General features: G+C 71.5%; 43 protein-coding genes, 2 rRNA genes and 1 pseudogene. 35 read left to right on the top strand and 11 right to left on the bottom strand.

Features of this window, described 5'->3' with window-relative positions; genetic code table 11:
- The 4 genes and pseudogenes from ACWCRD_RS24935 to ACWCRD_RS24920 all read left to right on the top strand — a co-directional run.
- Positions 1–90 (top strand): 23S ribosomal RNA (locus ACWCRD_RS24935); the annotation flags it as partial.
- Positions 91–194: 104 nt separating this feature from the next.
- A 5S ribosomal RNA gene (gene rrf, locus ACWCRD_RS24930) occupies positions 195–311 on the top strand.
- Positions 312–374: 63 nt separating this feature from the next.
- Positions 375–1,526, top strand: a pseudogene (locus ACWCRD_RS24925) (hypothetical protein); the annotation flags it as partial.
- A 21-nt stretch (positions 1,527–1,547) separates the two neighbouring features.
- Positions 1,548–2,306: a hypothetical protein gene (locus ACWCRD_RS24920; protein ID WP_450967987.1), complete on the top strand. Its 759-nt coding sequence runs from the start codon at positions 1,548–1,550 to the stop codon at positions 2,304–2,306.
- Between the two features lie 63 nt (positions 2,307–2,369).
- Here ACWCRD_RS24920 and ACWCRD_RS24915 read toward each other — a convergent pair whose 3' ends face one another.
- Positions 2,370–3,662 carry a DUF1015 domain-containing protein gene (locus ACWCRD_RS24915; protein ID WP_450967974.1) on the bottom strand — a complete coding sequence of 431 codons (1,293 nt, stop codon included), beginning with the start codon at positions 3,660–3,662 and terminating at the stop codon, positions 2,370–2,372.
- A gap of 72 nt (positions 3,663–3,734) precedes the next feature.
- Here ACWCRD_RS24915 and ACWCRD_RS24910 point away from each other — a divergent pair, with 72 nt between their 5' ends.
- The 4 genes from ACWCRD_RS24910 (at position 3,735) to ACWCRD_RS24895 (ending at position 7,815) form a co-directional block, all read left to right on the top strand.
- The gene (locus tag ACWCRD_RS24910) at positions 3,735–4,763 is read left to right on the top strand and encodes an HAD hydrolase-like protein (RefSeq protein WP_450967973.1); all 1,029 of its coding nucleotides are present in this window, start codon (positions 3,735–3,737) and stop codon (positions 4,761–4,763) included.
- A 99-nt stretch (positions 4,764–4,862) separates the two neighbouring features.
- Entirely contained in the window at positions 4,863–5,906 is a 1,044-nt protein-coding gene (locus tag ACWCRD_RS24905; RefSeq protein WP_450967972.1) for a FecCD family ABC transporter permease, read from the top strand.
- A complete protein-coding gene (locus ACWCRD_RS24900) occupies positions 5,903–6,940 on the top strand; it encodes a FecCD family ABC transporter permease (RefSeq protein WP_450967971.1) in 1,038 nt (345 codons plus the stop codon). The genes ACWCRD_RS24905 and ACWCRD_RS24900 overlap by 4 nt, the downstream gene beginning before the upstream one ends.
- Positions 6,937–7,815 carry an ABC transporter ATP-binding protein gene (locus tag ACWCRD_RS24895; RefSeq protein ID WP_450967970.1) on the top strand — a complete coding sequence of 293 codons (879 nt, stop codon included), beginning with the start codon at positions 6,937–6,939 and terminating at the stop codon, positions 7,813–7,815. The genes ACWCRD_RS24900 and ACWCRD_RS24895 overlap by 4 nt, the downstream gene beginning before the upstream one ends.
- Here the strand turns inward: ACWCRD_RS24895 and ACWCRD_RS24890 are convergent.
- A complete protein-coding gene (locus ACWCRD_RS24890) occupies positions 7,799–8,146 on the bottom strand; it encodes an SCP2 sterol-binding domain-containing protein (protein WP_450967969.1) in 348 nt (115 codons plus the stop codon). The genes ACWCRD_RS24895 and ACWCRD_RS24890 overlap by 17 nt on opposite strands.
- A gap of 42 nt (positions 8,147–8,188) precedes the next feature.
- Here ACWCRD_RS24890 and ACWCRD_RS24885 point away from each other — a divergent pair, with 42 nt between their 5' ends.
- The 4 genes from ACWCRD_RS24885 to recN all read left to right on the top strand — a co-directional run bounded on the left by ACWCRD_RS24885 (position 8,189) and on the right by recN (position 12,189).
- On the top strand, positions 8,189–8,512 hold the full coding sequence (locus tag ACWCRD_RS24885; protein WP_450967968.1) for a hypothetical protein: 324 nt from the start codon (positions 8,189–8,191) through the stop codon (positions 8,510–8,512).
- 7 nt (positions 8,513–8,519) lie between these two features.
- A complete protein-coding gene (locus tag ACWCRD_RS24880) occupies positions 8,520–9,335 on the top strand; it encodes a TlyA family RNA methyltransferase (RefSeq protein ID WP_450967967.1) in 816 nt (271 codons plus the stop codon).
- Positions 9,332–10,237 (top strand): NAD kinase, encoded by a 906-nt coding sequence (locus ACWCRD_RS24875; protein ID WP_099927840.1) that lies wholly within the window; start codon positions 9,332–9,334, stop codon positions 10,235–10,237. Before ACWCRD_RS24880 ends, ACWCRD_RS24875 begins: the two co-directional genes overlap by 4 nt.
- A gap of 233 nt (positions 10,238–10,470) precedes the next feature.
- Positions 10,471–12,189: a DNA repair protein RecN gene (gene recN, locus ACWCRD_RS24870; protein ID WP_450967986.1), complete on the top strand. Its 1,719-nt coding sequence runs from the start codon at positions 10,471–10,473 to the stop codon at positions 12,187–12,189.
- A gap of 178 nt (positions 12,190–12,367) precedes the next feature.
- On the opposite strand, the gene ACWCRD_RS24865 is transcribed toward recN, so the two are convergent.
- Positions 12,368–12,766 carry a VOC family protein gene (locus ACWCRD_RS24865; RefSeq protein WP_450967966.1) on the bottom strand — a complete coding sequence of 133 codons (399 nt, stop codon included), beginning with the start codon at positions 12,764–12,766 and terminating at the stop codon, positions 12,368–12,370.
- 101 nt (positions 12,767–12,867) lie between these two features.
- On the opposite strand from ACWCRD_RS24865, the gene ACWCRD_RS24860 reads away from it, so the two are divergent.
- The 3 genes from ACWCRD_RS24860 to ACWCRD_RS24850 all read left to right on the top strand — a co-directional run bounded on the left by ACWCRD_RS24860 (position 12,868) and on the right by ACWCRD_RS24850 (position 16,036).
- Positions 12,868–13,857, top strand: coding sequence for a helix-turn-helix transcriptional regulator (locus ACWCRD_RS24860; protein ID WP_450967965.1), 990 nt, complete (start codon positions 12,868–12,870; stop codon positions 13,855–13,857).
- 20 nt (positions 13,858–13,877) lie between these two features.
- On the top strand, positions 13,878–14,705 hold the full coding sequence (locus ACWCRD_RS24855; RefSeq protein WP_450967964.1) for a hypothetical protein: 828 nt from the start codon (positions 13,878–13,880) through the stop codon (positions 14,703–14,705).
- Between the two features lie 182 nt (positions 14,706–14,887).
- Positions 14,888–16,036 (top strand): glycosyltransferase family 4 protein, encoded by a 1,149-nt coding sequence (locus tag ACWCRD_RS24850; RefSeq protein ID WP_450967963.1) that lies wholly within the window; start codon positions 14,888–14,890, stop codon positions 16,034–16,036.
- Here ACWCRD_RS24850 and ACWCRD_RS24845 read toward each other — a convergent pair.
- From ACWCRD_RS24845 to ACWCRD_RS24835, 3 genes are all read right to left on the bottom strand, one after another.
- Positions 16,033–17,688, bottom strand: coding sequence for a PucR family transcriptional regulator (locus ACWCRD_RS24845; protein ID WP_450967962.1), 1,656 nt, complete (start codon positions 17,686–17,688; stop codon positions 16,033–16,035). The two genes, ACWCRD_RS24850 and ACWCRD_RS24845, sit on opposite strands and share 4 nt — an antisense overlap.
- Before the next feature lie 651 nt (positions 17,689–18,339).
- On the bottom strand, positions 18,340–19,722 hold the full coding sequence (locus ACWCRD_RS24840) for an FAD-binding oxidoreductase (protein WP_450967961.1): 1,383 nt from the start codon (positions 19,720–19,722) through the stop codon (positions 18,340–18,342).
- A 66-nt stretch (positions 19,723–19,788) separates the two neighbouring features.
- Positions 19,789–21,591, bottom strand: coding sequence for a glycoside hydrolase family 15 protein (locus tag ACWCRD_RS24835; protein ID WP_450967985.1), 1,803 nt, complete (start codon positions 21,589–21,591; stop codon positions 19,789–19,791).
- A 469-nt stretch (positions 21,592–22,060) separates the two neighbouring features.
- On the opposite strand from ACWCRD_RS24835, the gene ACWCRD_RS24830 reads away from it, so the two are divergent.
- The 12 genes from ACWCRD_RS24830 (at position 22,061) to ACWCRD_RS24775 (ending at position 36,235) form a co-directional block, all read left to right on the top strand.
- Positions 22,061–23,710, top strand: a complete 1,650-nt coding sequence (locus ACWCRD_RS24830) for a CTP synthase (RefSeq protein WP_450967960.1) — start codon at positions 22,061–22,063, stop codon at positions 23,708–23,710.
- 105 nt (positions 23,711–23,815) lie between these two features.
- Positions 23,816–24,442 carry an NUDIX domain-containing protein gene (locus ACWCRD_RS24825; protein WP_450967959.1) on the top strand — a complete coding sequence of 209 codons (627 nt, stop codon included), beginning with the start codon at positions 23,816–23,818 and terminating at the stop codon, positions 24,440–24,442.
- Between the two features lie 162 nt (positions 24,443–24,604).
- Positions 24,605–26,677: a tetratricopeptide repeat protein gene (locus ACWCRD_RS24820; RefSeq protein WP_450967958.1), complete on the top strand. Its 2,073-nt coding sequence runs from the start codon at positions 24,605–24,607 to the stop codon at positions 26,675–26,677.
- Between the two features lie 135 nt (positions 26,678–26,812).
- Positions 26,813–27,937: an alanine dehydrogenase gene (ald, locus tag ACWCRD_RS24815; RefSeq protein WP_344404103.1), complete on the top strand. Its 1,125-nt coding sequence runs from the start codon at positions 26,813–26,815 to the stop codon at positions 27,935–27,937.
- Positions 27,938–28,318: 381 nt separating this feature from the next.
- Complete coding sequence (locus ACWCRD_RS24810; protein WP_099927832.1) at positions 28,319–29,494, top strand: AAA family ATPase; 1,176 nt, start codon at positions 28,319–28,321, stop codon at positions 29,492–29,494.
- Positions 29,479–30,066: a hypothetical protein gene (locus ACWCRD_RS24805; RefSeq protein ID WP_450967957.1), complete on the top strand. Its 588-nt coding sequence runs from the start codon at positions 29,479–29,481 to the stop codon at positions 30,064–30,066. The genes ACWCRD_RS24810 and ACWCRD_RS24805 overlap by 16 nt, the downstream gene beginning before the upstream one ends.
- 18 nt (positions 30,067–30,084) lie before the next feature.
- Positions 30,085–31,359, top strand: a complete 1,275-nt coding sequence (locus ACWCRD_RS24800; protein WP_450967956.1) for a segregation/condensation protein A — start codon at positions 30,085–30,087, stop codon at positions 31,357–31,359.
- A complete protein-coding gene (gene scpB / locus ACWCRD_RS24795; RefSeq protein ID WP_099927829.1) occupies positions 31,356–32,009 on the top strand; it encodes an SMC-Scp complex subunit ScpB in 654 nt (217 codons plus the stop codon). The genes ACWCRD_RS24800 and scpB overlap by 4 nt, the downstream gene beginning before the upstream one ends.
- Positions 32,009–33,130, top strand: coding sequence for a pseudouridine synthase (locus ACWCRD_RS24790; protein WP_450967955.1), 1,122 nt, complete (start codon positions 32,009–32,011; stop codon positions 33,128–33,130). Before scpB ends, ACWCRD_RS24790 begins: the two co-directional genes overlap by 1 nt.
- A 100-nt stretch (positions 33,131–33,230) precedes the next feature.
- Complete coding sequence (locus ACWCRD_RS24785) at positions 33,231–34,193, top strand: sigma-70 family RNA polymerase sigma factor (RefSeq protein ID WP_450967954.1); 963 nt, start codon at positions 33,231–33,233, stop codon at positions 34,191–34,193.
- Positions 34,190–34,765, top strand: a complete 576-nt coding sequence (locus tag ACWCRD_RS24780; protein WP_450967953.1) for a TIGR03086 family metal-binding protein — start codon at positions 34,190–34,192, stop codon at positions 34,763–34,765. Before ACWCRD_RS24785 ends, ACWCRD_RS24780 begins: the two co-directional genes overlap by 4 nt.
- 54 nt (positions 34,766–34,819) lie before the next feature.
- Positions 34,820–36,235, top strand: a complete 1,416-nt coding sequence (locus ACWCRD_RS24775) for a DHA2 family efflux MFS transporter permease subunit (RefSeq protein WP_450967952.1) — start codon at positions 34,820–34,822, stop codon at positions 36,233–36,235.
- Here ACWCRD_RS24775 and ACWCRD_RS24770 read toward each other — a convergent pair.
- A complete protein-coding gene (locus ACWCRD_RS24770) occupies positions 36,118–37,089 on the bottom strand; it encodes a DUF72 domain-containing protein (RefSeq protein WP_450967951.1) in 972 nt (323 codons plus the stop codon). The two genes, ACWCRD_RS24775 and ACWCRD_RS24770, sit on opposite strands and share 118 nt — an antisense overlap.
- 148 nt (positions 37,090–37,237) lie before the next feature.
- Between ACWCRD_RS24770 and ACWCRD_RS24765 the strand changes: the two genes are divergently transcribed.
- Genes ACWCRD_RS24765 through ACWCRD_RS24755 form a run of 3 tightly spaced genes read left to right on the top strand, consistent with a single transcriptional unit; the run spans position 37,238 to position 39,726 of the window.
- The gene (locus ACWCRD_RS24765) at positions 37,238–37,954 is read left to right on the top strand and encodes an NUDIX hydrolase (RefSeq protein ID WP_450967950.1); all 717 of its coding nucleotides are present in this window, start codon (positions 37,238–37,240) and stop codon (positions 37,952–37,954) included.
- Positions 37,951–38,973, top strand: coding sequence for an ADP-ribosylglycohydrolase family protein (locus ACWCRD_RS24760; RefSeq protein ID WP_450967949.1), 1,023 nt, complete (start codon positions 37,951–37,953; stop codon positions 38,971–38,973). The genes ACWCRD_RS24765 and ACWCRD_RS24760 overlap by 4 nt, the downstream gene beginning before the upstream one ends.
- 3 nt (positions 38,974–38,976) lie before the next feature.
- Entirely contained in the window at positions 38,977–39,726 is a 750-nt protein-coding gene (locus tag ACWCRD_RS24755; protein ID WP_450967948.1) for a nucleotidyltransferase domain-containing protein, read from the top strand.
- On the opposite strand, the gene ACWCRD_RS24750 is transcribed toward ACWCRD_RS24755, so the two are convergent.
- The 4 genes from ACWCRD_RS24750 to ACWCRD_RS24735 are packed head-to-tail and all read right to left on the bottom strand — an operon-like array spanning position 39,658 to position 42,088.
- Positions 39,658–40,395 carry a nucleotidyltransferase domain-containing protein gene (locus ACWCRD_RS24750; protein ID WP_450967947.1) on the bottom strand — a complete coding sequence of 246 codons (738 nt, stop codon included), beginning with the start codon at positions 40,393–40,395 and terminating at the stop codon, positions 39,658–39,660. The genes ACWCRD_RS24755 and ACWCRD_RS24750 overlap by 69 nt on opposite strands.
- Before the next feature lie 22 nt (positions 40,396–40,417).
- Positions 40,418–40,822 carry a Rieske (2Fe-2S) protein gene (locus ACWCRD_RS24745; protein WP_450967946.1) on the bottom strand — a complete coding sequence of 135 codons (405 nt, stop codon included), beginning with the start codon at positions 40,820–40,822 and terminating at the stop codon, positions 40,418–40,420.
- On the bottom strand, positions 40,819–41,403 hold the full coding sequence (locus tag ACWCRD_RS24740; protein WP_450967945.1) for a DUF6529 family protein: 585 nt from the start codon (positions 41,401–41,403) through the stop codon (positions 40,819–40,821). The genes ACWCRD_RS24745 and ACWCRD_RS24740 overlap by 4 nt, the downstream gene beginning before the upstream one ends.
- Before the next feature lie 25 nt (positions 41,404–41,428).
- Entirely contained in the window at positions 41,429–42,088 is a 660-nt protein-coding gene (locus ACWCRD_RS24735) for a hypothetical protein (RefSeq protein ID WP_450967944.1), read from the bottom strand.
- Between the two features lie 230 nt (positions 42,089–42,318).
- Between ACWCRD_RS24735 and aroH the strand changes: the two genes are divergently transcribed.
- From aroH to der, 5 genes are all read left to right on the top strand, one after another.
- A complete protein-coding gene (gene aroH / locus ACWCRD_RS24730) occupies positions 42,319–42,681 on the top strand; it encodes a chorismate mutase (protein WP_450967943.1) in 363 nt (120 codons plus the stop codon).
- Complete coding sequence (locus ACWCRD_RS24725; RefSeq protein ID WP_450967942.1) at positions 42,678–43,772, top strand: prephenate dehydrogenase; 1,095 nt, start codon at positions 42,678–42,680, stop codon at positions 43,770–43,772. Before aroH ends, ACWCRD_RS24725 begins: the two co-directional genes overlap by 4 nt.
- Before the next feature lie 141 nt (positions 43,773–43,913).
- The gene (gene cmk / locus ACWCRD_RS24720) at positions 43,914–44,600 is read left to right on the top strand and encodes a (d)CMP kinase (protein WP_115909017.1); all 687 of its coding nucleotides are present in this window, start codon (positions 43,914–43,916) and stop codon (positions 44,598–44,600) included.
- Positions 44,601–44,653: 53 nt separating this feature from the next.
- Positions 44,654–45,241, top strand: coding sequence for a lysophospholipid acyltransferase family protein (locus ACWCRD_RS24715; RefSeq protein ID WP_450967984.1), 588 nt, complete (start codon positions 44,654–44,656; stop codon positions 45,239–45,241).
- A 79-nt stretch (positions 45,242–45,320) separates the two neighbouring features.
- Entirely contained in the window at positions 45,321–46,799 is a 1,479-nt protein-coding gene (gene der / locus ACWCRD_RS24710) for a ribosome biogenesis GTPase Der (protein WP_450967941.1), read from the top strand.
- The last annotated feature ends 120 nt before the right edge of the window (positions 46,800–46,919 follow it).

Genomic DNA, 46,919 nt, shown 5'->3' with positions numbered 1-46,919 from the left:
TCCCAGTAGACGACTGGGTTGATAGGCCGGATCTGGAAGCACCGCAAGGTGTGGAGGTGACCGGTACTAATAGGCCGAGGGCTTGTCCTCAGTTGTTCGCGTCCACTGTGTTAGTTCTGAGACAACGACCGTTGTCGGCTTTGAGCAGAACACATAACAGAAGAGTGTGCTTGTTCGCTCGAAACCATTAGGGTTTCGGTGGTTATAGCGTGAGGGAAACGCCCGGTTACATTTCGAACCCGGAAGCTAAGCCTTACAGCGCCGATGGTACTGCAGGGGGGACCCTGTGGGAGAGTAGGACGCCGCCGAACAATCTTTGGAAGGACCCCTGGTCCCAGCGTTCAGCTGGGACCAGGGGTCCTTTCGTTTTTACAATGCTTGTGTACCGAAGACAGGAGTCACCGATGTCCACCAACTCTCCCGACGACCGACCGGAACGCGACCAGCGGCGACGGGACAGTGGGGACCGCGGCGATCGCGGCGGTTACCGCGGTGGTTCCCGTCGGGACGACCGGCGCGATGACAACCGCGGTGGTTCCGACCGCGGTGGTTCCGACCGTGGTGGTTCCGACCGTGGTGGCTACGGCCGCCGCGACGACAACCGTGGTGGACACGGCCGGCGTGACGACCGCCCGCGTGATGACCGCGGGGACCGCGGAGGCTTCCGCCGGGACGACAACCGGGGTGGCGGGTACGGCCGTCGGGACGACCGGCGCGAGGGCGACCGTGGCTCCCGTCCGGCGTTCCAGCGCGACGACCGCGACCGCGGGCCGCGCCGGGACGACAGGGATCGTGACCGCGGTTTCCGCCGTGACGACCGCGGAGACCGTGGCGACCGCCCCTCCTTCCGTCGTGACGACCGTGGTGGCGAGCGGCGCGACAACGACCGCGGTGGCTTCCGCCGGGACGACAACCGGGGTGGCGGGTACGGCCGTCGGGACGACCGCCGGCCCGACGATCGCGGCGATCGCGGCGATCGTGGCGGCTTCCGCAGGGATGATCGTCGGGACGACCGGCGTGACGACAACCGCGGTGGGTCCGACCGCGGTAGCTACGGCCGCCGCGACGACCGCAGGGACGATCGTGACCGTGGCTTCCGCGGCGACGACCGTGACCGCGGCTTCCGGCGTGACGACCGCGGGGAGCGGGGAGACCGTCCGTCCTTCCGGCGTGACGACCGTGGAGAACGTGGAGAACGTGGAGACCGCCCCTCCTTCCGTCGTGACGAGCGTGCAGACCGCGGAGAGCGCGGGGACCGCCCTTCGTTCCGTCGTGATGACCGTGGCGAGCGCGGAGAGCGTCCGCCCTTCCGGCGGGACGACCGTGGCGAGCGTCGGGAAGGCGACCGCGGTGGCTTCCGGCGGGACGACAGCCGGGGCGAGCGCGGTGGGTTCCGCGGCCGTGATGACCGTGGTGGACGCGGGGGCCCCCGTCGGGACGACCGCGGTGGCCGTCCCGGAGGCTTCCGCGGGCGTGACGACCGACGCGGCGCTGGTGGCGGTCGGTTCCGTGACGAGCGGGACCGTGACCGCGAGCCGATCAAGCGGCTGCCGATCCCGGAGGACGTCACCGGCGACGAGATCGACAAGGACGTACGGCAGGAGCTGCTGAGCCTGCCGAAGACGCTCGCGGATGATGTCGCCAAGAACCTGGTGATGGTCGCCCGGCTCATCGACGAGGACCCCGAGCGCGCCTACGCCTACTCCAAGATCGCGCTGCGGCTGGCGTCGCGCGTCGCCGCCGTACGCGAGGCGGGCGGGTTCGCCGCGTACGCGAACCAGAAGTACTCCGAGGCGCTTGCCGAGTTCCGGGCCGCGCGGCGGATGACCGGCAGCGCGGAGCTGTGGCCTGTCATGGCCGACTGCGAGCGTGGACTCGGGCGGCCGGAGAAGGCGCTGGACATGGCCGGGGCGCCCGAGGTGCAGAAGCTCGACAAGGCCGGACAGGTCGAGATGCGGCTCGTCGCGGCCGGCGCCCGGCGTGACATGGGGCAGCTCGACGCGGCCATCGTGACGCTGCAGAGCCCCGAGTTGGCCTCCAGCTCCGTGCAGCCGTGGACCGCGCGGCTGCGGTACGCCTACGCGGACGCGCTGCTCGCCGCCGGTCGCGAGGGTGAGGCGCGGGAGTGGTTCGCGAAGGCCGTCGAGGCCGACAAGGACGGCAGCACGGACGCCTCGGACCGGCTTGCCGAGCTGGACGGTGTGGAGTTCGTCGACGCCTTCGACGAGAGCGACGAAGGTGACGAGGGCGACGCCACGGAGACCGATGCCGAGGTCGAGGCCAAGGCCGAGGACGACAAGGACTGAGCTGTGAGGAAGGGCGGGACCATGAGGTCCCGCCCTTTCGCATGTCAGAGGGCTCAGAGGGCCTCAGAGGTCCAGCGCACGCAGCACCAGCCCCGACGCGGGCTTCGGGCCGAACGAGGTCGACTTGCGGGGCATCGTCACGCCCTGGCGGGCCAGGTCGCGGACGACCTCCTCGCGTACCGGGTGCATCAGGACGGCCGTACCGCCGTCGCGTTCCGCCTTCTCGACCGTGGCCGCCGTGTCGTGGATGTAGGCGATACGTGCCGGGTCGTCCTCGGGGATGTGCCAGACATGGTCGAGGAGCGTGGCGTGCAGGACCGTGGCGTCCAGGGTGCGCCAGGCCGCGGGGCGGTCGGCGGGGATCGTACGGGCCAGGAGGTCCGGGTCCGGGCGGTCGATCAGGTGGAACGCGCCGTCGCCGGCGAGCAGGAAGGCGTTGCCGGCGCAGGCGGCGTCGGCCAGTGCGTCCAGGGCCTCCGGCAGGGGTTCGGGCAGGTGCCGTATGCGGAACAGGCCGTCCAGGGCGGCGAGTGCGTCGGCGACCGGCAGGCCGTGCAGGAGGCGGTGGATGGCGCGGACGCGCAACGGGTAGCGGGCCGTGTCGACCAGGAGGACGAGGCCGTAGTCCCAGGGGCTCGGCGAGGTGTGCTCGGTGCGGAGCCGGCGATAGGTCGCCCAGCGGTGGTGGCCGTCGGCGATGAGGGCCTGGTGCTGGGAGAGGTCGGACTGGATGCGGGCGAGGTCGTCCGGGTCGGTGATCGACCACAGGCGGTGGCTGAAGCCGTCCTCCGTGGTGGTGGCCAGGAGGGGAGGGTGCCCGGCGGCGCGTTCCACGACCTCGATCGCCGAAGACGTCGAGCCGTTCCCGCGGTAGGTCAGGAGCAGGGGTTCGAGGTTCGCGGAGGTGGCGCGCATCAGGGCCGCGCGGTCGGCGACCACGTGCGGCATGACGTCCTCGTGCGGCAGGACCACGCCTTCCGACGGGTCCGAGACGCGCAGGGCGCCGATGATGCCGCGCTGCAGCATTCCGCCGCCGTCGCACTGCTCGTAGACGTACAGGCCGGGTTCGGGGTCGGTGGTCAGGATGCCCTCGGCGAGCCAGCGACGCAGGGTGTCGCCGGCCTGTTCGTTGCGGGCCGTGGGGGTGGTGGCCTGCGGCAGGATCAGACGGACGATGTTGTGCGGGTCGGCGGACTGGAGGTGGTGCAGGCCGTCGGGGCGGACGACGACGTCGTACGGCGGGGACGTCACGGCGGCGAGGCTGCCGACCCGGTCGGGGTCGTAGCGAAGGCCTCGGAACGGGGTGAGTTCCAGGCCTCGGCGCGCCGTTGCTTCCGAGTGACCTGCTGTGTTCATCCCGGCATCGTACGTGTGTCAGTGGCGTGAGGGATGATCGGGGGAAAGCCGTCGAACGAGGAGCGATGTGGAATGAGCCAGAGCGTCAGGACGAGGCCCGAGGGCAGTGGCCAGGCCCTGAGCGAGGCGTACGACACCGCGCTGCTTGACCTCGACGGTGTGGTGTACGCGGGGGGCAGTGCCATTGCGTACGCGGTCGAATCGCTGGCCACGGCTCGGGCGGGCGGGATGCATCTCGCGTACGTCACCAACAACGCGCTGCGGACGCCGGACACGGTGGCGGACCATCTGACCGAGCTGGGGATACCGACCGGGGCCGATGACGTCATCACCTCCGCTCAGGCGGTCGCACGGCTGATCAGCGAGCAGGTGCCGGCCGGGGCGCGTGTGCTGGTCATCGGTGGGGAGGGGCTGCGGGTCGCGCTGCGCGAGCGGGGGCTCGTGCCCGTCGAGTCGGCGGAGGACGATCCGGCGGCCGTCGTGCAGGGGTACGGCGGACCCGAGTTGCAGTGGGCGCGGTTCGCGGAGGCCTGTTACGCCATCGCGCGGGGGGTGCCCTGGTACGCCTCCAACACCGACCTGACGATTCCCAGTGGGCGTGGGATCGCACCGGGCAACGGCGCCGCAGTGGAGGTGGTGCGGATAGCGACCGGTGCCGAACCGCAGGTCGCGGGCAAGCCGTTGCCTCCCATGCACCGGGAGACGATCCTGCGGACGGGCGCCCGGCGGCCGTTGGTGGTCGGGGACCGGCTGGACACGGACATCGAGGGCGCGTTCAACGGGGAGGTCGACTCGCTGCTCGTGCTGACCGGTGTCACCGACGGCGCGCAGCTGCTCGCCGCGCCGCCGCAGCACCGCCCGACGTACGTCGACGCGGATCTGCGCGGACTGCTCACGGGACAGCCCGAGGTCGTCGAGGCGGGGGACGGCTTCCGATGCGGCGGCTGGACGGCGACATCGGGTGTGGACCGGCTCGAACTGGACGGTGACGGCGAGGCCTTGGACGGTCTGCGGGCATTGTGCGCGGCGGCCTGGACGGCGGCCGGTGAGGGTGTGTGCGCGCTGGATGCGGGGAAGGCGCTCGCGCGGCTGGAGTTGTGAGGCGACGCACCGGGCGGGTGGCGGACGGGGGCTCTGAATCGCCCGGCCGTCGCGACCGGGGATCGGAGGCTGAAGCGAGGGTAGGCTAACCTAACTGACGTGTTGGTCGACAGTCCTCCAGAACAGCGCGCGGACACCGCCCCCGCGCCCCCAATCCGCCGGACGATACGTGCCTTTGGGCTCATTGCATCCCTTGCCGTCCTGGTGCTCGTCGCGCTGGCGAGCATCGCCGTCGGGGCGAAAGAACTGCCCCTGGAGCAGGTCTGGCACGGGCTGTTCCAGGACACGGGGACGTACGGCGACGTCGTGGTCGACGAGCGGCTGTCGCGGACCGTGCTCGGGCTGCTCGCCGGCGCGGCACTCGGCCTGTCCGGGGCGGTACTGCAGGCGCTCACCCGTAATCCGCTGGCCGACCCCGGGCTGCTCGGTATCAACGCGGGCGCGTCGGCCGCGGTCGTCACCGCCATGACGTACTTCGGCGTCACGAGCCTCAACGGCTATGTGTGGTTCGCCTTTTTCGGGGCGGGTGCCGTGGGTGCGCTGGTCTGGTTCCTCGGCGGCAGCCGGGGCGCGACGCCGGTGCGGCTCGCGCTCGCCGGTACCGCCATCAGCGCCGCCCTGTACGGCTATCTGCAGGCCGTGATGATCACGGACGAGGCGGCGCTGAACAAGATGCGCTTCTGGACGGTCGGTTCGCTCTCCTCGGCGACCGACTCGACCATTCTGCAGGTGCTGCCGTTCCTCGCGGTCGGCACGGTCCTCGCTCTCGCGCTCGCCCGGCCGCTCAACGCCGTGGTCATGGGCGACGACACGGCCAAGGCCCTCGGCGCCAATCTGAACCGCACCCGGGCGCTGTCCATGCTCGCCGCCGTCGTGCTGTGCGGAGCGGCGACCGCCGCCTGCGGGCCGATCGCGTTCGTGGGGCTGATGGTCCCACACGTCGTACGGTCCTTCACCGGCCCCGACCTGCGCTGGATCCTGCCGTACGCCACGATCCTGGCGCCGGTGCTGCTGCTCGGTGCCGACGTCGTCGGCAGGGTCGTCGCCCGGCCCTCGGAGCTCCAGGTCGGCATCATCACCGCGATCATCGGCGGGCCGGTCTTCATCTTTCTGGTACGACGACGGAGGACGGCGCAGCTGTGAGGAGCAACCGTGTGCTGAGGACGCCGGGCGGGCTCTCCGTGCGCCTGGACGTCCGGGCCGCCACCGTCGTCGTCCTGCTGCTGTTCGCCGCGCTCGCCGCGAGCGTCCTGCTGATCGGCACCGGCGACTTCCCGATCTCGGCCGGTGACGTACTGAGGACACTGGCCGGGGGCGGCAACGCCGGGCAGGAGTTCATCGTCAATGAGCTGCGGCTGCCGCGTGTCCTGGTCGGGCTGCTGGTCGGGGCCTCGCTGGGGCTCGGTGGGGCGCTGTTCCAGGCCGTCACCCGCAATCCGCTGGGCAGCCCGGACGTGCTCGGCCTCGGGCAGGGGGCGACGGCCGGGGCGCTCGTGATGATCGTGCTGTTCTCCGGGAGCGCGGTCCAGGTCACCCTCGGGGCGCTCGTGGGCGGGCTGGCGACCGGGCTTGCCATCTATCTGCTCGCCTGGAAGCGGGGCGTGCACGGCTATCGGCTGGTTCTGGTCGGTATCGGAGTGTCCGCGATCGTCACGGCGGTCAACAGCTATCTGCTCACGGTCTCCGACCTCGTCGACGCCGCCCGCGCGGTCGTCTGGATGACCGGGTCCCTCAGCGGCCGTGACTGGGACCAGGTCTGGCCGCTGCTCGGGCTGTGCGCCGTACTCGTACCGCTGGTCCTCGCCAACGCGCGCGGGCTGCGGATGATGGAGATGGGCGACGACGCCTCGAACGCCCTCGGGGTGCGGGTGGAGCGGGTACGGGCGCTGCTGATGGTGGCCGCCGTGCTGCTCACCGCGACCGCCACGGCCGCCGCGGGGCCCGTCAGCTTCGTGGCGCTCACCGCGCCGCAGCTCGCCCGCCGTCTGACCCGCTCGCCCGGCCCCAACCTGCTGTCGTCCCTGTGCATGGGCGCCGCGCTGCTGGTCGGCGCCGACTGGATCTCGCAGCGGGCCTTCGGCGCCGACCAGCTGCCGGTGGGCGTGGTCACCGGCGTCCTCGGCGGTGTCCATCTGCTGTGGCTGCTGGTCACCGAGCGCAGGGCCGGCCGGATATGAGCGAGCCCGCGCAGCCGGACACGAGTGGCCCGAAGAACCCCCACACCCGAAGGAGCACCGTGAACCGGCTGTCCGCCGAGAACGTCACCCTCGCCTACGACCAGCGGGTCATCGCCGAGCAGCTCTCGGTGGAGATCCCCGACAGCTCGTTCACCGTGATCGTCGGCCCCAACGCGTGCGGTAAGTCCACCCTGCTGCGCGCCCTGTCGCGGATGCTGAAGCCGAGCCAGGGGCGGGTGCTGCTGGACGGGCAGGTCATCCAGTCGATGCCGGCGAAGAAGGTCGCGCGGACGCTGGGCCTGCTGCCGCAGTCGTCGATCGCGCCCGACGGCATCACCGTCGCCGACCTCGTCGGCCGCGGCCGGTATCCGCACCAGGGCATCCTGCGCCAGTGGTCGGCCGAGGACGAGCGGGTCGTACAGGAGTCGATGGCACAGACCGGGGTCGCCGGGCTCGCCGATCGCCATGTCGACGAATTGTCCGGCGGTCAGCGCCAGCGCGTCTGGATCGCTATGGCGCTCGCCCAGCAGACCCCGCTGCTGCTGCTCGATGAACCGACGACATACCTGGACATCCAGCATCAGATCGACGTCCTCGATCTCTGTGCCGAGCTGCACGAGGAGCAGGGTCGCACGCTGGTTGCCGTGCTGCACGATCTCAACCACGCCGCTCGGTACGCCACCCATCTCATCGCCCTGCGCGAGGGGCAGGTCATCGCCGAGGGAGCGCCCGGTGACATCGTCACCGCCGAACTGGTCGAGGAGGTCTTCGGGCTGCGCTGTCAGGTCGTCGAGGACCCGGAGACCGGAACCCCGCTGGTGGTGCCCGCGGCGCGGAAGGCACGCGCGCGCATGGTGGCTACAGAAGCTTCCTGAGCTGGAACAGGTCGCGCAGCCCCGCCTCCAGCTTGATCCGGCCCGAGCCCCAGGCCTTGGCGAAGTTCAGCTCGCCGTTGACCAGGGCCACCAGGTCGTCGCCCTTCATGGTCAGTCTGATCTCGGCCTTCTCCCGTGGCGGGCCCTGGATCGTGTCCTGCACCACGATCCGGCCGCCCGTCATCCTGCCGACGAACGTGATGTCGAGGTCGGTGATCCGGCAGCTCACCGAGCGGTCCAGGGACGCTGCCGTGCGGACGTCCCCTTCGGCGGTCTGCATGTTGTCCGAGAGCTTCTCGAGTGCGGCGCGGCACTCCTCGATCGTGGCCATCGCGATCGACGGTACCCCAGCGGTTCGGGGTAGCGTCTGGGCATGAGCGACTCTGTGCCCGACGCCACGGTGGGAGACGAAACGGTCGAGGTCGAACCCGCGCAGGAACCCGAGTACGACCCCGCCGCCCCCGCGCCGTTGAACGTGCCCCGCACCCCGACCGGCAACGCCGACGTGGACGCCCAGCTGGAGCGCCTTGGCGACGCCGACCACCTCGCCACCGACGGCCACCTCGAGGTGTACGAGGATGTACACCGGGGACTGCGCGACGCGCTCACCGCGCTCGACGCCCGCCCGGGACCCCAGGCACCCTCGCCGTCGTACGACCAGAGGGCGCCTTCACCCTCGTATGGCCATAGGAGCTGAACCGAACGTGGCAGGAGTCGCACGCCGCCGTCTGGACGCAGAGCTGGTCCGCCGGAAGCTCGCGCGCTCGCGTGAGCATGCCAGCCAGCTGATCGCGGCCGGGCGGGTCACCGTCGGCAAGACCGTCGCGACCAAGCCCGCCACGCAGGTGGAGACCGCGGCGGCGATCGTCGTCACGGCCGACGACAGCGACCCCGAGTACGTGTCCCGGGGCGGGCACAAGCTCGCCGGCGCGCTGCAGGTGTTCGCGCCGCAGGGGCTCGTGGTGAAAGGGCGGCGGGCGCTGGACGCCGGCGCCTCGACCGGCGGCTTCACCGATGTGCTGCTGCGCTCGGGGGCCGCCCACGTCGTCGCCGTGGACGTCGGATACGGACAACTTGCCTGGACTCTTCAGAGCGATGAACGCGTCACCGTCAAGGACCGTACGAACGTACGCGAGTTGACGCTTGAGGAGATCGATGGTGAGCCTGTGGATCTTGTCGTGGGGGATCTGTCCTTCATCCCGCTCGGGCTGGTCCTGCCCGCCCTGGTGCGGTGTGTGAAACCGGACGCCGACCTGGTGATGATGGTTAAGCCGCAGTTCGAGGTGGGGAAGGAACGGCTGGGCAGTGGGGGAGTCGTACGGAGTTCGCAGCTGCGGGCGGAGGCCGTGCGGGGTGTGGCCCACAGGGCGTGGGAACTCGGGCTCGGGGTGAAGGGTGTCACCGCCAGCCCGTTGCCCGGACCTTCCGGGAATGTCGAGTACTTTCTGTGGCTGCGGACCGGGGCACCCGAACTGGACCCGGCCGACGTTGACCGTGCAGTGGCGGAGGGGCCGCGTTGACCCAGAACCGAGCTCGTACAGTTTTCCTGCTCGCCCACACCGGGCGGCCCGCGGCCATTCGCAGCGCCGAACTCGTGGTCAAGGGGCTGCTGCGGGAGGGCATCGGCGTGCGCGTCCTGGAGTACGAGGCGGCCGATCTGCCGCTGCCCGAGGAGGTGCAGCTGGTCAAGGAGGCCACTCCGCAGTGCCTGGACGGGTGCGAGCTGCTGATCGTGCTCGGGGGTGACGGGACGCTGCTGCGGGGCGCCGAGTTCGCCCGGGCGTCCGGGGTGCCGATGCTCGGCGTCAACCTCGGGCGGGTCGGATTCCTCGCCGAGGCCGAGCGGGACGATCTCGACAAGGTCGTCGACCGGGTGGTGACGAAGGCGTACGAGGTCGAGGAGCGGATGACCGTCGATGTCGTCGTTCACCAGAACGGGAACATCGTGCACACGGACTGGGCGCTGAACGAGGCGGCGGTGCAGAAGGCCGGCGCCGAGAAGCTGCTTGAAGTCGTGCTGGAGATCGACGGGCGGCCGGTCACGGGGTTCGGCTGCGACGGCATTGTGCTGTCCACTCCGACGGGGTCGACCGCGTATGCGTTCTCGGCAGGTGGGCCTGTGGTGTGGCCTGAGGTCGAGGCGCTGTTGATGGTGCCGATCTCTGCGCATGCGCTGTTTGCGAAGCCGTTGGTCACGTCGCCCGATTCGGTGCTGGCGGTCGAGGTGCTGCCTCATATTCCGCCGGGGGTCTTGTGGTGTGACGGGCGGCGGACCGTGGAGTTGCCGCCGGGGGCCAGGGTCGAGGTGCGGCGGGGGGCTGTGCCGGTGCGGTTGGCTCGGTTGCACCATGCGTCATTTACTGACCGGCTTGTGGCGAAGTTTGCGTTGCCGGTGTCTGGATGGCGTGGGGCGCCGCATTAGCGCTCTGTAGGGGGTGTGGGGATTCTTGTGCGGCGGCGGGTCCGTTGTGGCTTGTCGCGCCCACGCGGCGGAGCCGCACATTGATACAGCCCCGCGCCCCTTGGGGGCTGCACTCGCCCGGGTGATAATGCGCAGCCGATACGCATTCGTCACCTGCACCTTCACAGAACCGGGACAGGGGGCGTCGCACTCGGCGCCCCCGACCTCGTAAGGTCGTGTCCGTGCTGGAAGAGATGCGGATACGGTCGCTCGGCGTCATCGACGATGCGGTCGTCGAGCTGTCGCCCGGGTTCACTGCCGTCACCGGTGAGACGGGTGCGGGCAAGACCATGGTGGTCACCAGCCTCGGGCTGTTGCTGGGCGGGCGGGCGGACCCGGCGCTCGTGCGGATCGGGGCCGAGAAGGCGGTCGTGGAGGGGCGGATCTCCGTACCCGCGGGCGCCTCGGCCGTCGTACGCGCCGAGGAGGCCGGGGCCGAGCTCGACGACGGGGCGCTGCTGATCAGCCGTACCGTTTCCGCCGAAGGGCGGTCGCGGGCGCATGTGGGCGGGCGCAGTGTGCCCGTGGGACTGCTCGCTGACCTCGCCGACGATCTCGTGGCCGTGCACGGGCAGACCGATCAGCAGGGGCTGCTGAAGCTGTCCCGGCAGCGGCAGGCGCTGGACCGGTACGCCGGGGAGGCCGTCGCGGGGCCGCTCGCCAAGTACGGCGAGGCCTACCGGCGGCTGCGGGCCGTCTCCGTGGAGCTGGAAGAGATCACCACGCGCGCGCGTGAGCGGGCCCAGGAAGCCGACATGCTGCGGTTCGGGCTCGACGAGATCGCGGGTGTGGAGCCACGGGCCGGGGAGGACGTGGAGCTGGCGGAGGAGGCCGAGCGGCTCGGGCACGCGGAGGCCCTGTCGTCCGCCGCCACAGCCGCTCATGCCGCCCTTGCGGGCAATCCGGAGGATCCCGAGGGCATCGACGCCGCCACGCTCGTCGCGGGGGCCCAGCGGGCGCTGGACGCGGTACGCGCGCACGATCCGGCGCTGGCCGCGCTCGCCGACCGGATCGGGGAGATCGGGATCCTGCTCGGCGATGTCGCCGGGGAGCTGGCGGGGTACGCCGACGACCTGGACGCGGATCCCCTTCGGCTGGCGGCCGTCGAGGAACGGCGGGCGGCGCTCACCGGTCTGACCCGGAAGTACGGGGAGGACATCAACTCCGTGCTCGCATGGGCCGAGCAGGGTGCCGCGCGGCTGACCGAGCTGGACGGCGACGACGAGCGGATCGACGAGCTGACCGCCGAGCGGGACGCGTTGCGGACCGAACTCGGCGGTCTAGCCCAGGCGTTGACGGATGCGCGGACGGAGGCCGCGGAGCGGTTCGCGGCCGCCGTGACCGCGGAGCTCGCCTCGCTCGCGATGCCGCACGCGCGCGTGTCGTTCGACATCCGGCAGACCGAGGACCCGGAGGGCGTGGAGGTCGGCGGACGTACGGTCGCCTACGGGCCGTCCGGCGCCGACGAGGTCGAGCTGCTGTTGGCCCCGCACCCGGGGGCGCCGGCCCGGCCCATCGCCAAGGGCGCCTCCGGTGGTGAGCTCTCGCGTGTGATGCTCGCCGTCGAGGTCGTCTTCGCGGGGACGGATCCCGTGCCGACGTATCTCTTCGACGAGGTCGACGCCGGCGTCGGCGGCAAGGCGGCCGTCGAGATCGGGCGGCGCCTTGCGAAGCTCGCGAAGAGCGCGCAGGTGGTGGTCGTGACCCACCTGCCGCAGGTGGCCGCCTTCGCCGACCGGCAGTTGCTGGTCGAGAAGACCAACGACGGGTCCGTGACCCGCTCCGGCGTGAAGGTGCTCGAGGGCGAGGAACGGGTGCGGGAACTGTCCCGGATGCTCGCGGGCCAGGAGGACTCCGAGACCGCCCGGGCACACGCGGAGGAGCTGCTGGCGACGGCACGGGCGGACGTCTAGATGTTTCGCCCGGGGGTCTCGATCGCACGGGGTCCTCGGAGGTGAGCCGGCGTGGGACGCCCACTCGCGGGTGAGCGTCCCCGCCGTATCTCATCGCCTGTTCGACCGTGCTCGGGGCCGTGTTCAACGAGGCGCCCCGGGATCTCGGGGCTCCCGCGTGAGGCGGCTGTCTGTGGCGTCAGCGTGCGAACTTTTCGATGGCCTGCGGGGTGACCGGGGTGAAGAAGTTGACGAGGTTGCCGTCGGGGTCGCGGAACAGCAGTGAACGGTTGCCCCAGGGCATCGTGGTGGGTTCGGTGACGAAGTCGGTGACGAAGCCGGTCAGGTTCTGGTGGACGCGGTCCACGTCGTCGACGAGGAACTCGGTGATCACGCTGTGGTTGTCCGCCGGGCGGGCGGAGCCCGGGGCGAACAGCGGGACGGTGCGGGTGCCGGCGATCGCGAGGGTGGCGCCCGCGGTCCTGAGTTCGGCGAAGTCCTCGGTGGCCCATGTCGCCCGCGCCCCTGTGGCTCGCTCGTAGAACTCGACGAGGCGCGCGACGTCGCTGGTGATGATGCGGATCGAGACGAAGTCCATGGAGATCTCCTTGACGTGCTGGGGGCGAGGTGGTCGTGCACGTCGCAGGCTAGGAGAAATAGGGGACAGAATCGGTCCTGTATTCGCGTTAGGCTGCGAACATGCCTCGACCCACCGGCCGCGTGCTGACACTCCTGGAGCTGCTGCAGTCGGGCGGCACCCGGACCGTGGCCGAGCTCGCCGACCGTCTCGGCGTCGAAGGGCGCACCGTGCGCCGCTATGTGGACCAGTTGATCGACCTGGACGTGCCCGTGGAGTCGGTGCGCGGCCGCTACGGCGGGTACCGGCTGGCTCCCGGGTACCGCTTGCCTCCGCTCATGCTCAGCGACGACGAGGCGCTGGCCGTGCTCCTCGGCCTGGTCGCCGGCCGCCGGTCGGCCCTGACGACGACGGAGCGCACGGCGAACGAGACGGCATCGGCGAAGATCCGGCGCGTGCTGCCCCCGCACATCGCCCGCCGGCTCGACACCCTCCTGGAAGCTCTCGCCTTCACCGACCGGCCCGGCGAGTTGGACCACCCGGACGCCGCGCTCCTGCTCACCCTCGCCGATGCGGTGCGCCACCGCCGCCCGGTCTCGATCCGCTACACCGACCGCGAGGGACGCCGTAGCGAACGCACTCTGCACGCGTACGGGATCGTCGCCCACGCGGGCCGGTGGTACGTCACCGGCAAGGACGCCCACGTCGAGGAGGACCGGACCTTCCGGCTCGATCGCATCGCAGCCGCGAGGACCCTGCCCGGCTCCTTCGAAGCGCCCGCGGGCCCCGGTCCGGCACAGCGCGTGCTGTCAGGGTTCGCCACGGCCGAGTACCGGCATGAGGTGACCCTGCGGATCCACGGGACGGTGGAGCAGATCCGCGCGCACCTCCCTGCCGGCGTCGCGAGCGTGGAGGAGCACGAGCCCGCGGCCGGTCAGGACCCGGCGGCCGAGCGCTGGCTGCGCGTCGAGCTACGGGCGGAGCGGCTCGACTGGTTGCCTCGGACGCTCGCCTCACTCGACCGGCCGTTCGTCATCGAGCGCCCCGCCGAACTGCGCGACCTCGTCATGGCGCTCGCCGATCGCCTCATGTCCCGCGCCCGCCGAGCCTGACAGCCGCATAGGGTGGCCCGATGGTCAACCTCGCTCGCAGTGCAGTGTCGTTCGGGCTCGCCGCGTCTGTGACCCGGGCGGGCATCGCCGGGCTGAGCGCCAAGCCGCCGGGTGGGCGCGCGCGTTGGGAGCGGAAGAACTACGCGGGGCGGATCGTCCAGTTGTACGCCGGTCCCGCGGCCGCGGTCGCGGCGGCCGTCGGAGCGGGCCGGGTCAGGCCTGCCGCCGGGTTCGCGGTGCTGGCTGCGGGTGCCTGCGGCGCCTACGACGACGTTGCCGGGGCCGGCGACCCCCGGCACGGCTTCCGGGACCATCTCTCAGCCCTTCGGGACGGCGAGGTCACCAGCGGCGCGGTCAAGCTGTTCGGGATCTCCGCCGCGGGGCTCGTCGCGGGTGCGCTGCTCAAGGAGCGGGCCGTCGACAAGGTGCTCGCAGGCGTCGTGATCGCCTCAGCCGCCCACTTCGTGAACCTCGTGGACGTACGACCGGGCAGGGCCGCCGGAGCGACGGTCGCGCTCGCGGCGCCGGGGCTGCTGCGCCCGGGGCCCGGCAGGGAACTGGCCGCCGTGGCGCTGGGCGCCGCCACGGCCGTGCTGCCCGACGACCGCGGCGAGCGCGCGATGCTCGGTGACACGGGGGCGCACGCGCTCGGCGCAGCCCTGGGTGCTGCGGTAGTCACCGGATGGGGGTCCCCCCGCTCGAGCGGAGCCGAGAGTGGGGGAGGACGCGCCGGTCTCCTCGCGCACGCAGCCGCCCTCGTGGCTGCGGCGGCGTACGGTGACAAGGTGAGCGAGGCGGCGCGGTCATGGGGTGGGGGCCAGGTGCCCCTCTCTCACTCGTGCGAGTGACCAATCCCACCGCCCCACAGCCCCCGTGCGGCACTCGCGTCACCTTCTCGTTGCCGGAACGCCCGTACGTCCTGGCATCCTTGGCGTAGTACGTGGAGGAAGCCGCGCGGTACACCCCCTCCGCTGGATCCTTCTGTACTTTCTTCGTGACCGCCCGACGCCGAACCAGGAGCCCCGGCCACGTGAGCCCCGTGAGCAGCCACGCACCGCACGGTCAGTCGCCGCTGCGCACCGTGCAGGTGCTCGGCGGTGGCAACGCCGGCAGCAGCGCGCATGTGCGTTCGCTGGCGGCGGGGCTCGTCGCACGGGGCGTGCGGGTCACCGTGTGCGCGCCCGTCGAGGCCGATCACGCCTACGACTTCACGGGGACCGGCGCCGACCATGTGCACGTGCCGCGCAGCAGCGACCCGGGAGCCGTGACCGCGCTGCGGGACGCGTGCAAGGACGCCGATCTGGTGCATGCGCACGGGCTGCATGCCTCCTTCCGGGCCGCGCTGGCCCTCAGCGGCCGGCGCACCCCCCTCGTGGTCACCTGGCACAACCGGGCGCACGCCGAAGGAGCCCGCGCCCATCTGCTGCGCCTCCTGGAGCGGCGGGTCGTGAAGGCCGCCACCGTGGTGCTCGGCACCTCCTCGGACCTCGTGGACCGGGCGCGCCGGACCGGGGCGCGGGACGCGCGGCTGGCCGCCGTGGCGCTGCCCGGGCCGCCTCCGGGCGCGGAGCCGGAGGATCCCGACCGCCCGAGCTCCAAGATCCGGGCCGAACTGGGCGCCACGGGCCGCCCGTTGCTCATGGCCGTCGGCTCCCTCGACCGGCACCGCGGTTACGAGACCCTGCTGGACGCCACGCGCGCGTGGCGTCGACTGGACCCCGTGCCGCTCGTCGTGATCGCGGGGGAGGGTCCGCTGCGGACCGTGCTGCAGCGCCGTATCGAGGACGAAGGCTTGCCCGTCCGGCTCATCGGGCGGCGCGACGACGTGCGGACGCTGCTCGCCGCCGCCGATCTCGCACTGCTGCCCAGCAGTTGGGAATCGCGTTCCGTGCTCGCCCAGGAGGCGCTCCACGCGCGCGTGCCGCTCGTCGCGACCCATGTCGGCGGCATCCCCGAACTCGTCGGCGACGCGGCCGAACTCGTGCCGTACGGGGACGCGGAGGCCCTCGCCGACGCCGTCACCGGGCTCCTCGGCGACCCGGAGCGCCGTGAGCTGCTCCGGGAGAAGGGCGTCCGGCAGGCCGCCACCTGGCCGACGGAGGACGAGACCGTCGCCCAAGTGCTCAGCGTCTACGACGAGTTGACCCAGCGCCGGCCGCTCGTCCGAGGGCAGCCCTAGGGGGTGTGCCTACGCGCTCGCAGTGCCAGGCTCAACGCCAGTACCGTCTGCGGGTCGTCGAGGTCCGTGCCGAGCAACTCGCCGATCCGGGCCAGGCGGTTGTAGAGGGTCTGCCGGTTGAGGTGGAGTTCGCGGGCCGTCTCCGCCTTGCGGCCCGCGTGCGCCAGGTACGTCTCCAGGGTGGGCAGCAGGGGCGGCTTGGAGCGGTTGTCGTGGTCGCGCAGCGGGCCGATCGCACGGTCCACGAAGGCCGCCAGGTCCGGGTGGTCGCGCAGTCGCCACAGGAGCAGGTCGATGTCGAGGCGGCGGGCGTCGTACCAGGGGCGGTCCGAGAGGCCCTGCGCCGCCGTCGCCGTCTCCGCCGCGTGCCTCAGGCCCGCCGACGCCGCGGCCCAGCCGCCCGCCACCCCGACGACCACCACCGGCGGTGGCGCCCCCGGCCGCTGCATCCCGGCCCGCTCCACGCCCGCCCGCAGCGCCGCCGCGACCCGGTCCGCGACCGCCGACCGGTCAGCCTCCGCGCGCAGGCCCAGCAGCAACGGCACGCGGCCCTCGACGGGCCGTACGCCCAACAGGACCGGAACGCCCACCGAGGCCAGCTCCTCGGCGACCGCGCGGGCCAGCACCGCCCAGCCCCCGCCTGGCGACAGCGTGTCGCCCAGCCGCATCACCACCGGCAGCAGCGGGCTGCTGCCGGGCTTGAAGCCCAGCACGCGTGCCTGCGCGGGCGCGTCCTCCGCGGCGACACGGCCCTCGGCGAGATCGGTGAGGAAGTCCCCGCGGCCCCGCGCCGCCAGCTCCTCCTCCTGCCGGGCCTGCATCAGGACGACGGCCAGGATGCCGGCCGCCCGCTCGGCCGCGATGCGGTGCACGGGGGCCAGCGGGGCCCGTACCGGGAGGAGGACCAGGCGGGCGCGTACCGAACCGGTTCCCGGGCCGCCGCCGGGTACGTCCACTAGGACCGACCCCGACGGTGGCGGGGCGTCCTTGTGGTGGCCGCGCAGCCCCTCCCACACCTGGAGCGGGTCCGCGCCCTCGGGGCCGGCCCCGGCGGCGTACAGCAGCTGTCCGTCCGTCGTCTCCAGGAAGACCGGGTTGCCGCTGAAGTCGGCCAGGATGCCCAGCACCTGGGGCACCCCGCCGCCGCCCAGCAGCGCCTCGGTGCAGCGGCGGTGCACCTCCTCGGCCCGCTGCAGCAGCGCGTAGTGGCCGTTGACGATCTCGGTGTGGACCTCCTCCGTGACCGCCACGAAGGGCACCTCGCGATGCAGCTGGACCAGCGGGAGCCCGGCCGCGCGCGCCGTGTCGACGAGCGCGGCGGGCAGGCGGGTGAAGCGCGGGCCGAGCTCCACCACGAGGGCCGCGATACCCCGCTCGGCCAGGGTGCGCACGAACGCCCGCTGCTCGGCCGGCCGGGTGCCGAGACCGTAGCCGGTGGTCAGCAGCAGCTCGCCGCCCTTCAGCAGCGAGGCGATGTGCGGCACCTCGCCCGCGTGTACCCAGCGCACGGTGCGCTGCAGCCGGTCGGCGCCCGCGAGGACCTCCGGCAGTCCGCTGCGCAGACCGGGCAGCTCCAGCGCCCGCTGCACGGTGATCCCGGCTCCGTGCGTGTCGAATCTGCTGCTCGTGTCGCTGCCCGCACTGCTGTCCATGAGCCGGACGCTACCCGCGCGGGTGCCTGCGGGACATCTCCGGGCGGGGCTGGGGCTCGGCGGGCCGGGGAATGGGTGATGCTGACCGGCAGGCGTGGCGCTGGGCACCTCCGGCGGACGGGTCGTCGAGAGCGTGCACCGGCGCCCCGGGTGCGCCCCGCGGCCGTACTGGAGGAGACGGCGGCAGCGGTGCAAGGTGCTGCTCCACGCCCCACCGGGCGAGCCCGCCGTCCGGGCAGCACCTTCCGGCGCTGCCTTGCGCCGCCCGGCGGCCCGATCACCGTCGACGCATTCGGCCACCGAGCGATCGCCACCGCCGCCGCGTACCTGCTCCGGGGGTGCGCGCACTGCGCGCCAAGCTGGTCGCGACGGCCGAGACGGCGGCCGTACGCCGCCCAGCTCGCCGCCTGGCTGCTTGCCGCAGGCGATCCGGAGCCGGAACCCCTCGGCGGCGGGCTCCGGGGACGCGGTGCCGATCCCGACGCCCTGGTGAGGGCCCTGCCGGCCGAAGCCGCGGGTACGGTCCGCCCGGCTGGCGATCGAGATGCCGTATGCGCCTGTATCGACGCCCGTGCCGAGGCCGGGCTGGACGGGATCGCACTCGTGCCGGCGACGGCCGGTGGGCGGTGGGTCGGCGCACGCTGGAGCTGCTCAGATCGGCCTGATGTTGTGGTTGAACCGGAAGACGTTGTCCGGGTCGTAGCGGCGCTTCAGTTCGCCCAGCCGCCGGGTGTTCTCGGCGCCCATGCCGGCGACCACGCGCTCGGGGCCCTCGTCGCCGATGAAGTTGAGGTAGACCGCGCCGGTGCTCCACGGACGGACGTCGGCGCGTACATCCCGTACCCACCGCAGGCACCGCTCGTCGTCCGCCGGGTCCTGCCAGATGCCGAAGGGGTGCACCGCCCACGGCGCGTCCCGATAGGGCACGGGGTATTCGTGCGGACCGTCCGCGATCGCGCCGCCCTGGGGGAGCAGCACGTACTGGACGCCCGTCGGTACCGGTATCGCCTCGCCGCGGCCGCAGTAGACGTCCACCAGATCGTCGGGCAGGCCCGTCAGGTACTCCGCCGACCAGTAGTTCCGCAGCCCGGGCGGATCGTCGAGCAGGCACTGCACCTCGGCGTACGGCATCGCGCCGACGACCTCGGCCTCGTGCGGCAGCGCCAGCAGCGGCTCGGCGAGCTTGCGCAGGTCCTCCTCGCCGCCCACGTACGTCAGCAACGCAGCGCACATCAGATGGCCGACCAGCTGGGGCGGCACGAAGTCGGCCGGCGGGCCGGTGACGTAGCCGGCCATCCCGGACGCCTCCACCGGGCCGGCCGTGATGATCTCGCGGTAGGTGCGCACCATCTCGCGGCCGAAGGCGGGCAGATACATCACGAAGGCGATGGAGAAGACGGGCAGTTCGTGCAGCTCCAGGGTCAGTGCGGTGGCGACGCCGAAGTTGCCGCCTCCGCCGTGCAGGCCCCAGAACAGCTCCGGGTTCTCGTCGGCGTTCGCGTGGACCCGCTCGCCGTCGGCGGTGACCAGTTCGACGCCGAGCAGATTGTCGACGGCCAGTCCGCACCAGCGGTCCAGCCAGCCGGTGCCGCCGCCGAGGACGAAGCCGCCGACGCCCGTGGTGGAGGCCCGGCCGCCGGTGGTCGCCAGGCCGTACGGCTCGGTCGCGCGGTCCAGGTCGCTCATGGTGGCGCCGCCCGCGATCCGCACCGCTTCGGCCGCGGGGTCCACGGTGACGGCACGCATGTGGCGCAGGTCCACGACCAGCCCGCCGTCGTTCACCGCCATGCCCGCCACGCTGTGCCCGCCGCCGCGCACGGCGATCTTCAGATCCAGCTCCCGGCCGAAGCGCACGGCCCGTACGACATCGGCCTCGTCCACGCACTGCGCGATCACCGCCGGCCGCCGGTCGATCAGGGCGTTGAAGACCGCCCGGGCCTCGTCGTAGCCGACATCCCCCGGGGCGAACACATCGCCGACCAGATCCTCACGCAGCGCGGCGAGGGCCGCGCCCGCCTTCGACGGGGAAGCCATGGGGCGCCCCCTTCCGTACAGGGGCTGTTGGCTCCAGCGTAGGCGGGCCCGGCTCGGTGGTCCTGTTCAGCCGCCGTAGGCTCCCGAGGCCGTCAGGCGCAGTGCCGTGTCGATGAGCGGGACGTGGCTGAAGGCCTGCGGGAAGTTGCCGACCTGGCGCTGCAGACGCGGGTCCCACTCCTCGGCGAGCAGACCGAGGTCGTTGCGGAGCGCGAGCAGCTTCTCGAACAGCTTGCGGGCCTCGTCCACGCGGCCGATCATCGCCAGGTCGTCCGCCATCCAGAACGAGCAGGCCAAAAACGCCCCTTCGTCGCCGGGCAGACCGTCGACGCCCTCGCTGGAACCCTCCGTCGGGTAGCGCAGGATGAAGCCGTCCGGCGTGGACAACTCGCGCTGGATCGCCTCGATCGTGCCGATGACGCGCTTGTCGTCGGGGGGCAGGAAGCCCATCTGCGGGATCAGCAGCAGCGAGGCGTCCAGCTCCTTCGAGCCGTACGACTGCGTGAAGGTGTTGCGCTCCTTGTCGTAGCCCTTCTCGCAGACGTCCCGGTGGATGTCGTCGCGCAGGTCGCGCCAGCGCTCCAGCGGGCCGTCCGCGTCGCCGGACTCGATGAGCTTGATGGTGCGGTCGACGGCGACCCAGGCCATGACCTTGGAGTGCACGAAGTGGCGGCGCGGGCCGCGCACCTCCCAGATGCCCTCGTCCGGCTCGTCCCAGTGCTGCTCCAGGTAGCGGATCAGCTTGAGCTGGAGCAGGGAGGCGTAGTCGCTGCGGGCCAGGCCGGTCATGTGGCCCAGGTGCAGGGCCTCGGTGACCTCGCCGTAGACGTCCAGCTGGAGCTGGTGGGCGGCGCCGTTGCCGACGCGGACGGGCGCGGAGTTCTCGTAGCCCGGCAGCCAGTCCAGCTCCGCCTCGCCCAGCTCGCGCTCGCCCGCGATGCCGTACATGATCTGCAGGTTCTCGGGGTCGCCGGCGACTGCCCGCAGCAGCCACTCGCGCCAGGCGCGGGCCTCCTCGCGGTAGCCGGTGCGCAGCAGCGAGGACAGGGTGATGGCCGCGTCCCGCAGCCAGGTGTAGCGGTAGTCCCAGTTGCGGACGCCGCCGATGTCCTCGGGCAGGGAGGTGGTGGGGGCGGCGACGATGCCGCCGGTCGGGGCGTACGTCAGCGCCTTCAGCGTGATCAGGGAGCGGACCACGGCCTCGCGGTACGGGCCGTGGTACGTGCAGTGCTCCACCCACTCCCGCCAGAAGTCCTCCGTCGCCTCCAGCGAGGCCTCCGGCTCCGGCAGCGGCGGCGGCTCCTTGTGCGAGGGCTGCCAGGAGATGGTGAAGGCGATGCGGTCACCGGGAGCGACCGTGAAGTCCGAGTACGTGGTCAGCGACTTGCCGTAGGTCTCGCACTCGGTGTCGTACCAGACGGAGTCCGGGCCCGCGACGGCGACCGTGCGGCCGTCGTGCTTGTGCACCCACGGCACGACACGGCCGTACGAGAAACGCATCCGGAGGGCCGAGCGCATCGGGACGCGGCCGGAGACGCCCTCGACGATGCGGATCAGCTGGGGGGCGCCGTCACGCGGGGGCATGAAATCGGTCACCCGGACCGTGCCGCGCGGGGTGTCCCACTCGGATTCCAGGATCAGGGAGTCACCGCGGTAGCTGCGCCGGGCCGCCGTCGGGGGCTGCGCCTCGGCCGCGTGGGCGGGGCCGAGCCGCCAGAAGCCGTGTTCCTCGGTGCCCAGCAGGCCGGCGAAGATGGCGTGCGAGTCGAAGCGGGGCAGGCACAGCCAGTCCACCGTGCCGTCCCGGCAGACCAAGGCGGCGGTCTGCATGTCTCCGATGAGTGCGTAGTCTTCGATGCGCCCGGCCACGTGCAACTCCAGTCGAACGGCCACGTCACCCCCGTGAAGGAAGGGGGCTGTCGCTTATTGCGGTCAAGGGGTCGTTGTAATGCGTCGTTGAGCGGTGAAGCAAAGCAGTCGTCCTGGCCGTGTGGCAAAACGACAATTGATGCTCAACGAACTGACGAGCTCTCGTTGTTCCGGTCATCACGTGCGGGGGTGGTGCCGTGTACCCGGCCGGGCTCGGCAGCGAGTGTCCGAGCAGGATACGACGCACGTAGATGATCTGCGTGCCGCTCCGGGCAACCCGAATAGGCCGAACGGGTGAGCATCGGGTGAGAAACGCGAAGGACCGTGCGGGTCTGTGGTGACTCGTGTGCGCTGCGTGGCCGGAAGCCATCGCCGCCGGGCGCTGATACCCTGGTAGCCCGTGGACCGGTGGGCGAGAAATCCCCGGCACCGCACCTCGAACCGCGACCACGGGAGCCCCCTCTTGGCCATGCCGCCGAAATCTACGACGACCAAGCACATCTTCGTCACCGGGGGTGTCGCCTCCTCCTTGGGCAAGGGCCTCACGGCCTCCAGCCTGGGCATGCTCCTCAAGGCGCGGGGCCTGCGGGTCGTGATGCAGAAGCTCGACCCGTACCTGAACGTCGACCCGGGCACGATGAACCCCTTCCAGCACGGCGAGGTCTTCGTCACCAACGACGGCGCCGAGACGGACCTGGACATCGGACACTACGAGCGCTTCCTCGACCGTGACCTGGACGGCTCCGCCAATGTCACTACAGGCCAGGTCTACTCGACGGTGATCGCCAAGGAGCGGCGCGGCGAGTACCTGGGCGACACCGTGCAGGTCATCCCGCACATCACCAACGAGATCAAGCACCGAATCCGGCGCATGGCGACCGACGAGGTCGACGTCGTCATCACCGAGGTCGGCGGCACGGTCGGCGACATCGAGTCGCTGCCGTTCCTGGAGACCGTCCGCCAGGTCCGCCACGAGGTCGGGCGCGACAACGTCTTCGTCGTCCACATCTCCCTCCTGCCCTACATCGGCCCGTCGGGAGAGCTGAAGACGAAGCCGACCCAGCACTCGGTTGCGGCCCTGCGGAACATCGGTATTCAGCCAGATGCGATCGTGCTGCGCTGCGACCGCGAGGTCCCCACCGCGATCAAGCGCAAGATCTCCCTGATGTGCGACGTCGACGAGGCCGCCGTGGTCGCCTGCCCCGACGCCCGCTCGATCTACGACATCCCCAAGACCGTGCACGGCGAGGGCCTGGATGCGTACGTCGTCCGCAAGCTGGACCTGCCGTTCCGCGACGTGGACTGGCGGACCTGGGACGATCTGCTCGACCGCGTCCACAACCCCGACCACGAGATCACCCTCGCGCTGGTCGGCAAGTACATCGACCTGCCCGACGCCTACCTCTCGGTCACCGAGGCGCTGCGCGCCGGCGGCTTCGCCAACAGGGCCCGGGTGAAGATCAAGTGGGTCACCTCCGACGACTGCAAGACCCCGGCCGGTGCCGCGGCGCAGCTCGGCGACGTCGACGGCATCTGCATCCCGGGCGGTTTCGGCGACCGCGGTGTGCTCGGCAAGGTCGGCGCGATCAAGTACGCCCGCGAGCACAAGATCCCGCTGCTCGGCCTCTGCCTGGGTCTGCAGTGCATCGTGATCGAGGCAGCGCGCAACCTGGCCGGAATCACCGACGCCAACTCCACCGAGTTCGACTCCGCCACCGGACACCCGGTCATCTCCACCATGGCCGAACAGCTCGACATCGTCGCCGGCGAGGGTGACATGGGCGGCACGATGCGTCTGGGCATGTACCCGGCCAAGCTGGCCGAGGGCTCGATCGTGCGCGAGGTCTACGACGGCAAGGAGTACGTCGAGGAGCGCCACCGGCACCGCTACGAGGTGAACAACGCCTACCGTGCGGAGCTGGAGAAGAAGGCCGGCATCCTGTTCTCCGGCACTTCGCCCGACGGCAAGCTCGTCGAGTACGTGGAGTACCCGCGCGAGACGCACCCTTACCTGGTGGCGACCCAGGCGCACCCCGAGCTGCGCTCCCGCCCGACCCGGCCGCACCCGCTGTTCGCGGGTCTGGTGAAGGCCTCGGTCGAGCGGAAGAATTCCAAGTAGCACACCAGTTGTACGGTGGCCGGGGCGCTCGCACTCAAAAGGTGAGCGCCCCGTTTCACTCGGCGTGGCAGAAGCGTGTGGCAGAAGCGTGCGGAAGGACAGGGCATGACGATCAAGGACACCCCCGAGGAGTGGGAGATCCGGGCGACGGAGACCCCCTTCGTGGGCAACAAGACCTCCGTGCGCGCTGACGACGTGGTCATGCCCGACGGACATGTGGCCCGCCGCGACTACCAGGTCCACCCCGGTTCGGTCGCCGTCCTCGCCCTCGACGAGGACGGCCGGGTCCTGCTCGTCCGCCAGTACCGCCACCCCGTGCGTCACAAGCTGTGGGAGATCCCGGCCGGTCTGCTCGACGTGCCCGGCGAGAACCCGCTGCACGCCGCCCAGCGCGAGCTGTACGAGGAGGCGCACGTCAAGGCCGAGGACTGGCGTGTGCTGACCGACGTCTACACCACGCCGGGCGGCTGCGACGAGGCCGTGCGCATCTTCCTCGCCCGTGATCTGTCCGAGGCCGAGGGCGACCGCTTCGAGGTCGAGCACGAAGAGGCCGACATGGAGATCGCGCGGGTGCCCCTGGAGGAGCTCGTACGGGGCGTCCTCGGGGGCGAGCTGCACAACAACTGCCTTGTCGTGGGCGTCCTTTCGCTGGTCGCCGCGGAGCAGGGCGACGGGCTCGACGCGCTGCGTCCCGCCGAGGCGCCGTGGCCCGCGCGTCCCTTCGAGTCCTGAACGCCACCCCTTTCGTACCGGTGTGACGATCTGCTGATCCGATCGGGGGATGTGCCCGCCGTGCTCCGCCAGGTTCGTTGCAGAGCGTGAACTAGGCTCTGTTGATGCCCGGTACCGGAGTCCCGGCGGGCTTGCGCGTGCGGTGGGACGGGAGTGTGGCCCGTGACGGATCAGGCGGTCAACACAGACGGTGTACGGCTGTCGGGGCACGCTGCTGACGAGAGCCGCTTCCTGGGCCGTACAAGGGAATTGAAGGAACTCCGCGCCGACATCGAGCGCGCCGGCCTGGACACCCTCTCCGGCCGCAAGGCCCCACGCGCGCGCGTACTGCTCATCGCGGGCAGGCCCGGTTCCGGACGCACGGCCCTCGCCGAGGAACTGGTACGGCAGGTTGCGGACCGTTACGACGACGGGGTGCTCCGGGCGCGGCTGAGCGAGCCCGACGGCACGCCCGTCCCCCTCGGACAGACCGCCCGTGAACTGCTCGCCGCGCTGAAGCTGCCCACCCCCGCCGGAGCCGCCGCGGACGACCTGGCCGAGGCGCTGCGCACCGCCCTCGCCGACCGCCGGGCCCTGGTGCTGCTGGACGACGCGGCGGACGCCGAGCAGGTCGACGCCCTGCTGCCGGACACGCCGGACTGCCTGGTCGTGGCCGTGTCGAGCGGCCCCCTCACGGGTATCTCCGACGTCCGCCCCTGCACCCTCGGCGGCCTCGACACCAAGTCCGCTCTGGAGCTGCTCACCCGGCACACCGGCTCGGTCCGCATCACCGTCGACCCCCGTGCCGCCGAGGGCCTGGTCGAGGAGTGCCAGGGGCACCCCGCCGCGCTGACACTGGCGGGCGGCTGGCTCGCCGCCCGCCCCAAGGCTGCCGTCGCCGATCTGGCCAAGCATCTGCACACGGAGGGTGAGGGCACGCCCCTCAGCCGGGTCTTCGGGCTCGTCTACACCTCGCTGTCCGCGCCGTCCGCCCGGATGCTGCGGCTGCTCTCCCTCGCCCCGGCCGGCCTGGTCGACCCGCACACCGCGGCCTCGCTCGCCGGCTGCTCGGTCGGCGACGCGCATGCCGCGCTGGACGAGTTCGTCGCCCTCGGTCTGCTGCGGGCCGCGGACTCGCCGTTGCCGCAGTACGAGGTGCCGGGCTGTCTGCACCCCCTGCTGAAGAAGCTCACCCAGAGCCAGGACCGCCCCGGCGAGGTGCAGCTGGCCCGCGCCCGCATGCTGGAGCGGACGGTACGGCTGCTGCAGTCCTGCCGGGTGATCACCGAGACGGACAGCCCCGAGGCGCGCGAGAAGCTCCAGGGCATGCCGCGCGCCGTGCGCTTCCCGAGCCCCCGGGCCGCCGAGGAGTGGCTGCGCCTGCGCAGGCCCGCGCTGCTGGCCGCGGCACGGCTGGCCGTCGCGGACGGGGAGCTGGACACCCTCGCTCGCCGGCTGATGTCCCAGCTGGTCAAGGCCATGGTCGCGCACTTCGGCACCCGGGCCGCCGCCCCCGACCTGTACGGCATCCACCGGCTCGTCCTGGACGTGGCCGAGCGGCGGGACCTGCCCCGCGAGAAGGCCGCCGCACTGCTGAACCTCGGCGACCTGGACGCCCAGACCGGCCGCACGAGGGAGGCGCTGGCGCGCTATCGGGCCGCGTTGGACGCCGGACGGGAGGCAAACGACCCGTACGCGAGCGGCCGCGCAATGGAATCCGTAGGCGGTGCGCATCTGGAGCTCGGGGACTACGACCGGGCCGCCGACTGGTTCGGCCGCGCCCTGGCCGAGCGCCTGGCCCGGGGCGAGCGTGCGGCTGCCGCCCGGCTCTACGGCCGTATCGCCGCGGCCCACACCTATGCGGGCCGCTACGGCGAGGCCCAGCGCGGCTGGCGCACGGCGATCGCCCGGCACCGCAAGAACGGCGACATCGCGTCCCACGCACGGGCGTTGAGCGAACTCGCGCGCGTCCAGGAGTACGCGGGGCGGCCCGAGGAGTCGCTGCGCACCTGCCACGAGGCGGTGGAGTGGGCCCGGCGTGCCGAGGACGTACGGCTGCAGGCGGCGCTGCAGCTGCGGCTCGCCGACACGCTGGAACGCCTGGGCGATCCCGCCTCCGCTCAGCTGCACCGGGGCACGGCCGAGCGGCTGCTGGGGGAGGAGCGCGAGGGCGGTGAGCAGGAGCCGAAACCCCTTGATCCCTTGCAACAGGACGATGACACCTGCGAAATCCGTAGTACATCTGGCGAAGATTGATGCAATGAAAGGCTAGACAGAGGGAACGCCTTCATTAGACTGGCTCTGCCGCACCTTCTCCTGCGGTGTCTCCCGGTGTGCTCATGCATGCCTGGGTATGTGTTGTATTGCCCCACATCCACTGAGCCAAGGACCGTGATCGACGTGAAGGTCGGCATCCCCCGCGAGGTCAAGAACAACGAGTTCCGGGTGGCCATCACCCCCGCCGGTGTGCACGAGCTCGTGCGCCACGGCCACCAGGTCGTCATCGAGCACGATGCCGGTGTCGGATCGTCGATCCCGGACAGCGAGTACGTCGCCGCCGGAGCGCAGATCCTGCCGACCGCCGACGAGGTGTGGGCCGCAGCCGACCTGCTGCTGAAGGTCAAGGAGCCCATCGCCGAGGAGTACCACCGCCTGCGCAAGGACCAGACGCTCTTCACCTACCTGCACCTGGCCGCCTCCAAGGAGTGCACCGACGCGCTGATCGAGTCCGGCACCACGGCGATCGCCTACGAGACCGTCGAGCTCCCCAATCGCGCGCTCCCGCTGCTCGCCCCCATGTCCGAGGTCGCGGGCCGGCTGGCCCCGCAGGTCGGCGCCTACCACCTGATGCGCTCGGCCGGCGGCCGTGGCGTGCTCCCCGGCGGCGTCCCCGGCACCCAGCCCGCGAAGGCCGTCGTCATCGGCGGTGGCGTCTCCGGCTGGAACGCGACGCAGATCGCGGTCGGACTGGGCTTCCACGTCACGCTGCTCGACCGTGACATCAACAAGCTGCGCGAGGCGGACAAGGTCTTCGGCACCAAGGTCCGGGCGATCATGTCCAACTCCTTCGAGCTGGAGAAGGCCGTCCTGGACGCCGACCTGGTCGTCGGCGCGGTCCTCATCCCCGGCGCCAAGGCCCCCAAGCTGGTCACCAACGAGCTCGTCTCCCGCATGAAGCCTGGCAGTGTCCTTGTCGACATCGCGATCGACCAGGGCGGCTGCTTCGAGGACTCCCGTCCGACCACGCACGCCGAGCCGACCTTCCAGGTCCACGACTCGGTCTTCTACTGCGTCGCCAACATGCCGGGCGCGGTGCCCAACACCTCCACCTACGCGCTCACCAACGCGACGCTGCCCTACATCGTCGAACTCGCCGACCACGGCTGGGTGGAGGCGCTGCGCCGCGACCCCGCGCTCGCCAAGGGGCTCAACACCCATGACGGCAAGGTCGTTTACCGCGAGGTCGCAGAGGCGCACGGACTGGAGCACGTGGAGCTCGAGAGCCTGATCGGCTGAGCCGTAGCCGAAGCACCGAGTCGTCGAGCCGCTAAGTCACCATTTGGTAAAAGGCGATACGTCAACACAGGTCGTCAACAGCGCACATCCGGCCGGACCTTGCCCGACAAGGTCCGGCCGGATGTGTGTATGGTCACTTTGCGGCTCTAGGTCAACTCGCCTCGAACGTAACCCTTCGACCGATTCGCACACCCGCGAATCCTGCCGTGCGACGGCCGTACGCCCTTGACAGAGGGATGTTTCATTGTCGACACATCGAGCCCGGTGCGGCGGATTGTGTTGCTGAGGACGCCCGACACGCCATAGAGTCGCCAGTCGTCGGCATGGTGCCACGCTGACCTGTCTAGAAGTTTCCTGGTCACCAAGGAGGTAAGACGACTTGTGAATGAGTCGACATTTTCTCCCGGGGGTGGTCAACCAGGAGCGCCTGTACGGGACCAGGGTCCCGCGGGGTTCGAGGCTGTCGGCTCCGTAGCTGTGCGCACCTTCGCAGCCCACCAGAGCCCGGGTCCGCAGGTGATCCGGACTGCACACCAGAGCATGGATGGCCATCACGTGAACGCCATGGCCGGCGACGGAAGTGGCGCGCCCCACAACCACTTCGCCGACTACGACGAACTGCCCGAAGGGCACTTCTACGACCCCGACGCGGAGTACGAGCCCGACCCCGAGTACGCGGCCACGCTCGCGCCCGACGCTGCCCGCCAGCGTCGTGAGCGCATCGGCCCGACCGGACGTCCGCTGCCGTACTTCCCCATCCCGGGCCCGCTGACCGACCACGGGCCCGCGAAGATCATCGCGATGTGCAACCAGAAGGGCGGCGTCGGCAAGACGACGTCGACCATCAACCTGGGTGCCGCGCTCGCGGAGTACGGACGCCGCGTGCTGCTCGTGGACTTCGACCCGCAGGGCGCGCTGTCGGTGGGCCTCGGCGTCAATCCGATGGAGCTCGACCTCACCGTCTACAACCTGCTCATGGAGCGGGGGATGGCGGCCGACGAGGTGCTCCTGAAGACGGCGGTCCCGAACATGGACCTGCTGCCCAGCAACATCGACCTGTCCGCCGCCGAGGTGCAGCTGGTCTCGGAGGTCGCGCGCGAGTCCACGCTCCAGCGGGCCCTGAAGCCGCTGATGGCCGACTACGACTACATCGTGATCGACTGTCAGCCCTCACTGGGGCTGCTGACGGTGAACGCGCTGACGGCCGCGCACAAGGTGATCGTGCCGCTCGAGTGCGAGTTCTTCGCCCTGCGCGGTGTCGCACTGCTGACGGAGACGATCGAGAAGGTCCAGGAGCGGCTCAACCCGGAGCTGGAGCTCGACGGGATCCTGGCCACGATGTACGACTCGCGCACGGTCCACAGCCGCGAGGTGCTGGCCCGTGTGGTCGAGGCGTTCGACGACCACGTCTACCACACGGTCATCGGACGCACGGTCCGCTTCCCGGAGACCACGGTCGCCGGTGAGCCGATCACCACGTACGCCTCCAACTCCGTCGGCGCCGCCGCCTACCGTCAGCTCGCCAGGGAGGTGCTCGCCCGGTGTCACGCCGAGTGAGTCTGCCGGGGGCCGACGAACTCTTCCGTACGACAGGGGGAATGGCGCTCCAGCCGTCCACTCCGCGGCGGGGGGCCAACGGCGAAGCCCGGGTGCCCGCGCCCGCGGGGGAGAGCGATCCGGCCGCGGCCGCCTCGCCCGAGGACGCACCGCAGTCGGTGCCCGCGCAGGGCGGCGACGGCGAGGGCCCGGAGCATGTGGCCGCGGAGCGGGAGCCGGCCGAGGCCGGTGAGTCCCGCAGCCGTGCCGCGGGACAGGAGCGCTCCGGGCGCCGTCAGGAGGCGCAGGAAGGTTCTGCCGCATCCTCCGGCAATGCCCAGCCCCGCAAGCGCGGCCGGTCCTCGCCCTCGCGCCGGCCCAGTGGCCGCGAGCGGCACGACGAGAAGATCACCGTGTACGTCTCCGCCGAGGAGCTCATGGACCTGGAGCACGCACGCCTGGTGCTCCGCGGTGAGCACGGCCTCGCGGTCGACCGTGGGCGGATCGTCCGCGAGGCGGTCGCCGTGGTCCTGGCGGACCTGGAGTCCCGCGGGGACGCGAGCATCCTCGTACGCCGGCTGCGCGGGCGGTAGCGGTAGCCTGCGGGGGCCATGACCTCGAACGACGTACCCGCCCCCGGCGCCGGCACCTCCGGCGGCCGTCGGCGTGTACTGGGCCGGGGCCCCGGCACTCCACGGGTCGAGCCGACGGCTCCTCCCGGGGAACCGGCCCCGACCCCGGAGGAGCCGAAACCCGAGACGGCCGCCCCCGAGCCGGATCCGAAGGCCGCGACTGAACGGCCGTTCCGTGAGCCCGGGGCGGATCCTGTGGCTCCGGAGCCGGTCGCCGGTCAGCGTCCCGTGGACCTGGAGTCGGGCGTCGTGGCGCCAGAGGCGGTGTCTGCGCCTTCGGTGGAGGCCGTGGCCCCGGAGCTGTTCCGGGAGCCGGAGGCCGTGGTTCGGGGGTTGGGCCCCGAGCCTCAGGCGGAAGCCGTGGCTCCCGCGCCTCCGGACGAGTCCGGTGGCGCGCCCCAGGAAGTGGGACCGGGGGCGGAAGCCGACCCCGGTGAGGCCGACGGCGGCGGTGTCTTCAAGGTTCGGCTCTCCAACTTCGAGGGGCCCTTCGATCTGCTGCTGCAGTTGATCTCCAAGCACAAGCTGGACGTCACCGAGGTCGCGCTGTCCAAGGTCACCGACGAGTTCATGGCGCACATCCGGGCCATGGGGCCGGACTGGGACCTGGATCAGACGACCGAGTTCCTCGTCGTCGCGGCCACCTTGCTCGACCTCAAGGCCGCCCGGCTGCTGCCCTCCGCCGAGGTCGAGGACGAGGCCGACCTCGCGCTCCTGGAGGCGCGGGACCTGCTGTTCGCACGGCTGCTGCAGTACCGCGCCTACAAACAGATCGCCGACATCTTCAACCGGCGGCTGGACGAGGAGGCCCGGCGCTATCCGCGTACCGTCGGACTCGAGCCGCATCACGCCGAGCTGCTGCCCGAGGTCGTCATCAGCATCGGGGCGGAGGGCTTCGCCAAGCTCGCCGTGAAGGCGATGCAGCCCAAGCCGAAGCCGCAGGTGTACGTGGACCACATCCACGCCCCGCTGGTCAGCGTGCAGGAGCAGGCCGGAATCGTGGTCGCCCGGCTCAGGGAGCTCGGCGAGGCCAGCTTCCGGGCGCTGGTCGAGGACACCGACGACACCCTCACCGTCGTCGCGCGATTCCTCGCCCTGCTGGAGCTGTACCGGGAGAAGGCCGTCGCCCTCGACCAGGAGACGGCGCTGGGCGAGCTGATCGTGCGCTGGACCGGCGGCGAGGGCGAAGACCGGCCGATGGTGACCGACGAATTCGACCGACCGCCCGAGCCGCCCAAGGAGGACAAGGCGTGAGCGAGGACACCACCGGCCTCCCGGCAGGCCTCCGTACCGTCGCCGACCTCGACCTCAAGCCCGCCCTGGAGGCCGTCCTCATGGTCGTGGACGAGCCCGCGACCGAGGAGCATCTCGCCAAGATCCTCCAGCGGCCCAAGCGGCAGGTCGGGGACGCACTGCGGGAACTGGCCGACGAATACGCCGTGCAGGGCCGTGGATTCGAGCTGCGGCTGATCGCCGGCGGCTGGCGTTTCTACTCCCGGCCCGAGTACGCGGCGGCCGTAGAAGGCTTCGTCCTGGACGGCCAGCAGGCCCGGCTCACCCAGGCCGCCCTGGAGACCCTCGCTGTCGTCGCCTACCGCCAGCCGGTCAGCCGCAGCCGGGTCTCGGCCGTACGAGGAGTCAACTGCGACGGGGTCATGCGCACCCTGCTGCAGAGGGGTCTGGTCCAGGAGGCGGGCACGGAACCCGAAACAGGTGCGATCCTGTACACGACGACGAACTACTTCCTGGAGCGGATGGGCCTGCGCGGTCTGGACGAGCTCCCGGAGCTCGCGCCCTTCCTCCCGGAGGCGGAGGCGATCGAGGCCGAGACACTGGAAGGGGTTCCGTCGTTCGATCCGGACGCTCCGGATTCCGAGGACGCAGACGACAAGACGGAACTTTGATGCGAAGCAGCAGCGGCAGGAACAGCAGCGGAAACAACGGCGGGAGCCGTGGTGGCAACAGCGGCGGCCGCGGCGGGAGCAGCGGTGGCCGCGGTAATTTCCGCGGCGCCGGTAACAACCGCGACGACAAGCAGGGCGGCCGGCCGAAGAAGCCCCGCCCGGAGGAGCGGCGCTACGACGTAGGCCCCGGCGCCACCCAGGACGGCCCGAAGTCGGGGCGCGGCGCCTCGGCGCGCGGCGGCGCCAAGGGCGGCCCCAGGCAGGGCCAGGGCACGGGGCGGGGCCGTACGGCCCCGGCGAGCTCCCGTGAGTACGACGCCCGGGCCGAGGAGCGCAACCGTGAGCGGTACGCGGGCAAGAAGGACGTCAAGCTGCCCAAGACCTTCCCGGGCGCCGAGCAGGAGGGCGAGCGGCTGCAGAAGATCCTCGCGCGCGCGGGCTACGGCTCCCGGCGCGCCTGCGAGGAGCTGATCGAGCAGGCCCGCGTCGAGGTCAACGGCGAGATCGTCCTCGAGCAGGGCAAGCGAGTCGACCCGGAGAAGGACGAGGTCAAGGTCGACGGGCTGACCGTCGCCACGCAGTCGTACCAGTTCTTCTCGCTGAACAAGCCGGCAGGCGTGGTCTCCACCATGGAGGACCCCGAGGGGCGCCAGTGCCTCGGTGACTACGTCACCAACCGCGAGACCCGGCTCTTCCACGTGGGGCGGCTCGACACCGAGACGGAGGGCGTCATCCTGCTCACCAACCACGGCGAGCTGGCGCACCGCCTGACCCACCCCAAGTACGGCGTGAAGAAGACCTACCTCGCCGCGATCGTCGGCCCGATCCCGCGCGACCTGGGCAAGAAGCTGAAGGACGGCATCCAGCTGGAGGACGGGTACGCGCGCGCGGACCACTTCCGGGTGGTCGAGCAGACCGGCAAGAACTACCTGGTCGAGGTGACCCTCCACGAGGGCCGCAAGCACATCGTGCGCCGCATGCTCGCGGAGGCCGGCTTCCCGGTGGAGAAGCTGGTGCGCACCTCGTTCGGTCCGATCACCCTGGGCGACCAGAAGTCGGGCTGGCTGCGGAGGCTGTCGAACACCGAGGTCGGCATGCTGATGCAGGAAGTCGACCTCTAGCAGTCATGCGCAACGGCCGGTTCCGGATCTCCTCCGGGACCGGCCGATTCGTTTTCGCTCCCTCGCCGGTCTGTACTCGTGACCGGCGAGAGGAATGGCCATGCCTGCTACGACGACGGACCGCGACGAGTTCGTCCGGCTGACGGACCCGTACCGGCGGGAGCTGCTCGCGCACTGCTACCGCATGCTGGGCTCGGTCGACGAGGCCGAGGACCTGGTGCAGGAGACATATCTGCGGGCCTGGCGGTCCTACGAGGGCTACGAGGGCCGCGCGTCCCTGCGGACCTGGCTGCACCGCATCGCCACCAACACGTGTCTGACGGCGCTGGAGAGCCGCGCGAGGCGTCCGCTGCCCGCGGGACTCGGCGGTCCGTCACAGGCGCCTGAGGAGCCGCTGAGGACCCCTGCGACGGATGTTCCGTGGCTGCAGCCGCTGCCAGACTCGCTGGTCGACCCGGCGACCGTCGTGGCCGCCCGCGGCAGCCTGCGGCTCGCGCTGGTCGCCGCCCTGCAGCATCTGCCGGCCCGGCAGCGGGCCGTGCTCATCCTGCGGGACGTGCTGGCCTGGCGGGCACCCGAGGTCGCCTCGCTGCTCGGGACCTCGACGGCCGCGGTGAAGAGCAGCCTCCAACGCGCGCGTGCCCGGCTCGACGAGGTCGCCCCCGACGAGGACCTCGTCGTCGAGCCCGAGGGCGCGGCGGACCGCGAGGTGCTCGACCGGTACATGGCCGCCTTCGAACGCGCCGACATGGACGCGCTGCTCGACCTCCTCCAGGACGGCGTCGAGCTGGAGATGCCGCCCAACCTGGAGTGGTTCCGCGGCAAGAAGGACGTGCTGCTGTTCCTGCGGGCCAGGGGGCACGGGGAGGGCCGCTACCGGATGCTGCCCACGCGTGCGAACGGGCAGCCGGCCGTCGTCATGTACGTGCGCGGGGTGGACGGCGTGCTGCGGGCGCACTCGGTGCAGGTGCTCACCGTGGAGGGCGGCACCCTGGCCCGCATCACGGCCTTCATCGACCTGGCGCAGGTCGCCCGCTTCGGGTTCCCCAGGGTGCTGTCATGAACTGCGGGGAGCTGCTGGAGCGTTCGCTCGCCTACGCGCTGGGGAGTGTCGCCGGGGTCGGGCCCGGGAGCCTGGTGCGGGGCACTCCGTGCGCCCAGTGGGACCTGGGGGAGTTGCTCGGGCATCTCGACGACTCGCTGGACGCCCTGCACGAGGGGCTGACGGGCGGGCGGATCGGACTCACGGCGGGGCGCCCCGGGGGAGATCTCGCCTGCGCGTTCCGCACGCGCGCGTGTGCCGTGCTCGGCGCCTGGGCGGCCGGCGCCAGGGAGCGGGTGCTGGTGGGCGAACTGCCGTTGGACGTCCGGGTGATGGCGGCCGTGGGGGCCGTGGAGATCGCCGTGCACGGATGGGACGTGGCGCAGGCCTGCGGGCGGCCCCGGCCCATACCGGGCCCGTTGGCGGCCGAGCTGCTGCCGGTGGCGCAGTGCGTGGTGGCGCCGGCGGACCGGGGCGTGCGGTTCGGCGCGCCCGTCGCCGTACCGCTGGACGCGGGGCCCGAGGAGCGACTGCTGGCCTTTCTGGGGCGGTGCGATTCCTTTCCGGGGCGGTGCGATTCCTTTCCGGGGTGAGGGTGGTCTGCCTTCCGTGAGCGACTTCAAGAGCTCATGGAAGGAACCCCCGTCATGACCGACACACTGAATGTCACCGTACGCAGACCACCTGCCGGACAGGCCCCGCACCGACCCGTGTGGACCGTCGTCCTCGCCGGGCTCGGCGCGCTGCTGTGCTCCCTGGACGTCGTGGTCGTCGCTACCGCGCTGCCCGCCCTGCGAGCCGACTTCGGGGCGAGCCTGTCCGACCTGGAGTGGACGATCAACGCCTACAACCTGGTCTTCGCCTGTCTGACCCTGACCGGCGCCGCGCTCGGCGACCGGTTCGGGCGGCGGCGGATGTACCTCGCCGGGCTCGCCGTCTTCACCCTGGGCTCGGCCGCCTCCGCGCTGGCGGGCGGCCCGGGGCAGCTCATCGGCGCGCGCGTGGTGCAGGGCGCCGGAGCCGCCGTACTGCTTCCCCTCACCCTGACCCTGATCAGCGAGGCGTTCCCGGTCGAGAAGCGGGGCGTCGCCATCGGCGTGTGGGGTGGCGTGACCGGCCTCGGGGTGGCCGCCGGGCCGGTGCTGGGCGGGGCCGTCACCGAGGGCCTGTCCTGGCAGTGGATCTTCTGGCTGAACGTGCCCATCGGCCTTGCGATGCTGCCGTTCGCCGCCACCAGGCTCCGCGAGAGCTATGGCACCCGGCCCCAACTCGACCTGGTCGGGCTGGTGTTGGCGGCCTTTGGGGTGACGGGGCTGGCCTGGGCGCCGGTCCGGGCCCCGCAGGAGGGCTGGGGGAGCGCCGAGGTGCTGACCGCACTCGCCGCCGGGATCGTGTTGCTGGCCGCCTTCCTGCTCTGGGAGCGCAGGGGAGCCCGCTATCCGATGCTGCCGCTCGCGCACTTCCGCAACCGCGGCTTCTCCGTCGCCAACGCGGCCGCCTTCCTGGTCTTCGGGTCCCTGCTGGGCGCCCTCTTCATGATCACGCAGCTCTTCCAGACCGGGCTCGGCTACTCCCCGCTGCAGGCGGGCGTGCGCATCCTCGTCTGGAACGCGATGCCGCTGCTGGTCGCCCCGGTCGCCGGCGCCCTCGCGGACCGTTTCGGCACCCGGCCCTTCATGTTCACGGGCCTCGCCCTGCAGGCCCTGGGCCTCGCCCTGCTGGCCTGGCAGGTCGAACCCGGCGTCCGCTACGGGCAGTTGGTCTTCCCGCTGATCATCGCGGGCATCGGCATCTCCATGGTCTTCCCGAGCGTCGCCAACGCCGTGACCTCCGCCGTCCCCCTCGGCGACGCCGGCGTCGCGGCCGGTGTCAACAACGCTCTGCGCGAACTGGGCGGCGTCTTCGGCATCGCCGTCGCCGCCCTGGTCTTCACGCAGTACGGCGGCTACGGCTCACCCGCGTCCTTCCTGGACGGCTGCGCACCGGCGCTGTGGGTGTCGGCCGGGGCGGCGGGAGTGGGGGCGGTGGTTGCGGCGTTCGCGCCGTCACACACGCGCGTGTGAGCCCACTCCGCGCCGTCGAGCAGCCCCTTCATGGTCTCGGCGGCGCGGACCGCGGCAGCACCGCAGCAGTTGTTGAACAGCACGTGGAGCTGCTCCGTCCGCCCGGCCAGTGACCGCAACCGGGGGAGCCATTCGATGAGTTCGTCCTCCCCGTAGTCGTACCGGAACCGGTCCTCCTTGCTCCCCGACCCCCAGGCCGGGTTCCGCCCGTGGAACCGGACGACGGACAGCCGTGGCGCGGCGAACGGCGTGACGGGCGGGACGGACCAGGGGAGCGACTGCGTCATGTCCACCGCCACGGCGGTCATGCCGTACCGGGTCAGCAACGCGCGCGTGGCCTCCGCCCACTCCGGCCGCCACCATCCGGGATGCCGGAACTCCACGGAGACCGGCCACCCTTCGGTCCGTTCGGCGCACTCCCGCAGGAACTCCCCGCACCGCTTTCCGGGGCGGAACCACGGCGGCAGCTGGAACAGCACGCTGCCGAGCCGCCCGGCCGCCCGCAGCGGCTCGATCCCCTCGGTGAACCGCGCCCACACCTGGTCGAGCACCTTCGGATCCCGGTGGTCGGCGGGAAGCCCGTCCGGCATCACCGAGTCCCGCGTCGGGTGTCCCGTGAGCAGCGAGAACGCCTTCACGTCGAAGACGAAGCCGTCCGGCGTCCGTTCGGCCCACAGGCGGCTGTTGCGGGCGCTCGGCAGCGCGTAGTACGCCGAGTCGACCTCGACGACCGGGAACTGCTCGGCGTAGTGCCTCAGCCGCCCCTCCGCGTCCCTGCGCCCCACCGGATACCAGCCGCTGCCGACCAGTGCCCCGTCCGTCCACGAACACGTGCCCACAAGGATCTCGCCCATGCGGTGCCGGTTACCCCTCTCGGGGCCGCGGAAGCACGCGGGTTGGGAAGCATGCGGGTTGAGGAAGCTCTCGGGGTTGTGGAAGCGCACACCTCGTGTTTATAGTCGATATGACTATTAAGAAGTCCGGGGGTTGGAGGCCGGTGTCATGCAGTACGACAAGTACGCCTACGAACCCTTCGCCGTCACCGTCGACCTCGCCGTCCTGACGATCCGTGACGGCGCCCTGCATGTCCTCCTCGTGGAGCGCGGACAGGACCCCTATGCCGGTTGCCGGGCGCTGCCCGGCGGCTTCGTGGAGCCGCGGGAGTCGGCGGAGACGGCCGCCCGGCGCGAACTCGCCGAGGAGACCGGCCTCGCGGACGTCACCGGGCTGCATCTGGAGCAGCTGCGGACCTACAGCGAACCCGACCGCGACCCCAGGATGCGGGTCGTGTCCGTCGCCTTCACCGCGCTGCTGCCCGACGCGCCCGAGCCGCGGGCCGGCAGCGACGCGGCGCGAGCGAGCTGGCTGCCTTACGACTCGGCTCAGCCGCTCGCCTTCGACCACGACACGATCCTGGCCGACGCCCACGAACGGGTCGGCGCCAAGCTCGAGTACACCTGTCTCGCCACCGCCTTCTGCCCGCCCGAGTTCACGCTCGGCGAGCTGCAGCACGTCTACGAGACGGTCTGGGGCACGGCTCTCGACCGGCCCAACTTCCGCCGCAAGGTGCTCGCCACGCCCGGCTTCGTCGAAGCCGTGCCGGGCGCCGCCCGGCTGACCGGCGGCCGGGGCAAACCCGCCGCGCTCTATCGCGCGGGTCCGGCCACCGCGCTGCACCCGCCCCTCCTCCGACCGTCCCGGGAAGGACGCCCCGCATGACCGCCACCATCGTCGACAAGCAAGCAGCCACCGGGGCGTTGACCGGCCTCGCACTCGGGGACGCGCTCGGCTTCCCTACCGAGTTCAACGACGTGCCGTCGATCCTCGCCAAGTGCGGGCCGTGGCGGCAGATGCGGCTGCCCACGCCCGCGATCGTCACCGACGACACGCAGATGACGCTGGCGGTGGGGCACGCACTGAGGACGGCCACGGACCTCGGGGTGCTCGCGCCGGAAAGCCTGGCGGGGCCGCTGCGCAAGGAGTTCGTGGACTGGCACGACTCGCCGGAGAACAACCGGGCGCCCGGGAACACCTGCCTGCTGGCCTGCTACCTGCTGAAGGACGAGGGCCGCCGCTGGCAGGACGCCAGCCAGATCGGCTCCAAGGGCTGCGGCGCCAACATGCGGGTCGCGCCCGTCGGACTCGTCCCCGGTCTGAGCGACGAACAGCGCGCGGGCGCCGCCCAGTTGCAGTCCGCCCTGACCCACGGGCATCCGACGGCGCTCGCCGCCTCCGACCTCACCGCCCGTGCCGTACGGCTGCTTGCGCAGGGCGCCGAGCCGACCGGCCTCGTCGGGCTGCTGCGGTCGTACGCCCTGGAGAACCGCAGCCGCTATCACCACGCCTGGCTCGGCGACCTGTGGACCCGTGCCGCCGACGCCACCCCCGAGGAGTTCATCGCGCGCGGCTGGGACGAGTGCCTGGAGATTCTCGGCCGCCTTCAGGAGGCCGTGCGCACGGCCTCGGTGGAGACCGACCCGTGCCTGGCCACCGGGGCGGGCTGGACAGCCGAAGAGGCCCTGGCGACCGGCCTGTTGTGCTTCCTGCTCTTCGTCGACGAACCGGTGACGGCCATCCGCCGGGCCGCCTGCACCTCCGGCGACTCGGACTCCATCGCCTGCCTGACGGGCGCCTTCGCGGGCGCGCACCTGGGCGCCGACGCCTGGCCGACCGAGTGGGCCGACCGCATCGAATACCGGAGCGACCTGCTGACGCTCGGCGCCCTCTGGGACGCCTGAGCCATGATCGACGCACTGAACCTCGACCTGACACCGGTGGTCGCCGAACAGCCCGACCCGGTGCTGTTCGCGACCGTCTCCGGCGCACACCTCTACGGCTTCCCGTCGCGCGACTCGGACGTGGACCTGCGGGGCGTGCACCTGCTGCCCACGGCGGACCTGGTGGGCCTGCGGGAACCCGACGAGACCCGGTCCCGGATGTGGGACCGGGACGGCGTCGAGATGGACCTGGTCACGCACGACCTGCGCAAGTTCGTACGGCTGATGCTGCGCCGCAACGGCTATGTCCTGGAGCAGCTGCTGTCGCCGCTGGTCGTGCATACGACCGACGCGCACCGCGAACTGGCCGCGCTCGCGCCCGGCGTGCTCACCAGCCATCACGCCCACCACTACAGAGGGTTCGCCAACACGCAGTGGCGGCTGTTCGAGAAGACCGGTGAGCTCAAGCCGTTGCTCTACACCTTCCGGGTTCTGCTCACCGGGATCCATCTGATGCGCAGCGGCGAGGTGCAGGCCCATCTGCCCACGCTGCTGGGGGAGGTGGACGCCCCCGGCTACCTGCCGGAGCTGATCGCGGCGAAGGCGGAGCAGGAGCACGGGGGTGCCGATGTCGAGTACGCGCGCGTGCAGGCTGACGTCGAGCAGCTGCACGGCGTGCTGGACGCGGCGCAGGAGACGTCGGCGCTACCCGACGCCCCGGCCGTGTACGACGCCCTGCACGACCTCGTCGTACGTATCCGGCTGGAGGGCTGAGGCGCGGCGGACGCGGACGAGGAAGGCCTCGACGCGGGCCCGGTCAGGCTCCTCGGGGAGGGGACTGTGACGGGCGGCCTCCTCGGCCTCCGCGGCCAGGCGGTTCATCCACGACTCGACCTCCGGCCACGGGACCTCACCCCGCTTCACGGCCAGCAGGGGCTCGCGCTGGTGACCCACGTCGAGGGTGAGGGCGCCCGAGCGCAGCAGGTCGCGGGAGCTCCTCAGCAGGCGCAGCAGATGCATGGCGTGCTTCCAGCGCGGGGCGCCGTGGGTGCGGACATCCGCCTCCAGCTTCTTGCGCTGGCCGAGGGCATAGCGCGTGAACGTCTCGTGGGCCCGGCGGGAGAGGAACGCCCCGCGCAGCGCTAGGAGTTCGCGGCCGGTGTCGTCGACGTACTCCACGAGCGGGGAGTGCAGGCACTCCAGGATGTTCGGGTTGGCGCGCAGGGCCAGCTCGCAGAAGCGTTCCAGCTCCCAGCCGAACTGCTCCTCGGCCGGGCCCTCGACATGCGTCGGCGGCTTCTCGAAGCGCCAGAACAGGGGAGTGGGCGCCACGAACACGCCCCGGCGGTCGGTGTCGCTGCCGTCCGTCGCCAGACCGAAGGCGCGCGAACCCATCACGCAGGCGTAGATCGTGTGGTCGCGCACCAGGGTCTCGGGAAGCATGCCCCGGAGCGTACGCGGCCCCTCACGCCAGACGGATCGAATTTCCCTCCACCTTGATCTGCTCCGCGGGCAGCGGTTTCGGCGCCGGGCCGCCGGCCACCGAGCCGTCGGCGATGCGGTACTTGCTGCCGTGGCAGGGACAGTCGATGGTGCCGTTCGAGACGGTGCTCACCGTGCAGCCCTGGTGGGTGCAGATCGCCGAGAAGGCCTTGAACTCGTCCTTCTTCGGCTGGGTGACCACGACCTTCTGGTCCTTGAAGATCTTGCCGCCGCCCACCGGGATCTCGGAGGTCTTCGCCAGCTCCTGCCCGCCGGAGGCGTTCGTGGCGGACCCGGAGTCGCTGTTGCCGTACTTGCTGCAGCCCGCGGCGAGCGTGGCCGCGCCCGTCGCGAGGAGAACCGTGCGCCGCGTCGAGCGATGGGTCATGTCGTCACTCCGAAGGTGCGGAAGAACCAGAGGGCGGACGTCAGCCAGATGAGCGTGAGAACGGTGAAGACCAGCCCGCCGACGAGCGGCAGCAGCCATCCGGGGAGCCGCTGAGAGCGGAGCAGCAGCATCTTGGCACTGAAGGCTCCGAAGAAGAAGCAACCCAGGGCCGAGTGCCACATCACACGTGTTCCGTACGTCTGGTAGCCGAGCGCGTAGAGGCAGTGCACGGCGACCGGCACCGCCACCAGGAACGCGATCCGGCCCGACCAGCGGTGCAGCGTCGACGCCCAGCGCGGCCCCGGCAGCTTGCCGTACACCATGAACGCGCTGACCAGCTGGACGAGCGCGAAGAAGAACGCGGTCGACGCCAGCCATGACTTCACCGCGCCCGTGCTGCTGAACCCGGCCAGGTTGAAGGCCGTCCCGGTGGGGTGGTGGACCTTGCCGTACACCCCGAGGCCGACGGCCACCGCGGCGGCGACGAGGGCCGGGATCAGATAGCGGCCGGGGCCGGGGGCGCGATGGCCGGGTTCGGAGGGCGGGAAACTCTGGGTCGCGGCGTTCGGGTCGACGGTCATGGTGTCGTCTCCCAGGTCAGGAGGATCAAGGAGTTACGGGATGTGCCGTCAGCCGCTGTCCGCCGACCGTCACCGCGCCCGTCGCCGGGTCGATGGCCGGCGCGGCCGAGGGCGTTCCGTCGCGGGTGACGATGCCGACCTGCCTGCCGCCCGGCAGGACGATCCAGCCGCCGACGATCCTGGCGCCGGCGACCTGGCTGTTCGCCCGGTAGAGCCCGGACGGCTCCTTCGCCTTGTCGAGGGTGAAGGCGTAGTGCCCGCCACCGACCTCGGCGGTCCCCCGGATCTGCTTGCCGCCCTTCAGCGTGCCGTCCAGCTTCGCGCCGTGGTCACCGGTCAGGCTCAGGCTCCCGTCGCCCTTCACCGAGCCTTTCAGCCACGACTCGATGTTGTGGCCGTCGCAGAAGTACGCGATCGCCCTGCCGTCGCGCAGCGAGACGGCCACGGCGGACGAGTCGTCGTCGGTACGGCCGGTGTAGACACCCTGGGGTGCGGCCGCCCGCGACGGTGACGGACTGGGCGACGCGGTGGTCTTCGGGGGAGTCGGCGAGGCCGTGACGGCGGGCGACTTCTCCTTGTACGGGGACGAGGCGCTCTTCGACCCCGTCGTCGCGTCGAGCGACAGCATGAACAGGCCGAGCAGCAGTCCCGCGAGCAGGGTGAGCAGCGGTCCAGGACGCTTCATACGGGCCTCCCCCGAGGCGAGTGTCCTGCCATCAGAGCGGACCGGCGGCCCCGACGTAAAGAGGCGCACAGGGGCGAGCCACCCCAAGTAGCGAAATCGGGGCGATTCGGTGACATTGGCAGGGCATCCGAGCCGCCGTCTCAGCGGGCGGGCGTCACGCACCCGCCCGCCGCGGGCTGACTAGGCTGGAGGGTCGAAAGCCGATCCGTACATCAGCGAGGAGTGCAGCCGTGGCGGTACGAGCGGTCCGGGGAGCCGTCCAACTGGAACGGGACGAAGCCGGACACATGGACGAGCAGGTCGGGGCCCTGCTCACCGCCGTCCTCGAGCGGAACGCCCTGAGCACGGACGACCTGATCAGCATCTGGTTCACGGCGACTCCCGACCTGCACAGCGACTTCCCGGCGGCCGCCGCACGCAAGCTCGGTATCGTCGACGTACCGCTGATCTGCGCCCAGGAACTCGACATCGAGGGCGCCATGCCACGCGTCGTGCGCGTCCTGGCGCACATCGAGTCGGACCGCTCCCGCGCCGACATCTCCCATGTCTACCTCGGCGCCGCGGCCGCCCTGCGCAAGGACATCGCCCAGTGAGAACCGCGCTCGTCATCGGCACGGGGCTCATCGGTACGTCCGCCGCCATCGCCCTGTCCCAGCGGGGCGTCGTCGTCCACCTCTCCGACCACGACCCGGAACAGGCCCGTACGGCCGCCGCGCTCGGCGCCGGCACCGACGAGGCCCCCGCCGGACCGGTCGACCTCGCGATCATCGCCGCGCCCCCCGCCCATGTGGCCGGAGTGCTGGCCGACGCCATGCGCCGGGGCGCGGCCCGCGGCTACCTCGACGTGGCCAGCGTCAAGGGCGGCCCGCGCCGCGAGCTGGAGGCGCTGGGCCTGGACCCGTCCGTGATGTCGAAGTACATCGGCACGCATCCCATGTCGGGCCGCGAGAAGTCCGGACCGCTCGCGGCGACCGGTGACCTCTTCGAGGGCCGCCCCTGGGTGCTCACCCCGACCCGGGACACCGACACCGAGGTGCTCAACCTCGCCCTGGAGCTGGTCTCGCACTGCCGGGCCGTTCCGGTCGTCATGGACGCCGACGCCCACGACCGCGCCGTCGCCCTGGTCTCCCACATGCCCCACCTGGTGTCCAGCATGGTCGCCGCGCGGCTGGAGAACGCCGAGGAGGCGGCCGTACGACTGTGCGGCCAGGGCATCCGGGACGTGACCCGGATCGCCGCCTCCGACCCCCGGATGTGGATCGACATCCTGTCCGCGAACCCCGGGCCGGTCGCCGACCTGCTCTCCGACGTCGCCGCCGACCTGGAGGAGACGGTGCAGGCGCTGCGGTCCCTGCAGTCCTCCGACGAGGCCAAGCGCGGGGAGGGCGTCCTGGGCATCGAGGACGTCCTGCGGCGCGGGAACGCCGGACAGGTCCGCGTCCCCGGCAAGCACGGGTCCGCTCCGCGGGCGTACGAGATCGTCGCCGTCCTCATCGACGACCAGCCGGGCCAGCTGGCACGCATCTTCGCCGACGCGGGCCGGGCCGGGGTCAACATCGAGGACGTACGCATCGAGCACGCGACCGGGCAGCAGGCGGGTCTGGTCCAGCTGATGGTGGAACCGCAGGCGGCACCGGTGCTCACCGCGGCGCTGCGGGAGCGAGGGTGGGCGATTCGGCAGTAGGCACCCGGCGGTGCCATGGTCGAACGCCGGACGGGCCGGAAGGCTGCGCGTCCGGACGAGTGACGCGCACCCAGTAACCTTGTGCAGGGCACCCTCGCGGCCCCACACACCCACCGCACCGCACCAGGAAGGTGTCCCCCCGTGGAAAACGGCGTCGCCAAGCCCGTGATTGTCGCCATCGACGGCCCGGCCGGCACCGGCAAGTCGAGCACGTCGAAGGCCGTCGCGGCGCAGCTCGGCCTGAGCTACCTGGACACCGGCGCCCAGTACCGGGCGATCACCTGGTGGATGGTGACCAACGGCATCGACATCGACGACCCGTCCGCGATCGCCGCCGTGGCGGGCAAGGCCGAGATCGTCTCCGGCACGGACCCGGCCAATCCGACGATCACGGTCGACGGCACCGATGTGGCCGGCCCGATCCGCACCCAGGAGGTCAGCTCCAAGGTCAGCGCGGTCAGCGCGGTGCCCGAGGTGCGCGCCCGGATCACCGAGCTGCAGCGCTCGCTGGCCACCTCCGCGGAGCACGGCATCGTCGTCGAGGGCCGTGACATCGGTACGACCGTGCTGCCCGACGCCGACCTGAAGATCTTCCTCACCGCCTCGCCGGAGGCGCGTGCCGCCCGCCGCAGCGGCGAGCTGAAGGGCGCCGACGTGCACGCCACCCGAGAGGCGCTGATCAAGCGCGACGCGGCCGACTCGTCCCGCAAGACCTCGCCGCTCGCCAAGGCGGACGACGCGGTCGAGGTGGACACCACCGACCTCACCCTCGCGCAGGTCATCGAGTGCGTCGTCACCCTCGTCGAGGAGAAGCGGGCCGGGAAGTGACACAGCCTTCGGAGCGGGGCGCCGAGGTCGGGCGGCGGATCGGCGTCGGCCTGATGTACGGGTTGTGGAAGCCGCGGGTGCTGGGTTCCTGGAAGGTGCCCGCCACCGGCCCGGTGATCTTCGCCGTCAACCACTCCCACAACATCGACGGTCCGATGGTCATGGGCGTGGCGCCCCGGCCGACGCACTTCCTGATCAAGAAGGAGGCGTTCGTCGGCCCGCTGGACCCCTTCCTGCTCGGCATCGGGCAGGTCAAGGTCGACCGGTCGGGTGCCGACCGCACGGCGATCTCGCAGGCGCTGGACGTGCTGTCCGCCGGCGGGGTCCTCGGCATCTTCCCGGAGGGCACCCGCGGTGAGGGAGACTTCGCCGCGCTGCGTGCCGGGCTCGCGTACTTCGCCGTACGCAGCGGAGCACCGGTCGTTCCGGTCGCCGTACTGGGAAGTTCCGAGCGGCGGGGACGGTTGATAAAGGGGCTGCCTCCGCTGCGCAGCCGTATCGACGTCGTCTTCGGCGACCCCTTCGAGGCGGGCGACGGCGGCGGACGGCGCACGCGCAAGGCGCTCGACGAGGCGACCGAACGCATCCAGAAGCAGCTCACCGCGCACCTGGAAAACGCCAGGCGCCTGACCGGGCGCTGAGCGACACTTCAGTAGTGGATCAGCCGGAGAAACCGGATAATCCACCGATCACCACGATGAACGACGAGGTACGGACTTCATGAGCGACCACATCCACTCCGAAGGCTCGGGCGAGGAGCACGACCACGGAGCACTTGGCGACGCCGAGTACGCGGACTTCATGGAGCTCGCCGCGGAAGAGGGCTTCGACCTCGAGGACGTCGAGGGCGCCATCGAGGAGGCGGGTCACGGCCCGCTGCCCGTCCTCGCCGTCGTCGGCCGCCCGAATGTAGGCAAGTCGACCCTGGTGAACCGCATCATCGGACGGCGCGAGGCAGTCGTCGAGGACAAGCCCGGCGTCACCCGCGACCGCGTCACCTACGAGGCCGAGTGGTCGGGCCGCCGCTTCAAGGTCGTCGACACCGGCGGCTGGGAGCAGGACGTCCTCGGCATCGACGCCTCCGTGGCCGCTCAGGCCGAGTACGCGATCGAGGCCGCCGACGCCGTGGTGTTCGTCGTCGACGCCAAGGTCGGCGCCACCGACACCGACGAGGCGGTCGTACGGCTGCTGCGCAAGGCCGGCAAGCCGGTGGTGCTGGCGGCCAACAAGGTCGACGGCCAGAGCGGTGAGGCGGACGCGGCCTACCTGTGGTCGCTGGGTCTCGGTGAGCCGCACCCCGTCTCCGCGCTGCACGGCCGCGGCACCGGCGACATGCTGGACGCCGTCCTCGAGGTCCTGCCGGACGCGCCCGAGCAGACCTTCGGCTCCGCGGTCGGCGGCCCGCGCCGCATCGCCCTGATCGGCCGCCCGAACGTCGGCAAGTCCTCCCTCCTCAACAAGGTGGCGAACGAGGAGCGCGTCGTCGTCAACGAGCTGGCGGGCACCACCCGCGACCCGGTCGACGAACTCATCGAACTCGGCGGCGTGACCTGGAAGTTCGTCGACACCGCCGGTATCCGCAAGCGCGTCCACCTCCAGCAGGGCGCCGACTACTACGCCTCCCTGCGCACCGCGGCCGCGGTCGAGAAGGCCGAGGTGGCGGTCATCCTGATCGACGCCTCCGAGTCCATCTCGGTGCAGGACCAGCGGATCGTGACGATGGCCGTCGAGGCGGGCCGCGCGATGGTCATCGCGTACAACAAGTGGGACACCCTCGACGAGGAGCGCCGCTACTACCTGGAGCGGGAGATCGAGACCGAGTTCGGCCAGGTGGCGTGGGCGCCCCGGGTGAACGTCTCGGCGCGCACCGGCCGTCATATGGAGAAGCTGGTCCCGGCGATCGAGACCGCGCTGGCCGGCTGGGAGACGCGTGTCCCCACCGGACGTCTCAACGCCTTCCTCGGCGAGCTGGTCGCCGCCCACCCGCACCCGATCCGCGGCGGCAAGCAGCCCCGCATCCTCTTCGGCACCCAGGCCGGCACCAAGCCCCCGCGGTTCGTGCTGTTCGCCTCCGGGTTCATCGAGGCGGGCTACCGGCGCTTCATCGAGCGCCGGCTGCGCGAGGAGTTCGGCTTCGAGGGGACGCCGATCCATATCTCGGTACGGGTGCGCGAGAAGCGCGGTAACAAGAAGAAGTAGGCCGTAGGCCACATATGGGGGTGGGCGGTCCCGATCGCCGGGACCAGCTTCTCCATATGACGGCCGGTGCGCGCCGAGACGTTCACCCGGGGCGCCCACGCCACCTGGCCGAACTCGGTC

It is taken from the genome of Streptomyces sp. NPDC002092 (genome assembly GCF_053593775.1).
This window is presented reverse-complemented; position numbering and strand designations above follow the sequence as displayed.

Excerpts from the sequence above, each read along its gene's own strand:
- ACWCRD_RS24915 (WP_450967974.1), bottom strand. The coding sequence starts at position 3,662 with ATGAACACAGCAGGTCACTCGGAAGCAACGGCGCGCCGAGGCCTGGAA.
- ACWCRD_RS24910 (WP_450967973.1), top strand. The coding sequence starts at position 3,735 with ATGAGCCAGAGCGTCAGGACGAGGCCCGAGGGCAGTGGCCAGGCCCTG.
- ACWCRD_RS24895 (WP_450967970.1), top strand. The coding sequence starts at position 6,937 with ATGAGCGAGCCCGCGCAGCCGGACACGAGTGGCCCGAAGAACCCCCAC.
- ACWCRD_RS24890 (WP_450967969.1), bottom strand. The coding sequence starts at position 8,146 with ATGGCCACGATCGAGGAGTGCCGCGCCGCACTCGAGAAGCTCTCGGAC.
- ACWCRD_RS24885 (WP_450967968.1), top strand. The coding sequence starts at position 8,189 with ATGAGCGACTCTGTGCCCGACGCCACGGTGGGAGACGAAACGGTCGAG.
- recN (WP_450967986.1), top strand. The coding sequence starts at position 10,471 with ATGCGGATACGGTCGCTCGGCGTCATCGACGATGCGGTCGTCGAGCTG.
- ACWCRD_RS24865 (WP_450967966.1), bottom strand. The coding sequence starts at position 12,766 with ATGGACTTCGTCTCGATCCGCATCATCACCAGCGACGTCGCGCGCCTC.
- ACWCRD_RS24860 (WP_450967965.1), top strand. The coding sequence starts at position 12,868 with ATGCCTCGACCCACCGGCCGCGTGCTGACACTCCTGGAGCTGCTGCAG.
- ACWCRD_RS24855 (WP_450967964.1), top strand. The coding sequence starts at position 13,878 with ATGGTCAACCTCGCTCGCAGTGCAGTGTCGTTCGGGCTCGCCGCGTCT.
- ACWCRD_RS24845 (WP_450967962.1), bottom strand. The coding sequence starts at position 17,688 with ATGGACAGCAGTGCGGGCAGCGACACGAGCAGCAGATTCGACACGCAC.
- ACWCRD_RS24840 (WP_450967961.1), bottom strand. The coding sequence starts at position 19,722 with ATGGCTTCCCCGTCGAAGGCGGGCGCGGCCCTCGCCGCGCTGCGTGAG.
- ACWCRD_RS24830 (WP_450967960.1), top strand. The coding sequence starts at position 22,061 with ATGCCGCCGAAATCTACGACGACCAAGCACATCTTCGTCACCGGGGGT.
- ACWCRD_RS24825 (WP_450967959.1), top strand. The coding sequence starts at position 23,816 with ATGACGATCAAGGACACCCCCGAGGAGTGGGAGATCCGGGCGACGGAG.
- ACWCRD_RS24800 (WP_450967956.1), top strand. The coding sequence starts at position 30,085 with ATGACCTCGAACGACGTACCCGCCCCCGGCGCCGGCACCTCCGGCGGC.
- ACWCRD_RS24790 (WP_450967955.1), top strand. The coding sequence starts at position 32,009 with ATGCGAAGCAGCAGCGGCAGGAACAGCAGCGGAAACAACGGCGGGAGC.
- ACWCRD_RS24785 (WP_450967954.1), top strand. The coding sequence starts at position 33,231 with ATGCCTGCTACGACGACGGACCGCGACGAGTTCGTCCGGCTGACGGAC.
- ACWCRD_RS24780 (WP_450967953.1), top strand. The coding sequence starts at position 34,190 with ATGAACTGCGGGGAGCTGCTGGAGCGTTCGCTCGCCTACGCGCTGGGG.
- ACWCRD_RS24775 (WP_450967952.1), top strand. The coding sequence starts at position 34,820 with ATGACCGACACACTGAATGTCACCGTACGCAGACCACCTGCCGGACAG.
- ACWCRD_RS24770 (WP_450967951.1), bottom strand. The coding sequence starts at position 37,089 with ATGGGCGAGATCCTTGTGGGCACGTGTTCGTGGACGGACGGGGCACTG.
- ACWCRD_RS24765 (WP_450967950.1), top strand. The coding sequence starts at position 37,238 with ATGCAGTACGACAAGTACGCCTACGAACCCTTCGCCGTCACCGTCGAC.
- ACWCRD_RS24760 (WP_450967949.1), top strand. The coding sequence starts at position 37,951 with ATGACCGCCACCATCGTCGACAAGCAAGCAGCCACCGGGGCGTTGACC.
- ACWCRD_RS24755 (WP_450967948.1), top strand. The coding sequence starts at position 38,977 with ATGATCGACGCACTGAACCTCGACCTGACACCGGTGGTCGCCGAACAG.
- ACWCRD_RS24750 (WP_450967947.1), bottom strand. The coding sequence starts at position 40,395 with ATGCTTCCCGAGACCCTGGTGCGCGACCACACGATCTACGCCTGCGTG.
- ACWCRD_RS24745 (WP_450967946.1), bottom strand. The coding sequence starts at position 40,822 with ATGACCCATCGCTCGACGCGGCGCACGGTTCTCCTCGCGACGGGCGCG.
- ACWCRD_RS24740 (WP_450967945.1), bottom strand. The coding sequence starts at position 41,403 with ATGACCGTCGACCCGAACGCCGCGACCCAGAGTTTCCCGCCCTCCGAA.
- ACWCRD_RS24735 (WP_450967944.1), bottom strand. The coding sequence starts at position 42,088 with ATGAAGCGTCCTGGACCGCTGCTCACCCTGCTCGCGGGACTGCTGCTC.
- ACWCRD_RS24715 (WP_450967984.1), top strand. The coding sequence starts at position 44,654 with ATGTACGGGTTGTGGAAGCCGCGGGTGCTGGGTTCCTGGAAGGTGCCC.
- der (WP_450967941.1), top strand. The coding sequence starts at position 45,321 with ATGAGCGACCACATCCACTCCGAAGGCTCGGGCGAGGAGCACGACCAC.